Here is a 50,042-nt window from a genome sequence, read left to right as displayed (position 1 = left end):
CGGGCCTGGGCGGCCTCGGCCGCGGCCAGCGCCAGCGCGGCGTCGCGGGTTTCCAGCATGGCCACGGCCTGCCCGGCCTCGACGCGGTCGCCGCGCTGCACGGCCAGCGCCTTGATCCGGGCCGTCGCCACGGGGGCGATCTGCACATGCTCGCCCTCGGCATAGCCGGTGCCCAGGGGCGGCGGCGGGCCGCAATGGGAAAACAGCGCGGCAAGAAAGGCCAGCGAGCAGATGAAATCAGCCATCCGCGCCCCCGGTCATCCGGTCCAGGTTGGCCAGCATCCGCCGGGTGATCGCCCGCGCCTCGGCCCGTGCATAATGCCGCCAGCCCATCCGGCGCTGGACGATGGGCGCGGCCACGCGGAAATAGACCGCCTGCCCGATCAGCGAGAACACGGCCAGCTTCACCTCCTCGGCCTCTGCCGGCTCGCCGGTCGCGGCGGACCAGAGCGCGCAGAGCGCGCGGTGGCGCGGTTCGATCAGCGTGGTATAAAGCCGGTCCAGCACCGGGCTTTCCGGCTCGGCCAGTTCGCGCAGCACGAAGGCCACCGCGTCGCTGGCCGCGGGGCTGACGATCATGAAGGTGACGATCCGGCGCACCAGCCGCCGCAGCAGCAGCCGGGCGTGGCGGGGGTCCGGCCGGTCCTGCAAGCCGGGCAGGGGCCGGGCGACCTGCGCCACCCGCTCGGCCACCGCATCGGCGCAGGCGATGCGCAGCCCGTCCTTGCCGCCGAAGTGATAGGCGATGGACGAGATGTTGGTGCCCGCCTGCGCGGCGATGGCCCGCGTCGAGGCAGCCTGGAACCCGCCGCGGCCGAATTGCTGCATGGCGGCCCCGATCAGGGAAAGGCGGGTGGGATGCGGGTCCATGCCGATCACGCCGAAATGTCAATCAAACGATTGATACAGGATTTTCGGCCCGGAGTCGAGCCCGCAGGCATCCGCCCTTCGGGCAGGATGCGAAAAGACCGCCCGGTGCCTGCCGCGGCAGGGCCATGGGCGGCCGGGGCTCAGCCCTGTGCGACCGCCTCGGGCACCAATGCGCCGCGATGGCGGATCACCCGGCGGCTGAGGTCATGCGCCCGGCGGATGGCGGCGGGGATGTCGGCGCCGTCCAGCCGCGCGGCCAGATAGCCGGCGTTGAAGCTGTCCCCGGCGGCGGTGGTGTCCACCGGCACCTCGCGCGGCAGGCCCTCGACCAGCCCCGCGCCTTCGCGCCCGCCATAGCGGATGGCGTCGCCGCCCGCCTTGACCACGACCTGCCCGGCCCCGCGCGCCAGATAGCGCGCCACCGTCGCCTGCGGATCGGCATCGCCGAAAAAGCTGCGTTCGTCGTCGAAGCTGGGCAGGACCAGGTCGGCGACGGCCGCCGCCGCCTCGATCTCGCGGCACATGGCGGCGGCGTCGGGCCAGAGCCGGGGCCGCAGGTTCGGGTCGAACACCACCTGCGTGCCCGCCGCGCGCGCGGTTGCCAGCGTCCCGATCAATGCGGCACGGCCGGCCGGGGGCAGGATGCCCAGGGTGATGCCCGAGAAATAGGCGATGCCGACCCCTGCCAGCGCCGAGGCCAGCGCCGCCGGGTCGTCGGCCAGCCCCTTGGCCGCCGAGGTGTCGCGCCAATAGCTGAAGCTGCGCTCGCCATCCTTCAGCGAGATGGCATAGACCGCGATCTCGCGGCCGGGGTCGCGGCCCACATGGGTCGCGTCGATCCCCTCGGCGGCCAGGAAATCGACCATCTGCTGCGAGAATTCGCCCAGGCCCACGCGGCTGCAATAGGCCACGCGCCAGTCGGCCGGCAGCAGACGGCGCAGATACCAGGCCGTGTTCAGCGTGTCACCGGCGATGCCCAGCCGCCACAGCCCGTCCTGGCCCGAGGGCGACAGTTCGACCATGGCCTCGCCGATGGAAAGGATGGACTTGCCGGTCACGATGCCAACTCCGTCGCCATGGCCGCGCGCAACCCGTCGCGGCGGATACGCGTCAGGGCCTGCCGCACTGTCCCGGTGAAGGCGGCATCGCCGACCAGCGAAGGCGGCGCCAGCCCCGGCAGCCCCAGGACCGAGCGGGCCAGGGCCTCGTCGTCCCCGCCCGCCTTGCGGGCCAGATCCAGCAGCACCGGGCCGCGCGGATCGTCCGGCGCCTGTTCCTGCCCGGCCAGCCATGCCAGCCAGACCGCGGTGGCGAAGGCAAAGGGGCGGGCGTCGCCGCCGGCTTGCAGCAGTTCGGCCGCGGGGGCGAACCAGCGCTGCGGCAGCTTCTCGGTGCCGTCCATGGCGATCTGCCGGGTCTGATGGGCGATGGCGGGGTTGGCAAAGCGCGCCAGCAGCGCCGCGGCATAGGCTTCGGGGTCGAGCCCGGCGCCCTGCGGCAGGGTCGCGCCTGCCGCCTGCATGTGGCGCCGGACCAGAGCCGCCAACGGCGGGTCGGCCATGGCGTCGCGGACATGGGGCAGCTCCAGCATCTGCCCGGCATAGGCGATCAGCGAATGGCTGCCGTTCAGCATGCGCAGCTTCATCGCCTCATGCGGGCGGACGTCGCGCACGAACAGCGCGCCGCCGGCCTCCCATGCCGGGCGGCCGTGCGGGAAGTGGTCCTCGATCACCCATTGGCTGAAGGGCTCGGTCTCGACCGCGGCCAGGTCGCGATGGCCGGTCAGCGCCTCGACATCGGCCAGGGTGCGCGCGGTCGTGGCCGGGGTGATGCGGTCCACCATGGTCGCCGGAAAGGCGACGTGATCGGCGATCCAGCCGGCCAGGTCGGGGTCGCGGCGGCGGGCAAGGCCCAGCACGCCCGCACGCAGCAGCGCGCCGTTGTCGGGCAGGTTGTCGCAGCTCAGCACGGCAAAGGGCGCGGCCCCGGCCTCGCGCCGCGCCGCCAGGGCGGCCAGGATGATGCCCAGCACGCCCTGCGGCGCCTGCGGCTGCGCCAGATCGGCGGCGACCGCCGGATGGGCCGGATCGGCATCCATGGCCGCGCGGTCGATGCCATAGGCCTTTTCCGAGACGGTCAGCGACAGGATGCGGATCGCGGGATCGCAGGCGGCACGCAGGATCGCCGCCGCATCGCCGCCGATGGCCGGGCCATGCGCACCGATCACCCGCGCCCGGTCGCTTTCCGAACGCTCCAGCACGGTGAAAAGCCCGTCCTGCCCGTTCAGCGCATCCGGGATCTCGCGGCTGCGCAGGTTGGCGCCGAGGATGCGCCAGTCGCCGCCCTCGGCCGCCAGCGCGTCGTCGGTATGGACCGCCTGATGCGCGCGATGGAAGGCGCCCAGCCCCAGATGCAGGATGCCCATGCCATGCGCGGCGCGGTCATAGCGCGGCCGCGCGACGCCGGGCGGCAGGTCGGCAAGGCTGGCCAGGCGCGGGCTCATGGCCGCGCCCCGTGGCTCAGCGCCAGCTCGACCCCGCGCAGCTCGGCCAGGCCCTTGAGCCGGCCGATGGCGGGATAGCCGGGCTGGCCGCCGCGGCCGATGTCGTCCAGGATGTCCTGGCCGTGGTCGGGGCGCATCGGGATTGTCGCATCGGCGCGGCCGGCGGCGCGGCGCTTGGCCTCCTCGCGCAGCACGGCGGCGACCAGCGCCACCATGTCGGTCTGGCCGCCCAGATGCTCGTCCTCGAAGAAGGAACCGCGGATCGCGTCGCTGTCGCGGCGCACGTTGCGCAGGTGCAGGAAATGCACCCGGTCGCCCAGCCGCTCCATCATGCCCGGCAGGTCGTTGTCCGGCCGCGCGCCCAGCGAGCCCGAGCAAAGCGTGATGCCGTTCGCCGGCAGGTCCACGGCGGCCATGCGCTCGGCGCAATCGGCCTCGGTCGACATGACGCGCGGCAGGCCCAGCAGGCCAAAGGGCGGGTCGTCGGGATGGCAGCAGAGCCGCACGCCGATCTCTTGCGCGACCGGGACCACCTGTTCCAGGAAGTCGTGGAAATGCCGGCGCAGCACCGCGTCCGTCACCGGGGCATAGCTTTCCAAGAGCGCCCGCACGTCGTTTAGGCTGAAATGCTCGGCCGCGCCGGGCAGGCCGAAGACCACGTTGCCGGCCAGCTCTTCGCGGCGGGCATCGTCCATCGCGGCAAAGCGGCGGGCGGCTTCCTCGCGGATCTCTTGGGGGAAATCCTCGGCTGCGCCCCTGCGCTGCAGGATATGGATGTCGAAGGCGGCGAAATCGGTGAAGTCGAAGCGCATGCAGCGCGCGCCGTTCGGCCTCCGCCAGGCCAGGTCGGTGCGGGTCCAGTCCAGAACCGGCATGAAGTTATAGCAGATCACCTCGATCCCGGCGTCCTTCAGGTGACGCATCGAGGTGATCCAGTTGGCGACATGCGTCCGCCAGTCGCCGGTCTGGGTCTTGATCGCCTCGCTGACCGGCAGGCTTTCCACCACCTCCCATTTCAGGCCCGAGGGCGCGCCGTCCGCCATCACCGCCAACTCGGCCTGCCGGCGGGCGATTTCCTCGGGGGACCAGACCGTTCCGGTCGGGACGTGGTGCAGGGCGGAGACCACGCCCTGGACCCCGGCTTGCAGCATGTCGTCGATCGAGACCCGATCCTTGGGGCCGAACCAGCGCCAGGTATGTCGCATTCACGTTTTCCTTGTTCCTCAGGCGGCATTGCCGCGGTCGTCCGGCCACAGGCAGCCGGGACCGAAATCCTTGATGTCGTTGACGCCGCAAAGCGCCATGGTGATGTCCATTTCGCGGCGCAGGATAGCCAGCGCCGCCTCGACGCCCTTCTGCCCCATGGCGCCCAGCCCATAGGTGAAGGCGCGGCCGACAAAGACGGCGTTCGCGCCCAGGGCGATGGCCTTCAGCGCCTCCTGTCCCGACTGGATGCCGCTGTCGAGATAAAGCGGAAAGTCCGGCCCGACCGCGCGCCGGATCGCCGGCAGGGCGCGGATGGTCGAGGGCGCGCCGTCGAGCTGCCGTCCCCCGTGGTTCGAGACCAGGATCGCGTCGCAGCCGGTGTCCCGCGCGCGCCGCGCGTCCTCGGGGTCGTTGATGCCCTTCAGGATCACCGGCCCGCCCCATTTGCGGATGATCTGTTCCACCCGCGCCCAGTCCAGCCGCTGGTCGAACTGGCGCGCGGTCCAGTCCATCAGGTCGCCCAGGCTTTCGACGCCGCGGGCGTGGCCGACGATATTGCCGAAGCTGCGCCGGCGCGTGCCCAGCATCCCCAGCGCCCAGCGGGGATGCAGCGCGATGTCGATCAGGTTCGGCAGCGTCAGCCGCGGCGGCGCGGTCATGCGGTTCTTCAGATCCTTGTGGCGCTGGCCCTGGATGGTCAGGTCCAGCGTCAGCACCAGCGCCGTCACCCCGGCGCGGCGGGCGCGCTCCAGGATGTCCTCCAGGAACGCCTCGTCCCGCAGGGTGTAGAGCTGGAACCAGAACGGCGCGCCGGTCGCCTGCGCCACGTCCTCGAGCGAGCACATGGACATGGTGGACAGGGTGAAGGGCACGCCGGCGGCCTGCGCGGCGCGGGCGGCGTGGATCTCGCCATCCGGGTGCTGCATGCCCAAGAGGCCCACCGGAGCCAGCGCCAGGGGCATCGAGACCCGCTGGCCCAGCATGGTGGTGGCAAGGTTGCGGGCCTCGATGTTGCGGGCGACGCGCTGGCGCAGCAGGATGCGTTCGAAATCGGCGCGGTTGGCGCGATAGGTGCTGCCCGTCCAGGCGCCGACATCCACGTAGTCGTAGAACATGCGCGGGACGCGCCGCCGGTGCAGGCGGCGCAGATCCTCGATCTCGGTGATGACCGGCATGGGTTCAGGCCCCGAAATCCAGCTGCACCTTGACCGCCTGTGCCCGGTCGCCGGCCAGGTCGAAGGCGCGCTGCGCCTCGGCCGCCGGCAGAACCTGCGTGACCATGGGCGACAGGTCGATCTGGCCCGCGCCGATCATGCGCACGGCCTCGGCAAACTCGCGGTCGAAGCGATGGGTGCCGACCAGGCGCAATTCCTTGGCGACGATCAGGTTCAGGGGCAGGGGCAGGGTGCCGCCGACGCCGATCTGGACCATGGTGGCCTGCGGCCGCGCCAGGCCGATGGCCTGCGCGATGGCATGCGGATTGGCCGAGCATTCCAGGACCACGTCGACCTGGCCCTTGCCCTCGGCCAGGTCGGCCAGGGCGTCGGGCTGTTCGGCCACGTTCACCGCCCGGTCCGCGCCCATGCGGCCGGCGATCCCCAGGGTGAAGTCCTGCACATCCGTCACCACGACCTCGGCCGCGCCGCGCAGCCGGGCCAGCGCGGTGCAGATCGCGCCGATGGGACCGGCGCCGGTGATCAGCACCCGCTGGCCGGACAGGTCGGGCGCCATGCTCAGCGCGTGCAGGCAGACGGCCAGCGGCTCGGCCCCGGCCGCGGCCTGGGCACTCGCCCCCTCGGGCAGCGGCAGGCATTGGCCGACGGGGTGATACAGCCGGTTGCGGAAGAAACCGTCCTCATGCGGCAGCCGCATGGCCGAGCCGCTGAAGCGCATGGCCAGGCAATGCCGCTCGGCCCCCGCGCGGCAATAGTCGCATTCGCCGCAGGGGCGCGAGGGCGACAGCGCCACCAGCTGCCCCGGCACCAGGCCGGACCCCTCGGGCGCGGCCTCGACCACGCCGGCGGCCTCGTGGCCCAGCACGATGGGCTGGCGCACCCGGACCGGGCCGAAGCCGCCGTCATGGTAGTAATGCAGGTCCGAGCCGCAGATGCCGCCGCGCAGCACGCGGACCAGGGCGGCGCCCTCGGCGGGCTGCGGCTCGGCCAGGGGCTCGATCCGCAGGTCATGGGCCGCATGCAGGCGGCAGGCGATCTCCTGTGTCATGTCAGTTCCCCATCAGCGTCGTCGGCAGCCAGGTGGCGAAGGGCGGGTAGTAGGACACCAGCAGCAGCACGATGATGTTCGAGATCAGGAAGGGGATGACCGCGCTGATGACCTTGGCCAGCGGCTCGCGGGCGATGTTGCAGGCGACGAACAGGCAGACGCCCACCGGCGGCGTGGTCAGGCCGATCATCAGGTTCAAGACCGCGAAGGTGGCGAAATGCAGCGGCTCGATGCCGACGCTGGTCGCCAGGCCAAGCAGCGGCACGAACAGGATGATGAGCGCGGCGATGGTCTCCATGAACATGCCGATCGTCAGCAGCAGCACGTTGATCAGCAGGATCACCAGGATCGGGTTGTCGGTGATCGCCAGCACGCTGCTGACCAGCATCTGCGGGATGCGCTCGGACGCCAGGATCGAGCCGAAGACATTGGCGAAGCCCACCAGCGCCAGGATGCCGGCCGAGGAGATCGCGCTGTTGACGATGATGCGCGGCACCGCGCGGATCGGCAGCTCGCGATAGACGAAGGTGCCGATCACGAAGGCGTAAAGGCAGGCGACGATGGCGGTCTCGGTCGGCGTGGCGATGCCGGTCAGCAGGCCGCCGATGATCAGCCCGGTCATGGCCAGCGCCCAGAAGGCGGCGAGGAAGGCCGCGATCAGTTCGCCGAAGCCCTGCCATTGCTGGCGCGGATAGTTGCGGCGCACGGCGAGGATGTAGCAGGTGATCGCCATGCCGATGCCCATCAGCACGCCCGGAACCGCGCCGGCCAGGAACAGCTGGCCGACCGAGATGCCCGACAGGGCGCCGACGATGATCATCGGCACGCTGGGCGGCAGCATCGGCCCCACCGTGGCCGAGGCGGCGGTGATGGCGGCGGCGAAATCGCCGGGATAGCCGGATTTCTTCATGCCGGGGATCATGACGCCGCCGGTCGCCGCGACATCGGCGACGGCCGTGCCCGAGACGCCGCCGAACATCATCGAATCCGCGACGTTGGCCATGGCCAGCCCGCCGCGCATCCAGCCCACCATGGCATTGGCCAGGCGGATGATGCGCTCGGTGATGCCGCCGAAGTTCATCAGGTTCCCGGCCAGGATGAAGCCGGGGATGCACAGCAGGACAAAGACGTCCATGCCCGCATACATGCGCTGCGGGATGATGACGACCGGCAGGCCCGCCGTCAGGATATAGGCGAGCGAGGCAAGCCCCAGGCAGACCGCGACCGGCACGCCAAGCGCCAGGGTCACGAAGAAGGTGGTCAGAAGCAGGAAAAGATCCATGGGCTCAGGCTTCCTCGGCAAGATGGGGGCGCCCGTCGTCGGTGCCGGCGATCATGCCGACCACCCGCAGCAGCGCGAACAGGAACAGCAGGACGGACAGCACCAGCACCGAGGCGTGGATGATGTCCATCGGCCAGCGCAGGCTGGGCGAGCGCTGGAAGGCGCCGATGGTGGTGAATTTCCAGGCCGGCCAGATCATCACCCCGCCAAGCGCGGCGGTGCAGATCGCCGCGATCAGCCGCATCCACCAGGCGCGGGCTTCCGAGACGGTTTCCTGCAGCAGGTCCACGTTCACCAGTTCGCCCGTCATCAGCGACAGGCCGATGCCGAAGGCGGTCATGTAGAGCAGCAGGTAGCGCGACAGTTCCTCGGTCCAGACCGGCGAGGGCAGGCCGAAGGTCCGGGTGGCGATCTGAAGCGTGACCACCACGATCAGCGCGAAGAAGGCGATGCCCACCGCGAACCGGCTGGCCGCCGCGACGCCGCGTTGCAAGAGTGCCAGGTTTTTCATGGTTCCAAACCCTTGGGGGAAAGTGCCGGCGCGGGTGTTTGCGCCGGCTCCGTCCCGTTGCCGGTCAATGGTTGAACAGGTCCTCGACGACGGGGCGGATGCTGTCGTCGACGCTTTTGATCACCGCATCGCGCGAGCCGTCGGCAAAGGCTTTCTGGTCGACCTCGACGAAGGTCATGCCCTTGGCCTCCAGGTCGGCGCGGATGGCGTCCTCGTCTTGCAGGAACTGCTCGCGCTCGAATTCCTGGGCGATGCGGGCGGCCTCCAGCACATGGGCCTGGTCCTCCTGGGACAGGCGCTGCCAGACCTGCTCGGCGATGGTCAGGTAGATCCAGCTGCGCACGTGTTCGGTCTGGTTCACATGGCTCTGCACCTCGTTCAGCGAGGCGGCCTGGATCAGCGCCAGCGGGTTTTCCTGCCCGCCGATGGTGCCGTTCTGCAGCGAGGTGAAGACCTCCGAGAAAGCCATCGGCGTCGGCTGGGCGCCAAGCGCGGTCCAGGTGTCGACGAACAGCGGCACGTTGGGCACGCGCAGCCGCATCCGGTTCAGCTCGGCCGGGGAGGTGATGGGGTGGTTCGCGGTCAGGTTGCGCGGGCCGCGGGCGAAATAGGCGATGGGCCGGACCTGCGCGCGCTCGATGACCTGCGCCTCGATCTGCTTGCCGATCTCGCCGCCGGCGACCTCGTCCATGTGCTCAAGCGACTGATAGGCATAGGGAATGGCCAGCAGCGCGGCCATGGGCGCCCAGTTCTGCAGGCTTTCGCCGGTAATGGTCATCTCGACCGTGCCCAGCTGCATGCCGTTGATGAGGTCCATCTCGCGGCCCAGCGAGTCGTTCGGAAAGACCTCGACGGCGATGCGCCCCTCGGTCAGGCGGTCAAGCTCTTCGGCGAATTTCAGCGATGCCTTGTGCCACGAGTTCTGCTCGTTCGCGAGATGGCCGAGCTTCAGCGTCAGTTCGGCGGCCGAGGCGCCCATGGCGGAAGCGGCGGTCAGGCATGCCACGGCCAGCGCCGCGAAGCGGCGGCGGTTCAGGGTGATCATCGTTCTCCTCCGGGATGATGCGGGGTCAGGGTATGAAAAGTTCGGGGCGCGCGCGCGAGATCTCGGGCAGGTCGTTGAGCAATTCGCGCAGGTGGCGGCGCATGGCCGCTTCGGCCAGGCCGGGGTCGTGGTTGCGCAGGCCCTCCACGATCTCGGCGTGCTGGCCGATCAGCTTCTGGATGTCGAAGGTGCGTGCGGTGATGTGGCGCAGGCGGTTCATCTGCGATTTCAGCCCTTCCAGCACCTCCCAGACCGCCTCTTGCCCGGCGGCCACGGCCAGCAGGCGGTGGAAGCGGTCGTCCAGCCGCACGAAGGTTTCGGCATCGTTGCGGGCGACGGCGACGCTCTGCTCCTCGATCTCCTGGTCAAGGCGGGCGAGCAGCCTGTCGTCGGCCTGTTCGGCCAGCATGCGGATCAGGTCGCTTTCGACGGCCTCGCGGATCAGCCGCGCCGACAGCACCGCCGAGACCGAGATGCGGCGGATATAGGTGCCGCGCTGGGGCCGGACCTCGGCCAGCCCGTCCGCGGTCAGGCGGATGAAGGCCTCGCGCACCGGCTGGCGGCTGACGCCGACCTGGTTGGCGATCTCGGTCTCGCTCAGCCGCGTGCCGGGCGGCAGTTCGCCGCGCAGGATCGCGTCGCGCAGCCAGTCATAGACCTGCGGCGCGGTCGAAAGCGTGAAGTCGATATTCGGCTGCATGGACATGATTCTTCTCCCTCGCCTGGATGTATTGCATACTTGCATACTAGTAAATAGAAAACAGCGCGGCGAGCTGCTGAAGCCGTTCTCGCCCCCTTCATGCTAGATCATCCGTCCGCCATGTGGCGACCGGATTTCCCCCGCTGCCCGCTTGCTTATCCCTTGCCGGTCTCGGCCAGCCCTCTGAGCAGGACGCTGGTCTCCGTCCGGGCTTCGCAAGGGTAGGGAAGCGAGACGTTGCGGCTGACCCTGGGCCTGGCAATGGGTATGGCCACAGAGCGGGCCCTTCTGCCGATGGCGAGGCGACCTCTGCGGCGACCGGCACAATGATCGGCCATGGCGAAGACGATGCGGCTCCCGATCCTGGCCGTCCGCCCGAACCGGGTCCGGCGACCCGCGATCTGGCGCGCGCTTCGCGGCACCCTGCGGCAAAAAGCGAGCTTCCTAAAAAGATCGCATCCTGGGCTTCTGGCCGTGCGAACGGCATGAGCGGCAGTTGGTGCGAGGCTGGCGGGCAGGGCACGGGCGGCGGCTGAGCCCAGCAGGGCGGCAAGAGGCCCAGTCATGGGAAAATCCTTCGGGAAGACATGCAGATGCCTGCGCCGCGCAGGGATGGGTCTGGCGTGACGTCGGTTCAGGAGGGAATGCAGCTGGTGACTGGCCCGGCGGGATCAGTGCCTGGCAGGTGGAGCCGGCCTTATCCGGGGCGCAGCTGCGGGCGGGGTGCTCGGCGCGCCGATCCTTGCGGAACTGTCCAGACATTCGGCGATGCGAGCGGCGCTTCCGGCAGGACCAGCTTGCCGAGCGCCCGATCTTGCGAGGCCATCCCCTGCGCCGGCCGGGCCTGGGGCAAGGCCCGCGACAAGGGACGATCCGCTGCGGGCTTGACATCCCGCCCGCCGGCACGAAAGCCATGAGGGGACGTCATGAAGGGGGGATCGCCATGCAGCGCAAACGGGTCACGCTGGACGAGGTCGCGCGAATGGCCGGGGTATCGCGGGCCACCGTGTCGCTGGTGGTGCGCAAATCGCCCCTGGTCGCCGACCATACCCGCGAGAAGGTCGAGCAGGTCATGGCCGAGCTGGACTATGTCCGCGACATCGGCGCCGCACGGCTGCGCAACAACAGCAGCCGCACCGTGGGGGTGATCGTGCCGAACCTGGTGAACTCGTTCTTCACCGAGTTCCTGGCCGGCGTCGAGCGGGTGATGGGCGAGGACGACCGGGTCGTGCTTCTGGCCAACAGCCAGGACGATCCGCGGCGCCAGGACGACATCCTGCAACGCTTTCGCGGCCATGGCGTCGACGGCGTGATCCTGTGCCCGGCGGCGGGGACGCCGCCCGACCTGCCGGCGCGCATGCGCCGCTGGGGCCTGCCCATGGTGCAGTCGCTGCGCGAGATCGACCGCGGGGCCACCGACTACGCCGGCGCCGACTATATCGAGGGCGTGCGGCTGGCCGTGCAGCACCTGGTGCGGCTGGGCCGCCGCCGCATCGCCTTCCTGTCGGTCGGCGCTCGCACCTCGGCGCGCGAGGAGCGGCTGGCCGGCTTTGCCCGCGCCCTGGCCGAGACCGGCGCCGAGGATGCCGGCATCGTCGAGGCCGACCTGACCTGGGAGGGCGCCGCGCGCTCGGCCGCCGAGGTGCTGGCATTGCAAAGCCGGCCCGAGGCGGTGCTGTGCTTCAACGACGTCCTTGCCGCCGGGCTGATGCTGGGCCTGCGCCGCGCCGGGCTGGAACCGGGGCGCGACCTGGGCGTGGTCGGCCTGGACGATCTGCCGCTGGCCGAGCTGACCTATCCGCCGCTGACCAGCGTCGCCATGGACCCCGCCGGCATCGGCGTCGCCGCCGCGCGCCTGCTGGCCCGGCGGCTGGCCGACCCCGATGCGCCGCCCGAGCGCGCGATCCTGGCGCCGCGGCTGGTGATCCGGGACAGCAGCGGGCCCGAGGCGGGTTGACTTTTGCATTCATCCGATTTAGATCGTTCTAAATCGCAGGAATCGACGCATCAGCAGGGGAGGGCAGATGTATCAGTTCAACTTCCAGCCGGTTTTCGGCAATCTCGACCTGCTGCTTTACGGCGCCTGGCTGACGGTGCGGCTGTCGCTGATGGCCATGGTGCTGGGGCTGGTCGTCTCGGTCCTGGGCGCGGTGGCCAAGACCTCGGGCATCCGGCCCCTGCGCTGGCTGGTCGATGTCTATGTCGAGGTGATCCGCAACACGCCGTTCCTGGTGCAGATCTTCTTCATCTTCTTCGGCCTGCCCGCCGCCGGCATCAGCCTGTCGCCGAACACCGCCGCGCTGGTGGCGCTGGTGGTCAATGTCGGCGCCTACGGCACCGAGATCATCCGTGCCGGCATCGAATCGATCCCCCGCGGCCAGATCGAGGCCGGGCGGGCGCTGGGCCTGAGCCCCGCCCAGATCTTTCGCTATGTCGTCATGGTCCCGGCGCTGCGCAACATCTACCCGTCGCTGACCAGCCAGTTCATCTACCTGATGCTGACCTCCAGCGTGGTCTCGGTCATCTCGGCCAACGACCTTGCCTCGGCGGGGGCGGACCTGAACGCCCGCACCTTCGCCAGCTTCGAGATCTACCTGGTGCTGACGATCCTGTATTTCGTGCTGGCGCTGGGGTTCTCGACCCTGTTCGCCGCCATCCGCCGCGCCTTCTTCACCTATCCTGCGAGCCGCTGAGATGATCCGCGAATTTTCCTCTGCCGACATCCTGTTCATCGTCTCGGCCGTCCGCTGGACGCTGATCCTGTCCGTCATCGCCTTCCTTGGCGGCGCCATCGGCGGGCTGGCCGTCGCGCTGGCGCGGACCGCCCAGGGCCGGCTGCGGCGCCGGATCGCGGCGGGCTTCATCCAGGTGTTCCAGGGCACGCCGCTGCTGATGCAGCTGTTCCTGGTCTATTTCGGCCTTGCCGTCCTTGGCCTGCCCATCGACCCGCTGCTGGCCGCGGCCGTCGCGCTGACGCTGCATGCCAGCGCCTACCTGGGCGAGATCTGGCGCGGCGCGATCGAGGCGGTGCCGCCGGGCCAGACCGAGGCGGCGGTGGCGCTGTCGCTGTCCTACCGGGACCGGATGCGCCATGTCGTGCTGCCGCAGGCGATGCGGCTGGCGACCGCGCCGACCGTGGGCTTCCTGGTGCAGCTGATCAAGGGCACCTCGCTGGCCTCGATCATCGGCTTTACCGAGCTGACCCGCGCCGGGCAGATCATCAACAACGCGACCTTCAAGCCGTTCCTGGTCTTTGGCACGGTGGCCGCGCTCTATTTCGTCCTGTGCTGGCCGCTGTCGCTTCTGGCCCGGCACATGGAGGCGCGCATGCGGCTGGCGATCACCCGCTAAAGCCCCGCGCAGACGATTTCACGGAGGAGGAAACCATGAAACTGAACCGTCGCATCTTTACCGCCCTGGCCGCCGGCGCGCTGGCCATGGGGCTCGCGCTGCCCGCAAGCGCGGCCGACCTTGACGCGATCAAGAATGCCGGCACCGTCCGGGTGGGCATGCTGGTCGATTTCCCGCCCTTCGGCATCCAGGACGCCTCGGGCAAGCCCGACGGCTATGACGCCGACGTGGCCAAGGCGCTTGGCGAATTCCTGGGCGTGCAGGCACAGATCGTGCCGGTGACCGGGCCGAACCGCATCCCCTATCTGCTTTCGGGGCAGGTGGACGTGCTGGTCGCCTCGCTGGGCATCACCGCCGAGCGGGCGGAGAAGGTCGATTTCTCGAAACCCTATGCCGGGATCAGCATCGCCGTCTATGGCGACAGCGGGCTCGAGGTGGCCGATGCCGCGGGGCTGGCCGGCCAGTCCCTTGCCGTCGCCCGCGCCTCGACCCAGGACACCGGCGTCACCGCGGTCGCGCCGCAGGGCACCGACATCCGCCGCTTCGACGACGACGCCAGTGCGGTGCAGGCGCTGATGTCGGGCCAGGTCAGGCTGATCGGGCTGTCGAACGTGGTCTTCTCGCAGGTCGCGGGCGTCGCCGGCGACCGTTTCGACAAGAAGTTCGACCTGTCGAGCCAGGTGCAGGGCATTGCCGTCGCGCCGGGGTCGGATGCGCTGCTGGAGCAGATCAACGCCTTCGTGGACCAGGCGAAAACCGACGGCACGCTGGACCAGATCCATCAGAAATGGCTGGGCGAGCCGCTGCCCGATTTCGTCAGGAACGCCCAGTGACGCGCGCCGCGCGGCCGTGCCCCGGCCGCGTGCCATCCCAGGGGAAAGCCACATGACCGAACATGCCATCATCATGCGCGCCGTGAACAAGTATTATGGTGCCTATCACGCCCTGGTCGACATCGACCTGACCGTGTCGCGGGGCGAGCGCATCGTCATCTGCGGGCCCTCGGGTTCGGGCAAGTCGACGCTGATCCGCACCATCAACCAGCTCGAGCCCATCGAATCCGGCACGATCGTCGTCGACGGGGTGGAACTGACCGCCGGCGGCGACAATGTCGCCAGGGTGCGGCAGGATGTCGGCATGGTCTTCCAGTCCTTCAACCTGTTCCCGCACATGACCGTGCTGGAGAACTGCGTCCTGGCGCCGATGAAGACCCGCAAGATCCCGCGCGCCGAGGCCGAGGCGACGGCGCGCAAATACCTGGAGCGGGTGCGTATCCCCGAACAGGCCGACAAGTATCCGGCGCAGCTGTCCGGCGGCCAGCAGCAGCGCGTCGCCATCGCCCGCGCGCTGTGCATGAAGCCGCGAATCATGCTGTTCGACGAACCGACCTCGGCGCTCGACCCCGAGATGGTCAAGGAGGTGCTGGACACCATGATCGACCTCGCGCGCGAGGGGATGACCATGCTTTGCGTCACCCATGAGATGGAGTTCGCCCGCGCCGTGGCCGACCGGGTGATCTTCATGGACAAGGGCGTGATCGTCGAAGAGAACGCTCCCGCGGAATTCTTCGGCAACCCAAAGAACGAGCGGTTGCAGAACTTCCTGGGCCAGATCGCATGACCCGCCCCCGCCCCCGCCCCCGCATCCTGGCCCTGGCCGAGCTGAAGCCGCAGGACATGGCCGACCGCCTTGCCGCCGACTACGAGGTGGTCCGCGACATCGGCGCCGCCGCGGATGTCGAGGTGGTGCTGACCGCCGGCAATGTCGGGATCACGGCGGCGCAGATGGCGCGGCTGCCGGCGCTGCGGCTGGTCGCGGTGAACGGCGTCGGCGTCGATGCCGTCGACCTGGCCCAGGCGCGGCATCGCGGCATCGCCGTCACCACCACCCCCGACGTGCTGTCGATGGCGGTGGCCGAGATGGCGCTTGGCCTGGCGCTGGCCGCCGGCCGCCGCATCGCCGAGGGCGACCGCTTCGTCCGTGCCGGCCAGTGGTCCTCGGGCGGCAAGCTGGGCCTCGGCTGCTCGGTGCTCGAGCGCCGCGCCGGCATCCTCGGCTATGGTCGCATCGGGCGCCGGCTGGCCGAGCTGCTGCGCGGCATGGGGATGGACGTGCTCTATACCGCCCGCCGCGAAAAGCCCGGCGCGCCGGACGGCTTTCGCCCCGATGCGCTGGCGCTGGCGCGGGATTGCGACCTGCTTTTCGTCACTGCCGCCGGGGGCGAGGATACGCGCGGCCTGGTCGATGCCGGGGTGCTGGCGGCGCTTGGCCCCGACGGCATCCTGGTCAATGTCGCCCGCGGCCCGGTGGTCGATGCCGGGGCGCTGGCGCAGGCGCTTGATGCGGGCACCATCGCCGGGGCCGGGCTCGACGTCTTCGACGACGAGCCGAACGTGCCGCAGGCGCTGCTCGATGCGCCCAATTGCGTGCTGACCCCGCATATCGGCTCGGCCACGGCCGAGGCGCGGCGCGCGATGGCGCAGCTGGTGCTGGACAATATCGCCGCCCATTTCGCCGGCCGGCCGCTGCCCACCCCCTACGAGGTCCAGGATGCGCTACCTTTGCATCGGTGAGCCGCTGGTCGAGTTCACCGCCCGCCGCGATGCGCCCTCGACCTTCGACCGGCGCGCGGGCGGCGACACGCTGAACAGCGCCGTCTATCTGGCGCGGCTCTTGCCCGCCGGCTCGGTCGGCTACCTGTCGCGGCTGGGCGACGACGCGATGAGCGCCTGGCTGCGCGAGGTGCTGGCCGAAGAGGGCATTGCCGATCTGTGCGGCCCCGAGCCGGGCGGCCGGCCCGGACTGAGCTTCATCTCGACCGATGCGCGGGGCGAGCGCAGCTTTCTTTACTGGCGCGACCAGGCGCCGGCGCGGCGCATGTTCGACAATGGCGATGCCGCGCTGCGTGCCGTGGCCGAGGCGGGGACGGTGCTTCTGTCCGGCGTCACGCTGGCGATCCTTCTGCCCGAAAGCCGCGAGCGGCTGCTGGCCGCGCTGGAACGGCGGCAGGCGGCGGGGGGGCGGATCGTGCTGGACACGAATTACCGCCCCGCGCTTTGGCCCGATGCCGCCACGGCGCGCGCGGTGATCGGCCGCGCGGCCGCCCTGGCGACGCTGGTCCTGCCCTCGCTGGACGACCTGGCCTCCTGCTTCGGCATCCCGGACCCGGCCGGGGCGATGGCGGCCCTGGCCGGGCTGGGCGGGGCCGAGATCGTTCTGACCACCGGCGGCGGCGAGGTGCTGCGCCGCCCGCCCGGCCAGGACCGGATCGAGTCCCACCCGCTGCCCCCCATGGTTGCGGCGGTCGATACCACCGGCGCCGGCGACAGCTTCAACGCCGGCTGGCTGGCCGCCTGCGACGCCGGCCTGCCCCCGGCCGCGGCCGTGGCCATTGCCGCCCGCCTGGCCGCGGTCGTCGTCGCCCATCCCGGCGCGGTCATTCCGCGCAGCGCCATGCCCGATCTGGGCCTGAGGGTGGCGACATGAGCGCCGCTTTCCATCCCGAGGCCGCCGCCCGCGCCCTGCTGGCGGTCCACCGCGGCGCGCCGCGCCTGCCGGGCCTGACCCCGCCGCCGCCCGATACCGCCGCGGCCTATGCCGTGCAAAGGGCGGTGATCCGCGCCCTTGGCGGCGGTGCCTGGAAGATGGCGCTGCTGGCCGGGCGCGATCGCCATGCCGGCGCGCTGCCGGGGCAGGGAACCGTGCGAACGGGCGCCTGCCTGCCCTTGCCCGCCGATGCCTGTATCGAGGTCGAGACCGCCTTGGTCCTTGGCGCCGACCTGTCGGCGGGCGCCGGCCCTGCCGCGGCGGCGGCTGCCATTGCCGAGGTCCGGCTGGCCTTCGAACTGGTCGCGCCGCGCCTTGCCGACCGCAAGGCGGCGCAGCCGCTGGAGCTGATGGCCGACGGTTTCGGCTCGGCCGGGATCGTGCTGGGCGATGTGCTGCCCGGCTGGCGCGACGGCATGACCGGCCCGCTGGGGATCGAACTCTGGCTGGACGGGCGCCGGGTCGCGGCCCCGGAGGCCGTGGCGAGCCTGGCCGAGGCGGTGGATTTCCTGGCCTGGCTGGCTGGCCACGCGGCGGCGCAGGATCTGCCGCTCTGCCGCGGCGATGTCGTCATCACCGGCGCGCGGATCGGCCCCCTGCCGCTGGACGGCGCCCGGATCGCGTGCGCCCGCGCCGGCGGGGCCGAGGTCTCGGCCCGTTTCGTAGGGGCCTGACAGGCTGCTGAAAAAGTCCTTGCGACAGGACAGCGCGGGCGGGGAACCGGGAAATCCGCCTCAAATTTGCCGAAAACACCCCATTTCGGGCCGATATCAGCTGGATCCAGAACGATTTCCGCTGCGCCGCCCTCTCAAAACCTTTTTCAGCGGCCTGCTAAGGTCAGCGCGCCAGCATGGGGGCGGGCCGGTAACGGCCGCGCAGATGGACCGGCGCTTGGGCGGCCAGCCGGTCCAGCCGGTCCAGCACCTGCTCGCGCCCCCGCGCGGCCAGGATCTGGAACGGCCCGCGCGGGAAGTTCAGGCCCAGCCGCAGCGCCGTGTCGATGCCGTCGGGCGTGGTGCCGCCCTCGGCCAGGAGCCAGCCGGCCTCGTTGACCAGCGTGGCCTCGATGCGCAGGGCGATGGCATCGTCGGGGGCGGGATCGGGCTTTTCCGGGTAAAGGAAGCCCCGCCCGGTCTTGCGCCCCAGATCGCCCGAGGCGACCTGCCGGCGCAGCGCCTCGAAGACGTGATAGCGCGGATGGCCCTGCATCGCCGCCGCCAGGCTTTCGGTCGCGGCCAGGTTGATGTCGGCGCCGACCAGGTCGATCAGCCCGAAGGGGCCCAGGGCGTAGCCCGCCGCCAGCATCGCCGCGTCGATTTCCCCGGCGCCACGGCCTTCCTCCAGCAGCGCCAGCGCCTCGCCATAGAACGGCCGCGCGCAGCGGTTGACGATGAAGCCGGGCCGGTCGGGGCATGGGATCACGGTCTTGCCCGCCGCCTCGGTCAGCCGGCGCGCGCGTTCCAGCGCCGCCGCGCCTGTGCCGGGATGCGCCACCAGTTCCACCAGCTTCATCACCGGCGCCGGGTTGAAGAAATGCAGGCCCAGCAGGCGCTCGGGCCGGACCAGCCCCTCGGCCATGGCGCCCACCGACAGCGACGAGGTATTGCTGGCCAGCACCGCATCGGGGGGCAGCACCGCCTCAAGCGCCGCGAACAGGGCGCGCTTGACCTCGATGCGCTCGACCACCGCCTCTATGGCCAGATCGGCGCGGCCCATCGCCTCGGGGCCGTCGACCACGGCGATGCGCGACAGCAGCGGCTCCAGGTCGGCCTGCGCCAGCTTGCCCGACCGCACCCGCGGCGCAAGGCTGGCGCGCAGCCGGTCCAGCGCCGTCTCGCGCGCCTTCGGCACGGCATCGGTCGCCAGCACGGCAAGGCCCGCGGCGGCATAGGTCTGGGCGATGCCCAGCCCCATGGTCCCCAGCCCAATCACGGCGATGGTGGTCATGTCGGAATCTCCGCCCCCTGTCCCTGGCCCATCATGCCACGCGGGAAAATCGTTTCAAGCTTGAAATTTTAAACTTGAAACGAATCCGATTCGCTGGCAGCGTCCACGCAACGGGCCGAAAAGGCGCAAGGGAGGCGGGCAATGAAGATCTTGTGCATGGGCGGCGGGCCGGCGGGGCTTTACTTCGCGATCTCGATGAAGCTGCGCGACCCTTCGCACCAGATCACAGTGCTGGAGCGCAACAAGGCCAACGACACTTTCGGCTGGGGCGTGGTGCTGTCGGACGATGCGCTGGGGCGGATGCAGCAGAACGACCCCGCCAGCACCGAGGCGATCCGCAGCCATTTCGCCTATTGGGACGACATCGCCGTGGTGCATGACGGGGTGCGCACCGTCTCGGGCGGGCACGGCTTCGCGGGCATCGGGCGCAAGCAGATGCTGGTCCTGCTGCAAGCCCGCGCGCGCGAGCTGGGGGTCGAGCTGCGTTTCGAGACCGTGTTCCAGTCGGCCGAGGAATACCGCAAGGACTATGACCTGGTGGTGGGCTGCGACGGCATCAATTCGCTGGTGCGCGCCGAATATGCGCAGGTGTTCCAGCCCGACATCGACACCCGCCGCTGCAAGTTCATCTGGCTGGGCACGCATCAGAAATTCGACGACGCCTTTACCTTCATCTTCGAGCGGACCGAGCATGGCTGGGTCTGGGCGCATGTCTACCAGTTCGACGGCGACACCGCGACCTTCATCGTCGAGACCCTGCCCGAGACCTGGGAAAAGCTGGGCTTTGCCGACATGTCCAAGGAGGAAGCGGTCGAGACCTGCCGCCGCATTTTTGCCCGCCACCTGGGCGGCCATGACCTGATGTCGAACGCCGCGCATCTGCGCGGCTCGGCGGTCTGGATCCAGTTCCCGCGGGTCATCTGCGAGCGCTGGTATCATGAGAATGTCGTGCTGATGGGCGATGCGGCGGCGACCGGGCATTTCTCGATCGGCTCCGGCTCGCGGCTGGCCTTCGACAGCGCCATCGCCCTGGCCGAATACCTGCATTCCGAACCGACCATGCAGCGCGCCTTCGAACGTTATCAGGAAGAGCGCCGCGTCGAGGTGCTGCGCCTGCAATCGGCCGCCCGCAACAGCCTGGAATGGTTCGAGCAGGTCGAGCGCTACCTGGATATGGAACCCCTGCAATTCGCGTATTCGCTGCTGACCCGTTCGCAGCGCATCAGCCACGAGAACCTGCGCCTGCGCGACCCCGAATGGCTGGGCCGGGCCGAGGACTGGTTCCAGGAACGCGCCGGCGGGCGCAAGGGCCGCCGGCCGATGTTCGCGCCCTTCCGCCTGCGCGACATGGTGCTGGAGAACCGCGTCGTCGTCTCGCCCATGGCGCAATACAAGGCGGTGGAGGGCTGCCCGACCGACTGGCATTTCGTCCATTACGCCGAACGCGCCAAGGGCGGCGCCGGGCTGGTCTATACCGAGATGACCTGCGTTTCGCCCGAGGGGCGGATCAGCCCCGGCTGCCCCGGCCTCTACGCGCCCGAGCATGAGGCGGCCTGGAAGCGGATCGTCGATTTCACCCATGCCGAGACGCGGGCCAGGATCTGCATGCAGATCGGCCATTCCGGCCGCAAGGGCTCGACCCAGTTGGGCTGGCAGGATGCCGACCGGCCGCTGGCCCAGGGCAACTGGCCGCTGATCTCGGCCAGCGCCATCCCGTGGCAACAGGGCAACGCGGTGCCCAGGGCCATGGACCGCGCCGACATGGACCGGGTGCGCGACCAGTTCGTCGCCGCGACCCAGATGGCGGCGCGGGCGGGCTTCGACATGGTCGAGCTGCACGCGGCGCATGGCTACCTGATTTCCAGCTTCATCTCGCCGCTGTCGAACCGGCGCGAGGACGAATACGGCGGCAGCCTGGAAAACCGCATGCGCTATCCGCTCGAGGTGTTCCGGGCGATGCGCGGCGCTTGGCCGGCGGAAAAGCCGATGTCGGTGCGCATCTCGGCCAATGACTGGGTAGGGGAAGAGGGCGTGACGCCCGAGGAGGCGGTGGAGATCGCCCGGATGTTCGCGGCCGCCGGCGCCGACATCATCGACGTCTCGGCCGGGCAGACCAGCACCGGGGCGCGGCCGGTCTATGGCCGGATGTTCCAGACCCCGTTCAGCGACCGCATCCGCAACGAGGCGGGGCTCGCGACCATGGCGGTCGGCAACATCACCGAGGCCGACCAGGTGAACGGCATCCTGCTGGCCGGCCGCGCCGATCTGGTCTGCCTGGCGCGGCCACACCTGGCCGATCCCTATTGGACGCTGCATGCCGCCGTCGAGGCCGGGGACGAGGCCGCCGCCTGGCCCTTGCCCTATCTGGCCGGCCGCGACCAGGCGCTGCGGCTGCGCAGCCGCGCGCAGGAGGCGATCCGGGCATGACGGCGATGGCGGGCAAACGGGTGCTGATCACCGGGGGCGGCACGGGCACCGGCGCCGACCTGGCGCGCGCCTTTGCCGGGGCCGGGGCGGATGTGGTGATCTGCGGCCGCCGCAAGGCGCCGCTGGAGGCCGTGGCCGAACAGACCGGCGCCCGCGCATTGGTGGCCGACGTGACCGACGAGGCCGGCGTCAAGGCGATCTTCGCCGAGGCCGGCCCCTGCGACATCGTCATCGCCAACGCCGGGGCAGCGGACAGCGCCCCCCTGGGCCGCACCACGCTGGAGCAATGGAACGCCATGTTGGCGGTGAACCTGACCGGCACCTTCCTGACCTTCCGCGAGGGGCTGGCGCAGCTGCCGGGCTGGGGCCGGCTGATCGCCGTGGCCTCGACCGCGGGCCTTCGCGGCTATGCCTATGTCGCGCCCTATGCGGCGGCCAAGCATGGCGTGGTCGGGCTGGTGCGCAGCCTGGCGCTGGAGGTGGCGCGGCGGCAGGTGACGGTGAACGCGCTTTGCCCCGGTTTCCTGGATACCGAGATGACGGCGCGTTCCATCGCCACCATCATGGACAAGACCGGCAAGAACCGGGATCAGGCGCTGGCCGCGCTGACCGCGACCAATCCGCAGGGCCGGCTGGTCCAGCCGCAGGAGGTCAGCGCCGCGGCGCTGTGGCTTTGCGGGCCGGGCTCCGAGGGGGTCAACGGCCAGGCCATCGCCATTTCGGGGGGCGAGGCATGAGCGATCCCCTGTCCAAGCGCCGGCTGAAGCTGTGGATCCGCCTGCTGGGCGTCACCCGCGCGGCCGAGGGGCAGCTGCGCGAATTCCTGAGGGTCAGGCATGACACGACGCTGCCGCGCTTCGACGTGATGGCCGCGCTCTATCGCCGGCGCGAGGGCGTCACCATGAGCGAACTCAGCCGGATGCTGCTGGTCTCGAACGGCAATGCGACGGCGGTGGTGGACCGGCTGGAAAGGGACGGGCTGGCGCGGCGCGTGCCCTCGGAAACCGACCGGCGCACGGTCTTCGTCAGCCTGACGCCCGAGGGGCTGGCGGCCTTCGAGGGCTTCGCCGCCGATCACGAGGCCGAGGTGAACCGCATCTTTGCCGGGCTGACCGAGGAGGACATCGAGCTGCTGACCGAGATCCTGAAACGCATGGGGGGCGCGAAATGACCGGAACGACCGAACTGGCCGGGCTGAAGCCGCGGCATTTCATCTGGGAGATGCGGGACCGCGTCGCCACCATCCGCCTGGACCGCCCCGAGCGCAAGAATCCGCTGACCTTCGACAGCTATGCCGAGCTGCGCGACACCTTTCGCGCGCTGGCCCATGCCAGCGACGTGGATGTGGTGGTGCTGGCCCCGAACGGCGGCAATTTCTGCTCGGGCGGGGATGTGCATGACATCATCGGCCCGCTGGTCGGCATGGACATGAAGGGGCTGCTGGCCTTTACCCGCATGACCGGCGACCTGGTCAAGGCGATGATCGGCTGCGGCAAGCCGGTGATCGCGGCGGTGGACGGGATCTGCGTCGGCGCCGGGGCGATCCTGGCCATGGCCTCGGACCTGCGGCTGGCGACGCCGCAGGCGAAATGCGCCTTCCTGTTCACCCGCGTCGGGCTGGCCGGCTGCGACATGGGCGCCTGCGCCATGCTGCCGCGCATCATCGGCCAGGGCCGGGCGGCCGAGCTGCTTTACACCGGCCGGGTGATGGGCGCCGAGGAAGGCCATGCCTGGGGCTTCTGGAACGCGCTGCATGACGCGGGTGCGCTGGAGGAGGCGGCGCAGGCGCTGGCCGGGCGGCTGGCGGCCGGGCCGGTCTTTGCCCATGGCATCACCAAGACCCAGCTGAACCAGGAATGGAACATGGGGCTGGAGCAGGCCATCGAGGCCGAGGCGCAGGCGCAGGCGATCTGCATGCAGACCCGCGATTTCGAACGCGCCTATCGCGCCTTCGTGGCCAGGGAAAAGCCCGTGTTCGAGGGCGACTGATCGAGGGGGGAAGGCGGGGGCTGCCGCCCCCGCACCCCCGCTCCAAGGGACGCGCGCGCCCCTTGGAAATCCCCGCAGGGAAAGGGACGGATGACATGGCGGATCGCAGCTTTCTGGACTGGCCCTTCTTCGAGCCGCGCCACCGCGAGCTGGCGGCGGCGCTGGAGGATTGGTGCGTGGCGCATCTGCCCGTGGATCACGGCGATGTCGATGCCGCCTGCAAGGCGCTGGTCGCGGCGCTTGGGGCGGCGGGCTTCCTGCGCCATAGCGGCGCGGATGCGGGCGCGGGCGAGGCGCTGGACGTGCGCAGCCTGTGCCTGATCCGCGAGACGCTGGCCCGCCACGACCCGCTGGCCGATTTCGCCTTTGCCATGCAGGGGCTGGGCATGGGGGCGGTGACGCTGTTCGGCACCCCCGGCCAGCGCGCCTGGCTGGAGCGGACGCGCACCGGCCAGGCGATCGCGGCCTTTGCACTGACCGAGCCCGGCGCCGGCTCGGACGTGGCCAGCACGGCGACGCTGGCCGAGCGCGCCCCAAGCGGCTGGCGGCTGACGGGCGAAAAGACCTATATCTCGAACGGCGGTATCGCCGACCTCTACGTGGTCTTTGCCCGCACGGGCGAGGCGCCCGGCGCGCGCGGCCTTTCGGCCTTCCTGATGCCGGCGGACAGCGCCGGGCTGACCATCGCCGAGCGGATCGAGGTGATCGCCCCGCATCCGCTGGCGCGGCTGAAGCTGGACGGGGTGGCGCTGCCCGATGCGGCGCTGATCGGCCGGCCGGGCGAGGGCTTCAAGATCGCCATGTCGGTGCTGGACGTGTTCCGCCCCACCGTCGGTGCGGCGGCGCTGGGCATGGCGCGGCGCGCGCTGGGCGAGGCCCTGGCGCGGGTGCGCAGGCCTCGGGCCGGCGGCGGCACCTTGGCCGATCACCAGATGGTGCAGGGCCATCTGGCCGACATGGCGCTGAAGGTGGATGCGGCGGCGCTGCTGGTCTATCGCGCCGCCTGGGCCAAGGACCAGGGCGCCCCCCGCATCACCCGCGAGGCGGCGATGGCCAAGCTTTACGCCACCGAGGCCGCGCAGGAGGTGATTGACGCCGCGCTGCAGCTGCATGGTGGCGACGGCGTGCGCCACGGCACCGCGGTCGAGGCGCTTTACCGCGACATCCGCGCCCTGCGCATCTACGAGGGCGCCAGCGACGTGCAGCGCGTGGTCATCGCCCGCGCGATCTTGGGCTGAACAGGGGGGACGGCATGGACAAGGCACTGGACGGCGGCATCACCCGCCAGGGCGAGGGGATCGAGGGCATCGAATGGAACATCCTCGGCCAGCGCTATCTCCCCAAGGCGGATTGCGGCAGCAGCTTCGCCTTCGAGACCAACAGCGAGCCGGGTCAGTTCGTGCCGGTGCATATCCACCCGACGCAGGACGAGTTCATCCTGGTGCAGGAGGGCGAGCTGCATGTGAAGCTGGACGGCGTCTGGTCGGTGGCCAGGGCCGGCGATCTGGTGCGGATGCCGCGCGGCGTGCCGCATGGCTATTTCAACAAGTCCGACAAGCCGGCGCGGGCGCTGTTCTGGGTCTCGCCCGCCGGCAACCTGCGCGCGCTGTTCGAGGCGCTGCACGACCTGACGGACATTCCGACCGTCGTCGCGCTGTCGGCCCGGCACGAGGTCGATTTCCTGCCGCCGGAGGCCAATGACTGATGCGCTATCTGCGCCGCATCCAGGTCGAGTTCAACCATTGCGACCCGGCGGGGATCGTCTTCTACCCGCGCTATTTCGAGATGCTGAACTCGGTGATCGAGAACTTCTTTGCCGAGGTGCTGGCCTATCCCTTCACCCGCATCCACATCGAGGAGGGTTGCGCCGTCCCGACCGTGCGGATCGAGGCCGGCTTCCAGGCCCCCTCGCGGCTGGGCGAGGTGCTGGAATTCGCGCTGGAGGTGCAGCATGTCGGCCGCTCCAGCGCGCGGCTGGCGCAGCAGGCCAGCGCCGGCGGGCAGGTCCGGCTGCAATGCGCCTCGACCCTGGTCTGGGTCACGCCGCAGGGGCGCGCCGCGCCCTGGCCCGAGCCGATCCGCCGCAAGATGATCGCGTTCATGGAGGCAAGCGATGGTGCATGAGGTTCTGCATCCGAGGAACTGGAAGGCGACGCCGGGCTATTCCAACGGCATCGCCGCGACCGGGCGGATGGTGTTCACCGGCGGCATGATCGGCTGGAACGGGCAGCAGGAGTTCGAGACCGACGATTTCGCCGGGCAGGTGCGCCTGGCGCTGCAATCCGTCGTCGCCGTGCTGGCCGAGGCCGGCGCCCGGCCCGAGCACCTGGTGCGGCTGACCTGGTATGTCACCGACAAGCGGGAATACCTGGCCGCACTCAAGGACATCGGCCAGGCCTACAAGGAGATCATCGGCCGGCACTATCCGGCCATGGCGCTGGTGCAGGTCGTGGCCCTGGTCGAGGACCGCGCCAAGGTCGAGATCGAGGCAACCGCTGTGATCCCCGCCTGACGGGGGCAGGGCACCCGCGGGCCAAGGCACGACAAGATGCCGGCCCGCCCAACAGGGAGATTGAAGATGACGGGCAATCCGCCGCTTGGACCCTCGGCGCATGTCGACCGCTTCGCGCGCGACAACCTGCCGCCGCCCGAGCTTTGGCCGCAGCTGCTGCTGGAGGGCTTCGACTATCCCGAATATCTGAACGCCGCGGTCGAGCTGACCGACCGCATGGTCGAGCGGGGCTTCGGCGACCATATCGCGCTGATCGGCAACGGCCGCATCCGCAGCTACAAGGAACTGACCGACTGGACCAACCGCATCGCCCATGCGCTGGTCGAAAGCTACGGCGTGCGGCCCGGCAACCGGGTGCTGATCCGCTCGGCCAACAACCCGGCGATGGTGGCCTGCTGGCTGGCCGCGACCAAGGCGGGCGCGGTGGTGGTCAACACCATGCCGATGCTGCGCGCGGGCGAGCTGGCCAAGATCATCGACAAGGCGCAGGTCAGCCACGCGCTTTGCGACACGCGGCTGATGGACGAGCTGGCGCTGGCCGCCAGGGACAGCCGGCACCTGACGACCGTGGTCGGCTTCGACGGCACCGCGAACCACGATGCCGACCTGGACCGCGCTGCCCTGTCCCAGCCGGTGCGCTTCCAGGCGGTGCGCACGGGACGCGACGACGTGGCGCTGCTGGGGTTCACCTCGGGGACCACGGGCGAGCCCAAGGCGACCATGCATTTCCATCGCGACATCCTGATCATCGCCGACGGCTATGCCCGCGAGGTGCTGGAGGTGCGGCCCGAGGATGTCTTCGTCGGCTCGCCGCCCCTGGCCTTTACCTTCGGGCTGGGCGGGCTGGCGGTGTTTCCGCTGCGCTTCGGCGCCTCGGCGGCGCTGCTGGAGAACGCCTCGCCGCCGAACATGGTCGAGATCATCCAGAAATACCGCGCCACCATCTGCTTTACTGCGCCGACCGCCTATCGGGTGATGATGCGGGCGATGGACGAGGGTGCGGACCTGTCCAGCCTGCGCGCCGCCGTCTCGGCCGGCGAGACGCTGCCCGCGCCGGTCTATGAGGAATGGATGGCCAAGACCGGCAAGCCGATGCTGGACGGCATCGGCTCGACCGAGATGCTGCACATCTTCCTGACCAACCGTTTCGGTGACAGTCGCCCGGCCTGCACCGGCCGCCCGGTCGCGGGCTACGAGGCCAGGATCATCGGCCCGGACGGGCACGAGCTGCCGCCGGGCGAGACCGGGCGGCTGGCGGTGCGCGGGCCGGTCGGTTGCCGCTATCTGGCCGACCCCGACAAGCAGCGCGCCTATGTGCAGGACGGCTGGAACCTGACCGGCGACAGTTTCTGGAAGGACGAGCAGGGCTATTTCCACTTTGCCGCCCGCACCGACGGCATCATCGTCTCGGCCGGCTACAACATCGCCGGCCCCGAGGTCGAGGCGGCGCTGCTTGCCCATCCCGACGTGCTGGAATGCGCCGTGGTCGGCGCCCCGGACGAGGCGCGCGGCCAGATCGTCGAGGCGCATGTCGTCCTGCGCCCCGGCGCCGCCGCAGACGAGGCGATGGCCAAGGGCTTGCAGGACCACGTCAAATCCGTCATCGCGCCCTTCAAATACCCGCGCCGCGTGGTTTTCGCCCAAGCGCTGCCCAAGACCGAAAGCGGCAAGATCCAGCGTTTCCGCCTGCTCGAGGGGCGGGCGTGACCCTTGGGGTTGCGGGCTGATGCGCGAAAGCCGTTGCAGCCCGCGACCGCATCATAAAAACATGCGACGACCAATCGCGCATCACACAGGGAGTATGTCATGGAACTGAAAAGGCTGCTGATCTGCGGCACCGCCGCCTTGGCCCTGGCCGGGGCCGCCCAGGCCGAACCCGTCAAGGTCGGCATGATCACCACGCTGTCGGGCGGCGGGGCCGGGCTGGGCGTCGACACGCGCGACGGCTTCCTGCTGGCGCTGAAGAACGCCGGTGAGGCGGGCCAGGCGGTCGAGCTGGTGATCGAGGACGACCAGCAGAAACCCGATGTCGCGGTGCAGATCGCCGACAAGATGATCCAGTCCGACCAGGTCGACGTGCTGACCGGCATCGTCTGGTCGAACCTCGCCATGGCCGTGGTGCCGGCGGCGGTGGCGCAGGACAAGTTCTACCTGTCCACCAATGCCGCGCCCTCGCAGCTGGCCGGGGCGGGCTGCCATCCGAAATATTTCTCGGTCTCCTACCAGAACGACAACCTGCACGAGGCGGCGGGCGCCCATGCCACGGATGCCGGCATCGGCAAGGTCTTCATCATGGCGCCGAACTATCCCGCCGGGCAGGATTCGCTGGCGGGCTTCAAGCGCTATTACAAGGGCGAGGTGGTCAGCGAGGTCTATACCCAGGTCGGCCAGACCGATTACGCCGGCGAGATCGCCCAGATCCGCGCCAGCGACGCGGATGCGGTGTTCTTCTTCCTGCCGGGCGGCATGGGCATCGCCTTCATGAAGCAATATGCCGAATCCGGCGTCGGCAAGCCGGTGATCGGCCCGGCCTTCAGCTTCAGCCAGGACATCCTGCCTGCGGTGGGCGATGCCGCGCTGGGGGTCAAGAACACCGCGCAATGGTCCAAGGACCTGGACAACGAGGCGAATGCGGCCTTCGTCGAAACCTTCCAGGCCGAATACGGCCGGCTGCCCTCGCTTTACGCGGCGCAGGCCTATGACACGGCGAACCTGCTTCTCTCGGCCATCGCCAAGGCCGACGTGGGCGATGCCGACGCCTTCCGCGCGGCGCTGGCCGAGGCGGATTTCCCCAGCGTGCGCGGCAAGTTCCGCTTTGGCCCGAACCAGCACCCGATCCAGGACTATTACGTGCGCGAGGTGGTCAGGGAAGGCGACGTGCTGACCAACAAGATCATCGGCCCGGCCATGACCGACCATGGCGATGCCTATGCCGAGCAGTGCAAGATGTAAGCCCTGCCGGGCCGGGTCGATGAGGCCCGGCCCCCTGGCAATTCGGGAGAGAAAGCGGTGATGCTTCTGGCCGAGCAGGCGCTGAACGGCCTGCAATACGGGATGATGCTGTTTCTGATGGCGGCCGGGCTGACCCTGGTCTTCGGCGTCATGGGGCTGATCAACCTTGCGCATGGCTCGCTCTACATGACCGGGGCCTTTGCCTGCGCGGCGGTGGCGGCGGCCACCGGCTCGTTCTGGCTGGGGCTGGCGGCCAGCCTGGTGGCCGCCGCCGCGGCGGGCGCGCTGGTCGAGATGGCGGTGATCCGGCGGCTATACGCCCGCGACCACCTGGATCAGGTGCTGGCCACCTTTGCGCTGATCCTGGTGTTTTCCGAGGGCACGCGCTGGCTCTTCGGCTCGTTCCCGCTTTACCTCAAGCTGCCGGCCTCGCTTTCGGGGGCGGTGGTGCTGCCGGGCGGGCTGCATTACCCGCTGTTCCGGCTGGTCATCATCGGCTTCGGCGCGGCGGTGGCCCTGGGGCTTTGGTGGCTCATCACGCGCACGCGGCTGGGCATCCGCATCCGCGCCGGCGAGGCGGATCGCGAGATGATCGGCGCGCTGGGGGTGGACATCGCCCGGCTCTACACCATCGTCTTTGCGCTTGGCGCGGCGCTGGCGGGGTTCGCCGGGGCGCTGGTCGGCACCATCCAGTCGGTGCAGGTCGGCATGGGCGAGCCGGTGCTGATCCTGGCCTTCGTCGTGGTGGTGATCGGCGGCATCGGCTCGATCAAGGGCGCCTTCGTCGGCGCGCTGCTGGTCGGCATGACCGACACGCTGGGCAAGGCGCTGCTGCCGGGGCTGCTGTCGCGGATATGGGACGCCTCCAGCGCCAATACCGTGGGCGCCTCGCTGGCCTCGGTGCTGATCTATGTGCTGATGGCCGTGGTGCTGATCCTGCGGCCGCAGGGACTTTTCGGGGCGAGGGGCTGAGTAATGCAGCAGACGTTGAACCGCGACACCGCCGTCAACCTGGCGATCTTTGCCCTGCTGGTCGCCACCGCCCTTGGCGCGCATCTGGCCGGCAACGGCTTTACCGTCACGCTGGCGACCAAGGCCGCGATCTTCGGCCTGGCCGGGGTGGGGCTGAACCTGGCGCTCGGCTATGGCGGGCTGATCTCGTTCGGCCATGCCGCCTTCTTCGGCATCGGCGGCTATGTCACCGGCATCCTGGCCAGCCATGCCAGCACGGGCACGCCCGTCCTGAGCCTGCCCTTTACCGTCATGGGCAGCAACGAGATGCTGGGCATCTGGCCCATGGCCATGCTGGCCGCGGGGCTGGCGGCGCTGGTCATCGGCGCGCTCAGCCTGCGCACCTCGGGCGTCTATTTCATCATGGTGACGCTGGCCTTCGCGCAGATGCTCTATTACTTCGCCATCAGCTGGCCGCGCTATGGCGGCGAGGACGGGCTGAGCTTCTATGTCCGCAACAGCTTCCCCGGCCTGAACACCTTTGCCCCGATCCAGTATTTCGCCATCTGCGCCACGCTGCTGGCGGTGGCGCTGGTCTTTACCGCGGTCGTCACCCAGTCGCGTTTCGGCCTGGCCTTGCAGGCGGCGCGGCAGAACAGCCAGCGCACCGTCGCCGTCGGCATCCGCCCCTATGCGATCCGGCTGACGGCTTTCGTGCTGTCGGGGATGATCGTCGGGCTGGCGGGGTCGCTTTACGCCGACCTCAACCGCTTCGTCAGCCCGGCCATGCTGTCCTGGCACATGTCGGGCGAGATCATGGTCTTCGTCATCCTGGGCGGCGTGGGGCGGCTTTGCGGCCCGGTCGCGGGTGCCGCGCTCTTCATCCTGCTCGAGCATGTGCTGGGCGGCATCAGCGATTACTGGCAGGCGCTGCTGGGCCTTCTGCTGCTGGCCATCGTGCTGTTCGCGCCGGGCGGGCTGATCGGCATCGTCACGAAAAGGGGCCGCCATGCCTGAACCCAAGCTGAACGAACCCATCCTGGAGATCCGCGGCCTGCGCAAGTCCTTCGGCGCGCTGGCGGCGACCGACGATGTCAGCCTGGACCTGCGGCCGGGCGAGATCCACGCCCTGATCGGCCCGAACGGTGCCGGCAAGTCCACGCTGATCAAGCAGATCGTCGGCGAGATCCGGCCCGACGCCGGCACCATCCGCTTCGAGGGGCAGGGGATCGACGGGCTGGACGCGGCGGCGCGGGCGCGGCTGGGGCTGGCGCGCAGCTTCCAGGTCTCGTCGGTGATCCCGGACTTCACCGTGCTGCAAAACGTCATGCTGGCGGTGGCCGGGGCCAGCGGCGCGGTGTTCCGCTTTCACCTGCCGGCGCTGGCCGACCGCAAGCTGACCGAACCCGCGCTGTTCCATATCGAGCAGGCGGGCCTGGCCGGGCGGCACCTGGTCCCGGCCGCGACACTGTCGCATGGCGAGCGGCGCAAGCTGGAGATTGCCATGGCCCTGGCCCTGCGCCCGCGCGCCTTCCTGCTGGACGAGCCGATGGCCGGCATGGGGCTGGAGGGCGGGCGGCAGCTGACTGCCATCCTGGCGGAACTGCGCAACGAGGCGCCGATCCTGCTGGTCGAACATGACATGGACGCGGTCTTTGCGCTGGCCGACCGCATCTCGGTCCTGGTCTATGGCCGCATCATCGCCACCGGCAGCGTCGCCGAGATCCGCGCCAACCCCGAGGTGCGGCGCTCCTACCTGGGAGAGGACGCATGACCCGGCTGCTGGAACTGCGCGACGTGACCGCCTGTTACGGCCCGGTGCAGGCGCTGTTCGGCATCACGCTGGACCTGGACCAGGGCGAGGTGGTGGCGCTGATGGGCCGCAACGGCATGGGCAAGACCACGACCATCCGCTGCATCAGCCGGCTGATGCCGCATTCCGGCGGCAGCCTGCGCCTTGCCGGCCGCGATGTCGCCGGCCTGACGGCGCCCAAGGTGGCGCGGCTGGGCGTCGGGCTGGTCCCCGAGGGGCGGCGCTGCTTCGCGCCGCTGACCGTGGCCGAGAACCTGACCGTCGCCGCCCGCCCCGGCCCCTGGGACATGCCTCGCGTCTGCGCGCTGTTTCCCCGCTTGCAGGAACGCATGGGCCAGGTCGCGCGCACGCTGTCGGGGGGCGAGCAGCAGATGCTGGCCATCGGCCGGGCGCTGATGACCAATCCGCGCCTGCTGGTGCTGGACGAGGCGACCGAGGGGCTGGCCCCGGTCGTGCGGCAGGAGATCTGGGCCGGCGTGCGGCGGCTGAAAGCCGAGGGGCTGTCGATCCTGCTGGTGGACAAGTCGCTCAGCGAGATCGCCTCGGTCGCCGACCGCGCGGTGATCGTGGAACGCGGCGCGACGGTCTGGCAGGGCGGCATCGCCGATCTGACCGCCGATCTGACCGACCGCTATCTGGGGGTGTGAATGACGACGGCGATCTATCGCGGCATGAACCGGCATGAACTGGACAGGGCCTATAGCAATACCGGCAGGCTCGCGGATTTTCCGGGGCTGATGCGGGATTTCCGCGCGCGCAGCGCGGCTTTCCATGCCGCGCAGGATTGCCGGCGGGACCGGCGCTATGGCCCCGGCGCGCGCCAGACCTATGACTGGTTTGCCGGCGGCGGGGCGGATGCGCCGGCCTTCGTCTTCATCCACGGCGGCTATTGGCAAAGCTGCGTCAAGGAGGATTTCGCCTTCTGCGCCGCCGGCCCGCTGGCGCGCGGCCATGACGTGATCTTGGCCGAATACACGCTGGCGCCGCAGGCCAGCATGACGCAGATCGTGGCCGAGATCGGGCAGCTTCTGGACCATCTGGCGGCGCAAGGGGTCGGGCGGCTTTGCCTTGCCGGGCATTCCGCCGGCGGGCATCTGGCGGCCATGCATCGCGGGCATCCCGCCGTCGGCTCGGTGCTGGCGATCAGCGGGCTGTTCGACCTGGAGCCGATCGGCCTGGGCCAGCTGAACGACAAGCTGCAACTGACCGAGGCCGAGATCGCCGCCTGCAGCCCGCAGCGCAACATCGCCGCCGGCGCGCCCATGCTGGTCGCCGTCGGCGCCGAGGAGCTGCCGGAACTGATCCGGCAATCCGACGACTATGCCGCGGCCTGCCGGCAGGCGGGCGAGCGTGCGGTGCTGCTGCATGTTCCGGGCTGCGACCATTTCCAGGTGCTGGACGACCTGGCGGACCCGGCCGGGGTGCAATTGACGGCGCTGGCGGCGCTGGACGGGCGGCGCTGATCCGGCCGCGGGGCGCCGGTTTCAGCGGTTGCTGTCGATCCAGCGCGACAGCAGCTGGCGGTCGCGGAAGCATTCGTCGGGCACGGCGCGGCGCTTGAGCCGGGCGATGCGCTCGGCGAAGGCGACCTGCTTCGAGGTCGGCAGCCCCGTCGCCGGCCGCATCCGCGCCTGCGCCTCGATCCAGGCGCTGAGCGTGCGGCGGTCCTGCTGCACTTCCCACGGCAGAAGCGTCTGGTTCCTCAGCGCCAGCGAACGCGCATAGGCGATCTGGCGCGGCGTGGCCGGCAGGGCAAAGGTGGTGGCATCCATGGCGGATCTCCCTTGCAGATCATGGTCCCAACATAGAACATATGGGGAACAAAATCAATCCGGGCACCCGAGGCCGCCATCTTTACAGGGAAAATCTGCGCGTCAGGGTCTTTTCGATCTCCAGGATGGCCATGAGCGTCACCCCGACCAGCACGATCACCAGCCCGTCGACAAAGGCGACCGGGGCGCTGTCGAACAACTCGTGCATGAAGGGCGCATAGGTGAACAGGACCTGCGCCCCGACCACCACCGCGACCGCCCCCAGCACGGCGGGCGTGCCCATGGCGCCGATCAGGCTGAACGAGCTGCGGTGCAGGTAGCGCACGTTGAACAAATAGAAGATCTCCATCACCACCAGCGTGTTGACGACCATGGTGCGGGCGCCCTCGACGTCATAGCCGCGGTTCAGGGCAAAGGCGAAGATGCCGAAGGCCCCGAGCATGAACAGCACCGAGACGAAGCCGATGCGCCAGACCAGGAAGCGCGACAGGATCGGCGCGTCGCGCGGGCGCGGCGGGCGGCCCATCACGTCGGGTTCCGACGGCTCGAAGGCCAGCACCAGCCCTAGGGTGACGGTCAGGATCATGTTGATCCACAGGATCTGCACCGGCGTCATCGGCAGGGTGACGCCCAGGAAGATCGCCAGGATGACGCACAGCACCTCGCCGCCGTTGGTCGGCAGCGTCCAGCCGATCACCTTGCGGATATTGTCGTAGACGGTGCGCCCCTCATGCACGGCGGCGACGATCGAGGCGAAATTGTCGTCGAGCAGCACCATCTGCGCCGCCTCCTTGGCGGCCTCGGTGCCCTTGCGGCCCATGGCGACGCCGACATCGGCCTGCTTGACCGCGGGCGCGTCGTTCACCCCGTCGCCGGTCATGGCGACGATATGGCCGTTCGCCTGCAAGGCATTGACGATGCGCAGCTTGTGTTCGGGCGTGGCGCGGGCAAAGACGCTGACCTCCTCGACCACCCGGCGCAGCCTTTCGTCGGGCATGCCGTCCAGCGCGGCGCCCTCCAGCACCTTGGGATCGTCGGCGATGGCCAGCTGGCGGGCGATGGCGGCCGCCGTGCCCTTGTGGTCGCCGGTGATCATCTTGATGGCGATCCCGGCCGAGCGGCATTCGGCCACCGCGGCGATGGCCTCGTCGCGCGGCGGGTCGATGAAGCCGGCAAGGCCCAGGAAGGTCAGCCCGCTTTCGACCATGGCGAAATCCAGCCGCTCGACCTCGGGGCCGGTGGCAAGGGTGGCAAAGCCCAGCACCCGCTCGCCGCCCTCGGCGCAGGCGTCGATGCATTCCTGCCAATAGCCGCCATCGAGCGGCAGGGCCGCGTCGCCCGCCGCCTGCGCCCCGCACATGGCAAGCACCCGCTCGGGCGCGCCCTTGACGAAGATGCGCCGCCCGCCTTGGGGGCCGGCCTGCGGGTCGTCGTGCAGCGTGGCCATGAAGCGGTGCTGTGCGTCGAAGGGGATCTCGTCCAGCCGGTTCCAGGCGGCGCGTTCGGTTTCCGGGTGCAGGCCGGCCTTGGCGGCGGTGGCGACCAGCGCGCCTTCCATCGGATCGCCCAGCACGGCCCACTGCCCCTCGCGCTCGACCAGCAGGGCGTCGTTGCACAAAAGCCCGGCGCGGATCAGCGTGTCGCGCTGGGGATCGGGCAGGGGCTCGGCGCCGTCCGCGTCCGAGAACCGCCCCTCGGGGGCGTAGCCGGTGCCCGAGACCGCGGTCAGGCTGGCGGCAGTCACCAGATGGCGCACGGTCATCTCGTTGCGGGTCAGCGTGCCGGTCTTGTCCGAGCAGATCACCGAGGTCGCGCCCAGCGTCTCGACCGCGGGCAGGCGGCGCACCACGGCATTGCGCGCGGCCATGCGGCGCACGCCGATGGCCAGGGTGATGGTGATGACGGCGGGCAACCCCTCGGGCACCACGCCGACCGCCAGCGCCACCACCACCATCAGCGCATCCAGCGCGTCATAGCCCCGGAACAGCGTGGCAAAGGCGAACAGCAGCGCCGCGGTGGCGATGGCGAACCAGGTGAAGCGGGTGCCGAAGGCGTTGATCTGGCGCAGAAGCGGCGTGGTCAGGCTTTGCACCGCGCCGATCATGTCGGAAATGCGGCCGATTTCGGTCCGCGGGCCGGTCGCGACGGCCACGCCGATGCCCTGTCCGGTGGTGATCAGCGTGCCGGAATGCAGGATCGGCGCGCGGTCGCCAAGCGCGGCATCGGGCGCGACCGGGCCTTCGGTCTTTTCCGCCGGCACCGATTCGCCGGTCAGGATCGCCTCGTCGGCGCTGAGCCCGCGCGCCCGCAGCAGGCGCAGGTCGGCGGGCACCTTGTCGCCGGCCTCGACCACCACGATGTCGCCGGGCACGATCTGGCGGGTGTCGAGCGTGTGCCGCTCGCCCTCGCGCAGCACCACGGCATGGGGGGCGATCATGTCGCGGATCGCGTCCAGCGCGCGCTCGGCCTTGCCCTCCTGGATGAAGCCGACGATGGCGTTGACCAGCACCACGACCACGATCACCGCGCCGTCGATGACATGTCCCAGCGCAATCGCCGCCACCGCCGCGGATAGCAGGAAATAGATCAGCGCATTGTTGAACTGCGCCAGGAAGCGCAGCACCGGATGGATGCGGGCGGCGGGCGGCAGCTCGTTCGGGCCGAAGCGGTCCAGCCGCCGCGCGGCCTCGTCATGGGCAAGCCCGTCCAGGCTGGTCGCCAGCGCGGCGCAGACCTCTTCGCCGCTCTGGGCGTGCCATGCGACCGGGTCCGGCACGATCTCGGCTGGCTTCATCGGGATCTCCTTCGGCAGTCACCTGTCCCTGACCTGTTTGGCGGCATTCGCCGGCCAGCGCAATGCGGGGGTCCGGGCCCTATCGCTGCAGCACGTAGCTGCCCGGCGCGGCGGCCAGCCGCGCACGGCCGGCCTTGCCCGCGCCCATGGCCGGCGGGGCCGTGCGCCCGGCCGAGGAATGCGCGGCCAGCCATTCGGTCCAGGCCTCCCACCAGGAACCCGGCCGCGCCTCGGCGGTCTCGGCCCAGGTGTCGGGGCTGGGGCAGCGCCCGCCGGCCTCGCGCAGCGCGATGCGATAGCGCCGGTGCGGCCGGCCCGGCTCGCTGACGATGCCGGCGTTGTGGCCGCCGCTGGTCAGCACGAAGGTCAGCTCGGTATTGCTGAGGTAATGGATCTTGAACACCGAGCGCCAGGGCGCGACATGGTCGCGCTCGGTGCCGACGACGAACATCGGCACGCGGATGTTCTGGATCGCGGCCGGCCGCCCCTCGACCATGAAGCGCCCGGCGGCCAGTTCGTTCTCCAGGTAGAGCCGCTCGAGGTATTCGGCATGCATGCGATAGGGCATGCGCGTCGAATCGGCGTTCCAGGCCATCAGGTCGATCATCGGCTTGCGCTCGCCCATCAGGTAGTCATGCACCATGCGCGACCAGATCAGGTCGTTCGAGCGCAGCAGCTGGAAGGCCCCGGCCATCTGGTCGGCAGAGAGGTAGCCGCGGTTCCACATCATGCTTTCCAATAGGTTCACCTGGCTGTGGTCGATGAACAGCGCCAGTTCCCCCGGTTCGCTGAAATCGGTCTGCGCCGCCAGCAGGGTCAGGCTTGCCAGCCGGTCGTCGTCGCCATGCGCCATGTCGGCGGCGGCGATCGACAGCAGCGTGCCGCCCAGGCAGTAGCCGACGGCATGGACCTTGCGCTGGGGCAGGACGGCGCCGACCGCATCCAGCGCCGCCATCACCCCCAGCCGGCGGTAGTCGTCCAGCGTCAGGTCGCGGTCCTCGGCCTGCGGGTTGCGCCAGGAGATGCAGAAGACCGTATGGCCCTGCGCCACCAGGTGCCGGATCAGCGAGTTCTGCGGCGAAAGGTCCAGGATATAGTATTTCATGATCCAGGCCGGCACGATTAGGATCGGCTCTGCCATCACCGTCTCGGTGGCGGGGGCGTATTGGATCAGCTCGATCAGGTGGTTGCGGAAGACGACCTTGCCCGGCGTCACCGCCACGTCCTTGCCGACCACGAAATCCTCGGTCCCGACCGGGGGCTGGCCGGTGGCCTCGCGGATCACGTCCTCGGACCAGTTGCGCATCCCCTGCACCAGGTTCATGCCGCCGGTCTGCATGGTGCGGGCGATAACCTCGGGATTGGTGAAGGGCAGGTTCGAGGGCGAGAACACGTCCAGCATCTGCCGCGCGGCGAAGGAGACGATGTCCTGGTGATGCGGGTTCACCCCCGGCACCTCATGCGTGGCATTGTGCCACCATTGCTGTTGCAGCAGGAACGCCTGCGCCCAGATGCTGAAGGGCGGCTTCTTCCAGCCCTCGGCGGCAAAGCGATAGTCGCCGGGCAGCGGGTCGATGCAGGCGGGCGCCTCGCGGTCCACGCAAAGCGCGGCCAGGTGGCACAACAGCCGCGCGGCCTTGCGGTTGGCCTTGTCGATCAGCTCCATCCGCTTGCCGGGCGCGGCGGCCAGGTGCATGGTCCAGTCCTGCAAGGCCAGCGTCAGCGCCGCCGGCGAGAGCCCGCCGGTGAACTGGGCCGTCATCGCCTCGCGCATGCGGTCGAAGGTGCGGAAGGCTTCGCGCCCCAGGGGCTCGGGGCAGGGCACGGGCGGCAGTTCGGCGGTTACGGCGGCGGGCGTCGGCGCGCGGGTCGGGGTCTTCATGGGCATCTCCTCGGCGGACGCGGGGGTGCAGAGACCGGATGGCGACGGGGCGGGGCTGGGCCATTCCAGCCTGGCTGCGCAAGCATCTGGCCCACCCTTGCGAATATCAAGCCGCCGGGACGTTGATTCAAGTCAAGCCGCGCCGGTTTTCCCGTCAGTCCCGCAGGCCCCGGCGCCGGGCCCAGAGCAGCCAGCCCGCCCAAAGCGCCGCCAGCGAGAACCAGGTCAGGGCATAGCCCAGGTGGCTGTTGCGAAAGCGGACCACGGTCAGCCCGCCGATGGGCTGCGCCCCGTCGCCGCGGGCATCGGCGTCGAGGAACCAGGGCGCGACCGCGCCAAGCCCCTGCGCCATGGCGATGGCCGCCGTGTCGCGGGAATACCAGCGCCCGGCCGCGGGATCGTTGCCGCGCAGGAAGGCGCCGCCCGGCTGGCTCATGCGCAAAAGACCCGTCACCGCCACCTCGCCCTGGGGCAGGGGGTGGTCGTCGCGGGCGGCATCCGCCACGAAGCCGCGATTGACCAGCACGGTCCAGCCCTGGGGCGTCTGCAGCGGCGTCATCACCCAAAAGCCCGGTCCCCGCGCCGTCACCGCCTTGACCAGCGTGTCGCTGTTCGCACGATAGCGGCCCGTCACCGTGACCCGGCGATATTCGGCATCGCGCGCCTCCAGCGCCGCCCATGCGGCGGGTCCGGGTGCGGGGACGGGGCTTTCCGCCAGCCGCGCCTCGACCCGCGCGATCAGGTCGGTCTTCCAGGCCAGCCGCTGCACCTGCCAGACCCCCAGCGCCACCAGCGCCAGGAACACCGCCAGCGCCCCGGCCGAGGCCGCCAGCCGGCGCAGGGTCACGAGCCGAAGCCCTGCGTCAGCTCATGGTCCATCTGCGGCATCATGTTGGTGTTCATGTGATACATGACCCAGAGCGAGCCGGCCAGCAGGATGACCACCACCACCACGGTGAAGATGGTGGAGAGCATGGTCCAGCCCTCTTCCTGCTTGCCGTTCATGTGCAGGAAATAGACCATGTGGACCAGGATCTGCACCACGGCAAAGCCGATCACGGTGACGGCGGTCAGCGCCCGGCTTTCGAAGCCGCCGGCCATGACCAGGCCAAAGGGGATCGCGGTCAGGATCACCGACAGCAGGAAACCCTTGATATACGAGGAATAGCTGCCGTGGTCGTGGCCGTGGTCGTCGTGATGCGCGGCATGGGTGTGGTCGGCGGACATCAGATCATCCCCAGCAGATAGACGAAGGTAAAGACGCCGATCCAGATGACGTCGAGGAAATGCCAGAACATCGACAGGCAGACCATGCGGCGCTGGTTCGCCGGGATCAGCCCGGTGCGGGTGATCTGCACCATCAGCGTCACCAGCCAGATCGAGCCGAAGGTGACATGCAGCCCATGCGTGCCCACCAGCGTGAAGAAGGCCGACAGGAACCCCGAGCGCTGCGGCCCGGCGCCGATATGGATCAGGTGGTGGAACTCGTAAAGCTCGATGGCCAGGAAGCACAGGCCGAAGAACAGCGTCACCGCCAGCCAGCGCAGCGTGCCCCGCTGGTCGCCCTTGCCCATGGCCAGCATGGCAAAGCCGAAGGTGATCGAGGACAGCAGCAGCATGGCGGTGTTGACGGCGACCAGCTCCAGGTCGAACAGGTCTTTCGGCCCCGGCCCGGCGGCGAAGCTGGTGCCCAGCACGCCATAGACCGCGAACAGCACCGCGAACATCAGGCAGTCGCTCATCAGGTAGACCCAGAAGCCCAGGCTGGTCGAGGCGCCGTCGGGGTGGTGATGGGGCTCAAGCTCCCAATGGCGGGCCATGGTGTCGGTCGTCGCGTGGCTCATCTCTCAAACCCCCTGCGCAAGCTGGCGCGTCCGGGCATCCTCGGTCGCCTCGATTTCCGAGACCGGGATGTAATAGTCGCGGTTGTAGTTGAAGGTATGGGCGATGCTCACGGCGACGATGCCCAGGAAGCTTGCCGCCGCCAGCCACCAGACATACCAGACCAGCGCCATGCCGCAGACCGTGGCCAGCGCGGCCAGGATCACGCCGGTGCCGGTGTTTTTCGGCATGTGGATCGGCATGTAGCCCCCGGTCGGGCGGGTGGCGCCCTGCTGCTTCATCTCCCACCAGCTGTCCAGCCCGTGCGAGATCGGGTTGAAGGCGAAGTTATAGGCCGGCGGCGGCGACGAGGTCGCCCATTCCAGCGTCCGCCCGTCCCAGGGATCGCCGCTGACATCGCGGTATTCCGGCCGGTCGCGGCGCAGGATCGAGACGCCGAACTGCACGAACATGGCCGCGATGCCGCAGGCGATCAGCACCGCGCCGAAGGCGGCAATGGCGAACCAGATCCGCAGGTCCGGGTCGTCGAAGACGCGCAGCCGCCGCGTGACGCCCATCAGGCCCAGGATGTAAAGCGGCATGAAGGCGGCCCAGAAGCCCACGACCCAGAACCAGAACGAGACCTTGCCCCAGAACACGTCCAGCTTGAAGCCGAAGGCCTTGGGCCACCAGAAGTTGATGGCCGCGAACAGGCCGAACAGCACGCCGCCGATGATGACATTGTGGAAATGCGCGATCAGGAACAGCGAGTTGTGCAGCACGAAGTCGGCCGGCGGCACGGCAAGCAGCACGCCCGTCATGCCGCCGATCACGAAGGTCAGCATGAAGGCGACCGTCCACATCATCGGCAGCTCATAGCGGATGCGGCCGCGATACATGGTGAACAGCCAGTTGAAGAGCTTGGCCCCGGTCGGGATCGAGATGATCATGGTGGTGATCCCGAAGAACGAGTTCACCGAGGCGCCCGAGCCCATGGTGAAGAAATGGTGCAGCCACACCAGATAGCTCAGCACCGTGATGCAGACCGTGGCGTAGACCATCGAGCTATAGCCGAACAGCCGCTTGCCCGAGAAGGTCGAGGTGACTTCCGAAAAGACCCCGAACAGCGGCAGGATCAGGATATAGACCTCGGGGTGGCCCCAGATCCAGATGAGGTTGATATACATCATCGGATTGCCGCCAAGGTCGTTGGTGAAGAAATTGGTGCCCACGTAGCGGTCCAGCGTCAGCAGGATCAGCGTCATGGTCAGCACCGGGAACGAGGCGACGATCAGGATGTTGGCGCAGAACGAGGTCCAGGTGAAGACCGGCATCCGCATCATGGTCATGCCCGGCGCCCGCATCTTCAGGATCGTCACCAGCAGGTTGATGCCCGACAGCGTGGTGCCGACACCGGCGACCTGCAGGCCCCAGATGTAATAGTCCACCCCGACCCAGGGGCTGTAGCCGATGCCCGACAGCGGCGGAAAGGCCAGCCAGCCGGTCTGCGCGAACTCGCCCAGGAACAGCGAGGCCATGGTGATGACCGCGCCCCCCACCGTCATCCAGAACGAGAAGTTGTTGAGGAAGGGAAAGGACACGTCGCGCGCGCCGATCTGCAAGGGCACGACATAGTTCATCAGCCCGGTGATGAAGGGCATCGCCACGAAGAAGATCATGATGACGCCATGCGCCGTGAAGATCTGGTCGTAGTGATGCGCGTTCAGGTAGCCCTCGGAGCCGCCGAAGGCCCAGACCTGCTGCAGCCGCATCATGATCGCATCGGCAAAGCCGCGCACGAACATGATCAGCGCCAGCACGATATACATGATGCCGATCTTCTTGTGGTCGACCGAGGTGAACCACTCGCGCCAGAGCCAGCCCCAGAGCCGGTATTTCGTCAGCGCCGCCAGGCCCGCGATGCCGCCCAGGGCGACGACGACGAAGGTGGCCCAGACGATCGGCTCCTTCGGGATCGCGTCCCAGTTCAGCCGGCCCAGAAGAAAGGTGGTCTCGTTGGAAAAGGTAGCCATGCTTTGCGTCCGATCAGAAGTTCTGCGCCCGGCCCTCGGCCGGGTCCAGCAGCGTGACGGCATTGTCGGGCGAGGGGGCGAAGGGCCCTTTCGGCGGCACCAGCGCATGGCCGCGCATCGGCGTCATGTCCACCGGCGCCCGCGCCAGTTCGGGCGATTTGCCGAACATCAGCGCCGAATCCTCGGGCGTGCAGAACGAGGCGACCTGGAAGGGCTCCCATCCAAGCACCGGCGCGCGGGTGCCGCGGCGCTGGTCCTTGTCATAGGTCAGCTGCGTCACGTTCATGGTGCCGGCCAGCCCCGTGCCGCCCTGCGCGTCCAGCGCCATCATCTCGGCCATGCAGATCTTGCCCGGCTCGACGCACATGTTGACGATGCGCTGGAACAGCTGCGGATCGATCTCGGCAAAGGACATCGGCGGCACGTTCTCGCTGGGCGCCTCCAGCTCCAGGTAGCGCGGGCGGTCCAGCGTGCCGCCGGCCGCGCGGGCCTTTTCGACCCAGGCGTCGAAGCCCGCCTCGTCGGTGGCATGCGCCTTGAAATGCATCCCCGAGAAGCCGTGCCCCGAGTAATGCGAGGCGATGCCCTTGTATTCGCCGGGATTGTTGAAGACGCCGTTCAGCTTGGTCTCCATCCCCGGCATGGCATAGATCATGCCGGCCATCGCGGGGATGTAGAAGGCGTTCATCACCGAGGTCGAGGTCAGCGTGAACTCGACCGGCCGGTCCACCGGCACGGCCAGTTCGTTGACCGAGGCGATGCCCTGCTCGGGATAGATGAACAGCCATTTCCAGTCCATCGCCACCACCTGGACCGGCAGGGGCCTGTGCGCCTCGGTCAGCGGCCGGTCGGCCGCGATGCGGTCCAGCGGGCGATAGGGGTCCAGCAGATGCGTGCCGACCCAGGTCAGCGCGCCCAGCGTGATGATGATCAGCAGCGGCGCGGCCCAGATCACGAATTCCAGCTTGGTCGAATGGTCCCAGTCCGGCCGATAGTCGGCGTCCTTGTTCCTTTCGCGGTAGCGGCGGGCAAAGACCACGGTCAGCACCATCACCGGCACGATGATCAGCAGCATCAGCAGCGTCGAGATCACCAGCAGGTCGCGCTGCCGCGCGGCTACGTCCCCGGCGGGCGCCAGCACCTCGGCCTTGCAGGCGGCAAGCGGAATCAGCAATGCAAGCCATGGCAGGCGGGCGAATTTTCGTATGCAGGTCATTGGACTACCCGATGTCGGTGAGCGACAGAGACGGACGGCTGAGTCGCGGGGCCGCGACATGGCACGGGGCGAATTACCTTGATCTAGGTCAAATCCGCCATGCGACGTTTTGTCCTATACAGTTCAGTTTTGGCTTGCGGCAGCTATGATGCCGGAAACGCCGCGGCGGGTTGGCCCGTGCCCGGCACGAATCTGCATCGCATCGGATTCCTCGACACATGAGCACGACCTCCTCCCCGCCCGCCGTGCAATCGGCCCCGTCCTCGCATGGTCGCCACCGGGTTTCGCCCTCGGATGTCGCGGTCGGCGTCATCATCGGGCGCACCTCGGAATTCTTCGATTTCTTCGTCTTCGCCATCGCCTCGGTGATCGTCTTTCCGCAGCGGATCTTTCCCTTCGCCGATCCGCTGACCGGGACGCTCCTGTCCTTTGCGCTGCTGGCGCTGGCCTTCGTCGCCCGGCCGCTGGGCAGCGCGCTGTTCATGAGCATCGACCGCCGCCACGGCCGCGTGACCAAGCTGACGGCGGCGCTGTTCCTGATGGGGACCGCGACCGTCGCCATGGGCCTGATCCCCAGCTACGAGAACGTCGGCGGCTGGGCCGTCGTCATCCTGGCCATGCTGCGCATCGCGCAGGGGCTGGCGCTGGGGGGCGCCTGGGACGGCATGCCCTCGCTGCTGGCGCTGACCGCGCCGCGCCACCGCCGCGGCTTCTACGCCATGGTGCCGCAGCTGGGCGCGCCCATCGGGCTGATCGTCGCCAGCCTGCTCTTCGCCTATCTGGCGGCGAACCTGACGGCGCAGGATTTCCTGGACTGGGGCTGGCGCTATCCGTTCTTCGTCGCCTTCTCGGTCAACGTGGTGGCGCTGTTCGCACGGCTGCGCATCGTCGCGACCGAGGAATTCGCCGAGCTGTTCGAATCGCGCGAACTCCAGCCCACCCGCATCGGCAAGACCCTGCGCGAGGACGGCGGCGCGATCCTGATCGGCATCTTCGTGCCGCTGGCCAGCTTTGCCATGTTCCACATGGTCACGGTCTATCCGCTGTCCTGGATCTATCTCTATACCGACGAGACGCTGCTGAGCTTCCTGATCATCGAGGCGGTGGCGGCGACCGGCGGCATCCTGGCCATCCTGCTGTCGGGCTGGCTGGCCGACCGCTTCGGCCGGCGCAACCTGCTGCTGGTCGGCGCACTGCTGATCGGCGGCTTTGCCGCGCTGGCGCCCTTGCTGCTGTCCGGCGGCCAGACCGGCGAGCTGGTCTACATGATCGCCGGCTTCTTCATCCTCGGCCTCAGCTTCGGGCAAAGCTCGGGCGCGGTGGCGTCGCTGTTCGAGGCGCGCAACCGCTATACCGGCTCGGCCATCGTCTCGGACCTGGCCTGGATGTTCGGCGCGGGCCTTGCGCCGCTGACGGCGCTGCTGCTGTCGACCTGGCTCGGGCTGCCTGCCGCGGGGCTTTACCTGCTTTCGGGCGCGATCTGCTCGACCGTGGCCATCCTCTTGTCGGGCAAGCTGGAGTTCCGCGCCGTCGACCCCTGACTTCGACCCCTGACCTCGGCCCTTCCGCACCCCCACCCGCGGCAAGGATGTTGTGCAATCCCTGGGCTTAGGCTTATCAAGGTATTGCGAGCAGGAGGAACGCCGGAATGGCGCCCGTCGCAGCCCCGAAAAGGCTGCGCCGGGCGCGGTCGCAAGGTTGGGAGGGGGCAGAGAATCCATGCGCGATTCCTCTGATGCAGCGGCTTGGCGCGTATTCGCCGGGCTGCGGGGATGCTGGCCATGACGGCTGCCGAGCGCGCGCAGCGCCATGAGCAGCGCGAGATGGTGACGCTTGTCTCCGCGCGGGTGCGCGACGCCATCCTGCGCAAGCCGCATTTCGTCGCGGCCGACACCGACCTGCTGACGCTGTGCCGCGAGCTGGCGGCGCGCGGCATCACCGATGCGCTGGTGCAGGACGGTGCGCGGCTGGGCATCTTCACCACCACGAACCTGGTGCAGGCGATCCTGCGCGAGACGCCGGCGGCGGCGCTGAAGGTGCGCGACTTCACCAGCTTTACCCCGTTTTCGGTCTCGATCGACGACGATCTCTTCGACGCGATGATGATGATGCTGCGCCACCGCATCCACCGCGTCCTGGTGCGCGAGGCGGACGAGGTGGTGGGCATCCTCAGCCAACTGGACCTGATGGGTTTCCTGGCCAACCAGTCGCATCTGGTCTCGGCCGAGATCGCGCGGGCGACCAGCCCGGCCGAACTGGCCCGGCCCGCCGCCCAGGTCGAGGCGCTGATCCGCGTGCTGAACGAGGACGGCGTGCGCATCGAGGTCATCGCCGGGCTGGTCGGCGGGCTGAACCGGCAGATCTTTCGCCGGCTGTGGCAGATGCTGGCGCCGCAGGCGCTGCGCGAGAACAGCTGCCTGATCGTCATGGGCAGCGAGGGGCGGTCCGAGCAGATCATCCGCACCGACCAGGACAACGCCCTGATCCTGCGCGACGATTTCAGCTTCGACGGGCTTGACCGGGTCACGCAGGCCTTCACCGAGGCGCTGATCTCCTTCGGCTATCCGCCCTGTCCCGGCGGCATCATGCTGAGCCGGCCGCTGTGGTGCCAAAGCGTGCAGGCCTTTGGCGACACCATCCGCGACTGGGTCCATGGCGGAGACCCCGAGGGGCCGATGAACCTGGCGATCTTCCTGGATGCCGCGGCGGTGGCGGGGGACGAAGGGCTGCTGGCCGCGGTGCAGGACCGGCTGCGGCGCATCCTGACCGGCAGCGACAGCTTCCACGCCCGCTTCGCCGCCGCGATCCGGCAGTTCGACAGCGGGGCCGAGGGCGGCTGGTGGCGCCGCCTGCCGGGGATGCGCGGACCCGAGGCGGCCGAGATCGACCTCAAGAAGCTGGGCATCTTCCCGGTCGTGCATGGCACCCGCGCGCTGGCGCTGGAATATGGCGTCGCCGCCACCGGCACCCGCGCCCGCTTGCAGGCGCTGGCCGGGGCGGGGCGCATCGACGCCGGGCTGGCCCGCGACCTGGCCGATGCGCTGCATTGCATGATGGCGCTGAAGCTGGACGGCAACCTGGCCCAGATCGCCCGCGGCCAGCCGCCCGACAACAGCATCCGCCCCGCCGACCTGGGCCGGCTGGACCGCCAGGCCCTGCGCGATTCGCTGAACATCGTGCGCGATTTCAAGCAATGGCTGGGCCAGCATTACCGGCTGGACCTGCTATGAGGCGGCGCGACGGTCCCCGCCCCGAGGTGCTGCTGGCGCTGTGCGGCGCCGGCTTCCTGCTGCTGAACTTTCCGCTGTTGCTGATCTGGGACCAGCCGCTGACGGTGCTTGGCCTGCCGCTTCTGCCGGTGGCGCTGTTCGTGATCTGGGCCGGGCTGATCGCCGCCCTGGCCTGGGTCAGCGCGCCGCGCGCCGGGCGGGGCGCCAAGGAGCCGCCGGACGCCGGGGAGAGGGACGGATGATCCAGCCCGCCCTGGTCCTTGCGGTATCCTTTGGCTACCTGCTGTTGCTGGTGGCGGTGGCGGCGCATGGCGACCGCCGCGCCGGCCAGGGGCGTTCGCTGATCGACAACAGCCTGGTCTATGCGCTGTCCTGGGGGGTCTATTGCTCGGCCTGGACCTATTTCGGCAGCGTCGGCCGCGCCGCCTCGGGCGGGGTGTGGTTCCTGCCGATCTACCTGGGCCCCATGCTCGCCATGCTGCTGGCCTGGGTGGTGCTGCGCAAGATGGTGCGCATCGCCCGCAGCTACCGCATCACCTCGATCGCGGATTTCATCGCCAGCCGCTATGGCAAGAGCCCGCTGCTGGCGGCGCTGGTGACGCTGATCACCGTGGTCGGCATCCTGCCCTATATCGCCTTGCAGCTGAAGGCGGTCTCGGCCGGCTACGAGGCGCTGACCGGCGGTCCCGGCCCGGCCGATGCGGCCTGGTGGCGCGACGGCACGCTTTACATGGCGCTGTCCCTGGCCGGCTTCGCCGTGGTCTTCGGCACCCGCCACCTGGACCTGTCCGAGCGGCACGAGGGCATGGTCGCCGCCATCGCCTTCGAATCCGCGGTCAAGCTTGCGGCCTTCCTGGCGGTGGGCGTCTTCGTCACCTACGGGCTTTTCGGCGGCATGGGCGACATCTGGGCGCGGGCGCAGGCCCAGCCCGACATCGCCGCGCTGTTGCAGCTGGGCGGCCAGGGGTTCCAGGGCTTCCAGGGCGCGCAATGGTTCACGCTGACGCTGCTGTCGATGCTGTCGGTGCTGCTGCTGCCGCGCCAGTTCCAGATGATGGTGGTGGAATGCGTGAACGAACGCCATATCCTGCCCGCCTCGTGGCAGTTCCCGGCCTATCTGCTGCTGATCAACATCTTCGTGCTGCCCATCGCCATCGGCGGGATGCTGATCTTTGGCGACGGCGGGGCGGGGGCGGAAAGCTATGTGCTGACGCTGCCCCTGTCGCAGGGCGCGGAATGGCTGGCGCTGCTGGCCTATCTGGGCGGGCTTTCGGCGGCGACCGGCATGATCATCGTCGAGACGGTCGCCGTCTCGACCATGGTCTGCAACGACCTGGTGATGCCCGCGCTGCTGAGCCGCGGCCGCTTTGCCCGCACCGGCGGCGACCTGACGCAGCTTTTGCTGAACATCCGCCGGGCCGCGATCCTGCTGGTGCTGCTGCTGGGCTACCTGTATTTCCGCGTCGCGGGCGAGGCTTATGCGCTGGTCTCGATCGGGCTGATCAGCTTTGCCGCGGTGGCGCAATTCGCCCCGGCGCTTCTGGGCGGCATGTATTGGCGCGGCGCGACGCGGGGGGGCGCGCTTGGCGGGCTGATCGGCGGCTCGCTGGTCTGGGCCTATACGCTCATGCTGCCGTCGCTGGCGCGCTCGGGCTGGATTCCGGGCGGGTTCCTGGACGGCCCCTTCGGCCTGGCCTTCCTGGCGCCGCAGCGGCTGTTCGGGCTGACGGGCTTTGACGAGCTGACGCATTCGCTGTTCTGGAGCCTCTTGGTCAACGTCTCGCTTTACGTCGGCCTGTCGCTTGCCGGCCGCGCCTCGGCGCGCGAGGCCAGCCAGGCGCTGCTTTTCGTCGAGGTGTTCCAGCGCGGCGAGGCGCAGCCGGTCTTCTGGCGCGGCCGGGCGCGGCCCGAGGATCTGCGCCGGCTGGCCGGCCGCTTCCTGGGCGCCGCGCGGGCCGAGGCGCTGTTTCGCGACCACGCGCGCGAGACCGGCACCGCGCTGGACAGCCTGATCGCCGATGCCCGGCTGGTGGACCGGGTCGAGCGCCAGATCGCCGGCGCCATCGGCACCGCCTCGGCCCGCGTCATGGTCGAATCGGTGGCGCAAGAGGAACCGCTGAGCCTGGGCGACGTGCTGGAGATCATCGACGAGGCGTCGCAGGTGCGCACCTATGCCCGCGAGCTGGAAGAGGCGACGGTCGAGCTGCGCGCCGCCAATGAAAAGCTGAAGAGCCTGGACCAGCTCAAGGACGACTTCATGTCCTCGGTCACGCATGAATTGCGCACGCCCCTGACCTCGATCCGGGCACTGACCGAGCTGATGCTGGACACGCCCGACATCCAGCCGGCCGAGCGCGAGGAGTTCCTGGCCATCATCCTGTCGGAAAGCGAAAGGCTGAGCCGGCTGGTCAACCAGGTGCTGGACCTGGCCAAGATCGAATCCGGCATGGCCGAATGGCACAATACCGACGTGGACATGAAGGCGCTGATCGTCGCCGCGCTGCGTTCCACCGCCGAGCTGTTCCGCGAACGCGGGGCCGAGGTGGTGCTGGACCTGCCCGAGCAGGTGCCGATGGTGCTGGCCGATCCCGACCGGCTGACGCAGGTGCTGGTCAACCTTTTGTCGAATGCAGCGAAATTCGTCCCCGAGCACCGCGGCCGGGTCGAGGTCGCCCTGCGCCAGCAGGGGGACGAGCTGGTGGTCACGGTGCGCGACAACGGCCCCGGCGTCGCGCCCGAGGACCAGGCCGCCGTCTTCGACAAGTTCCGCCAGGGCGGCGAGGCCGGCAACCGCCCGCCGGGCACCGGGCTCGGGCTTCCGATCAGCCGGCAGATCGTGGTTAATCTGGGCGGCAGGATGTGGCTGGACAGCCAGCCGGGGCAGGGGGCGTGCTTTGCCTTCAGCCTGCCGCTTTCGCAGCAAGGGAGGGTCCGATGACGGATAGGGTGCTGATCGCGGATGACGAGCCGAATATCGTCGTGTCGCTGTCCTTCATGCTGAAACGCGAAGGCTACGAGGTGCTGGTCGCCCCCGACGGCACCCAGGCGCTGGCGATGATCCGGGGCGAGCGGCCGCGGCTGGTGCTGCTGGACGCGGCCATGCCGGGGCTGAGCGGCTTCGAGGTCTGCGAGGCGGTGCGCGCCGATCCCGACCTGTCGGGCATCCGCATCCTGATGCTGACCGCCAAGGGCCGCGACACCGACATCGCCCGCGGCATGGGGGCGGGGGCGGACGCCTATGTGACGAAACCCTTCTCGACCCGCGAGCTGATCGTCCGCATTCGCGAGATGCTGGCATGAAGCCCGTGCCGCGCCGCCTTCTGCTTGCCGTCGCGCCGGGGCTGGCGCTGGCGCTTTGGGCGCTGCTGGGCGCGGGGCTGTTCCATGCCTCGCTGCCCCTGGGGCTGCGCGGCGGGCTGGCCGCCGCCCTGGGCCCGGCGCTGCAGGCCAGCGGCGCGATCCTGTT

The 50,042-nt window shown here is 69.5% G+C and carries 48 protein-coding genes; 28 read left to right on the top strand and 20 right to left on the bottom strand.

Going from position 1 to position 50,042, the window contains the following annotated elements; genetic code table 11:
* The 11 genes from FE811_RS11150 to FE811_RS11100 all read right to left on the bottom strand — a co-directional run.
* A partial coding sequence (locus tag FE811_RS11150) for a biotin/lipoyl-binding protein (RefSeq protein ID WP_140847623.1) occupies positions 1 to 245 on the bottom strand: 245 nt, incomplete at its 3' end.
* Positions 238 to 870, bottom strand: coding sequence for a CerR family C-terminal domain-containing protein (locus tag FE811_RS11145; protein WP_243783818.1), 633 nt, complete (start codon positions 868 to 870; stop codon positions 238 to 240). The genes FE811_RS11145 and FE811_RS11150, both read right to left, overlap by 8 nt.
* A 140-nt stretch (positions 871 to 1,010) precedes the next feature.
* Entirely contained in the window at positions 1,011 to 1,928 is a 918-nt protein-coding gene (locus FE811_RS11140; protein ID WP_140847618.1) for a sugar kinase, read from the bottom strand.
* A complete protein-coding gene (locus tag FE811_RS11135) occupies positions 1,925 to 3,373 on the bottom strand; it encodes a mannitol dehydrogenase family protein (RefSeq protein ID WP_140847615.1) in 1,449 nt (482 codons plus the stop codon). The genes FE811_RS11140 and FE811_RS11135 overlap by 4 nt, the downstream gene beginning before the upstream one ends.
* Entirely contained in the window at positions 3,370 to 4,578 is a 1,209-nt protein-coding gene (gene uxuA / locus FE811_RS11130; RefSeq protein ID WP_140847612.1) for a mannonate dehydratase, read from the bottom strand. The genes FE811_RS11135 and uxuA overlap by 4 nt, the downstream gene beginning before the upstream one ends.
* An 18-nt stretch (positions 4,579 to 4,596) precedes the next feature.
* Positions 4,597 to 5,754 carry an alpha-hydroxy acid oxidase gene (locus FE811_RS11125; RefSeq protein WP_140847609.1) on the bottom strand — a complete coding sequence of 386 codons (1,158 nt, stop codon included), beginning with the start codon at positions 5,752 to 5,754 and terminating at the stop codon, positions 4,597 to 4,599.
* A 4-nt stretch (positions 5,755 to 5,758) separates the two neighbouring features.
* Positions 5,759 to 6,802 carry an L-idonate 5-dehydrogenase gene (locus tag FE811_RS11120; protein WP_140847605.1) on the bottom strand — a complete coding sequence of 348 codons (1,044 nt, stop codon included), beginning with the start codon at positions 6,800 to 6,802 and terminating at the stop codon, positions 5,759 to 5,761.
* Position 6,803: 1 nt separating this feature from the next.
* The gene (locus FE811_RS11115) at positions 6,804 to 8,084 is read right to left on the bottom strand and encodes a TRAP transporter large permease (protein WP_140847602.1); all 1,281 of its coding nucleotides are present in this window, start codon (positions 8,082 to 8,084) and stop codon (positions 6,804 to 6,806) included.
* 4 nt (positions 8,085 to 8,088) lie between these two features.
* Positions 8,089 to 8,595: a TRAP transporter small permease gene (locus tag FE811_RS11110; protein WP_072461176.1), complete on the bottom strand. Its 507-nt coding sequence runs from the start codon at positions 8,593 to 8,595 to the stop codon at positions 8,089 to 8,091.
* 64 nt (positions 8,596 to 8,659) lie between these two features.
* Positions 8,660 to 9,640: a TRAP transporter substrate-binding protein gene (locus tag FE811_RS11105; protein ID WP_140847600.1), complete on the bottom strand. Its 981-nt coding sequence runs from the start codon at positions 9,638 to 9,640 to the stop codon at positions 8,660 to 8,662.
* Positions 9,641 to 9,665: 25 nt separating this feature from the next.
* Positions 9,666 to 10,346, bottom strand: coding sequence for a GntR family transcriptional regulator (locus FE811_RS11100; protein WP_140847597.1), 681 nt, complete (start codon positions 10,344 to 10,346; stop codon positions 9,666 to 9,668).
* Positions 10,347 to 11,283: 937 nt separating this feature from the next.
* On the opposite strand from FE811_RS11100, the gene FE811_RS11095 reads away from it, so the two are divergent.
* The 8 genes from FE811_RS11095 to FE811_RS11060 all read left to right on the top strand — a co-directional run bounded on the left by FE811_RS11095 (position 11,284) and on the right by FE811_RS11060 (position 17,911).
* Positions 11,284 to 12,297: a LacI family DNA-binding transcriptional regulator gene (locus FE811_RS11095; protein ID WP_052096047.1), complete on the top strand. Its 1,014-nt coding sequence runs from the start codon at positions 11,284 to 11,286 to the stop codon at positions 12,295 to 12,297.
* Between the two features lie 67 nt (positions 12,298 to 12,364).
* Positions 12,365 to 13,033, top strand: a complete 669-nt coding sequence (locus FE811_RS11090; protein WP_036757342.1) for an amino acid ABC transporter permease — start codon at positions 12,365 to 12,367, stop codon at positions 13,031 to 13,033.
* Positions 13,034 to 13,037: 4 nt separating this feature from the next.
* Positions 13,038 to 13,691, top strand: a complete 654-nt coding sequence (locus tag FE811_RS11085; RefSeq protein ID WP_208021280.1) for an amino acid ABC transporter permease — start codon at positions 13,038 to 13,040, stop codon at positions 13,689 to 13,691.
* A 35-nt stretch (positions 13,692 to 13,726) separates the two neighbouring features.
* A complete protein-coding gene (locus FE811_RS11080) occupies positions 13,727 to 14,524 on the top strand; it encodes a transporter substrate-binding domain-containing protein (protein ID WP_114535371.1) in 798 nt (265 codons plus the stop codon).
* Between the two features lie 52 nt (positions 14,525 to 14,576).
* On the top strand, positions 14,577 to 15,311 hold the full coding sequence (locus FE811_RS11075) for an amino acid ABC transporter ATP-binding protein (RefSeq protein WP_036757349.1): 735 nt from the start codon (positions 14,577 to 14,579) through the stop codon (positions 15,309 to 15,311).
* Positions 15,308 to 16,264, top strand: coding sequence for a 2-hydroxyacid dehydrogenase (locus tag FE811_RS11070; RefSeq protein WP_140847594.1), 957 nt, complete (start codon positions 15,308 to 15,310; stop codon positions 16,262 to 16,264). Before FE811_RS11075 ends, FE811_RS11070 begins: the two co-directional genes overlap by 4 nt.
* Complete coding sequence (locus FE811_RS11065) at positions 16,242 to 17,177, top strand: sugar kinase (RefSeq protein ID WP_140847591.1); 936 nt, start codon at positions 16,242 to 16,244, stop codon at positions 17,175 to 17,177. The genes FE811_RS11070 and FE811_RS11065 overlap by 23 nt, the downstream gene beginning before the upstream one ends.
* Positions 17,174 to 17,911, top strand: a complete 738-nt coding sequence (locus tag FE811_RS11060) for a fumarylacetoacetate hydrolase family protein (protein WP_140847588.1) — start codon at positions 17,174 to 17,176, stop codon at positions 17,909 to 17,911. Before FE811_RS11065 ends, FE811_RS11060 begins: the two co-directional genes overlap by 4 nt.
* A 163-nt stretch (positions 17,912 to 18,074) precedes the next feature.
* On the opposite strand, the gene FE811_RS11055 is transcribed toward FE811_RS11060, so the two are convergent.
* On the bottom strand, positions 18,075 to 19,184 hold the full coding sequence (locus tag FE811_RS11055; RefSeq protein WP_140847585.1) for a 3-hydroxyacyl-CoA dehydrogenase NAD-binding domain-containing protein: 1,110 nt from the start codon (positions 19,182 to 19,184) through the stop codon (positions 18,075 to 18,077).
* 141 nt (positions 19,185 to 19,325) lie between these two features.
* On the opposite strand from FE811_RS11055, the gene FE811_RS11050 reads away from it, so the two are divergent.
* The 15 genes from FE811_RS11050 to FE811_RS10980 all read left to right on the top strand — a co-directional run bounded on the left by FE811_RS11050 (position 19,326) and on the right by FE811_RS10980 (position 33,291).
* Complete coding sequence (locus FE811_RS11050) at positions 19,326 to 21,611, top strand: bifunctional salicylyl-CoA 5-hydroxylase/oxidoreductase (protein ID WP_140847582.1); 2,286 nt, start codon at positions 19,326 to 19,328, stop codon at positions 21,609 to 21,611.
* Positions 21,608 to 22,348, top strand: coding sequence for an SDR family NAD(P)-dependent oxidoreductase (locus FE811_RS11045; RefSeq protein WP_140847580.1), 741 nt, complete (start codon positions 21,608 to 21,610; stop codon positions 22,346 to 22,348). Before FE811_RS11050 ends, FE811_RS11045 begins: the two co-directional genes overlap by 4 nt.
* Positions 22,345 to 22,782 (top strand): MarR family winged helix-turn-helix transcriptional regulator, encoded by a 438-nt coding sequence (locus FE811_RS11040; protein ID WP_036757366.1) that lies wholly within the window; start codon positions 22,345 to 22,347, stop codon positions 22,780 to 22,782. Before FE811_RS11045 ends, FE811_RS11040 begins: the two co-directional genes overlap by 4 nt.
* Positions 22,779 to 23,600: an enoyl-CoA hydratase family protein gene (locus FE811_RS11035; protein ID WP_140847577.1), complete on the top strand. Its 822-nt coding sequence runs from the start codon at positions 22,779 to 22,781 to the stop codon at positions 23,598 to 23,600. Before FE811_RS11040 ends, FE811_RS11035 begins: the two co-directional genes overlap by 4 nt.
* Before the next feature lie 95 nt (positions 23,601 to 23,695).
* Positions 23,696 to 24,838 (top strand): acyl-CoA dehydrogenase family protein, encoded by a 1,143-nt coding sequence (locus FE811_RS11030; protein WP_140847574.1) that lies wholly within the window; start codon positions 23,696 to 23,698, stop codon positions 24,836 to 24,838.
* Between the two features lie 14 nt (positions 24,839 to 24,852).
* Positions 24,853 to 25,305 (top strand): cupin domain-containing protein, encoded by a 453-nt coding sequence (locus FE811_RS11025; RefSeq protein ID WP_072461186.1) that lies wholly within the window; start codon positions 24,853 to 24,855, stop codon positions 25,303 to 25,305.
* Positions 25,305 to 25,724 carry a thioesterase family protein gene (locus FE811_RS11020; protein ID WP_036757377.1) on the top strand — a complete coding sequence of 140 codons (420 nt, stop codon included), beginning with the start codon at positions 25,305 to 25,307 and terminating at the stop codon, positions 25,722 to 25,724. Before FE811_RS11025 ends, FE811_RS11020 begins: the two co-directional genes overlap by 1 nt.
* A complete protein-coding gene (locus FE811_RS11015) occupies positions 25,714 to 26,112 on the top strand; it encodes a RidA family protein (protein ID WP_208021272.1) in 399 nt (132 codons plus the stop codon). Before FE811_RS11020 ends, FE811_RS11015 begins: the two co-directional genes overlap by 11 nt.
* A 66-nt stretch (positions 26,113 to 26,178) precedes the next feature.
* Positions 26,179 to 27,819, top strand: a complete 1,641-nt coding sequence (locus tag FE811_RS11010; RefSeq protein WP_140847571.1) for an AMP-binding protein — start codon at positions 26,179 to 26,181, stop codon at positions 27,817 to 27,819.
* 99 nt (positions 27,820 to 27,918) lie between these two features.
* The gene (locus tag FE811_RS11005; RefSeq protein ID WP_072461188.1) at positions 27,919 to 29,064 is read left to right on the top strand and encodes an ABC transporter substrate-binding protein; all 1,146 of its coding nucleotides are present in this window, start codon (positions 27,919 to 27,921) and stop codon (positions 29,062 to 29,064) included.
* Between the two features lie 60 nt (positions 29,065 to 29,124).
* Complete coding sequence (locus tag FE811_RS11000) at positions 29,125 to 30,036, top strand: branched-chain amino acid ABC transporter permease (RefSeq protein WP_036757384.1); 912 nt, start codon at positions 29,125 to 29,127, stop codon at positions 30,034 to 30,036.
* Positions 30,037 to 30,039: 3 nt separating this feature from the next.
* Positions 30,040 to 31,032 carry a branched-chain amino acid ABC transporter permease gene (locus tag FE811_RS10995; RefSeq protein WP_114535382.1) on the top strand — a complete coding sequence of 331 codons (993 nt, stop codon included), beginning with the start codon at positions 30,040 to 30,042 and terminating at the stop codon, positions 31,030 to 31,032.
* Entirely contained in the window at positions 31,025 to 31,789 is a 765-nt protein-coding gene (locus tag FE811_RS10990) for an ABC transporter ATP-binding protein (protein WP_140847568.1), read from the top strand. The genes FE811_RS10995 and FE811_RS10990 overlap by 8 nt, the downstream gene beginning before the upstream one ends.
* Positions 31,786 to 32,475, top strand: a complete 690-nt coding sequence (locus tag FE811_RS10985) for an ABC transporter ATP-binding protein (protein WP_140847565.1) — start codon at positions 31,786 to 31,788, stop codon at positions 32,473 to 32,475. Before FE811_RS10990 ends, FE811_RS10985 begins: the two co-directional genes overlap by 4 nt.
* Entirely contained in the window at positions 32,476 to 33,291 is an 816-nt protein-coding gene (locus tag FE811_RS10980) for an alpha/beta hydrolase (protein WP_140847562.1), read from the top strand.
* A gap of 21 nt (positions 33,292 to 33,312) precedes the next feature.
* Here FE811_RS10980 and FE811_RS10975 read toward each other — a convergent pair whose 3' ends face one another.
* The 8 genes from FE811_RS10975 to cyoA form a co-directional block, all read right to left on the bottom strand.
* Entirely contained in the window at positions 33,313 to 33,600 is a 288-nt protein-coding gene (locus tag FE811_RS10975) for a hypothetical protein (protein WP_011751319.1), read from the bottom strand.
* A gap of 82 nt (positions 33,601 to 33,682) precedes the next feature.
* Entirely contained in the window at positions 33,683 to 36,394 is a 2,712-nt protein-coding gene (locus tag FE811_RS10970; protein WP_140847559.1) for a cation-transporting P-type ATPase, read from the bottom strand.
* A 79-nt stretch (positions 36,395 to 36,473) separates the two neighbouring features.
* Positions 36,474 to 38,276, bottom strand: coding sequence for an alpha/beta hydrolase (locus tag FE811_RS10965; RefSeq protein WP_140847557.1), 1,803 nt, complete (start codon positions 38,274 to 38,276; stop codon positions 36,474 to 36,476).
* 154 nt (positions 38,277 to 38,430) lie between these two features.
* Entirely contained in the window at positions 38,431 to 39,123 is a 693-nt protein-coding gene (locus tag FE811_RS10960) for an SURF1 family protein (RefSeq protein WP_140847554.1), read from the bottom strand.
* Positions 39,120 to 39,503: a cytochrome o ubiquinol oxidase subunit IV gene (cyoD, locus tag FE811_RS10955; protein WP_036757399.1), complete on the bottom strand. Its 384-nt coding sequence runs from the start codon at positions 39,501 to 39,503 to the stop codon at positions 39,120 to 39,122. The genes FE811_RS10960 and cyoD overlap by 4 nt, the downstream gene beginning before the upstream one ends.
* Entirely contained in the window at positions 39,503 to 40,120 is a 618-nt protein-coding gene (cyoC, locus tag FE811_RS10950; RefSeq protein WP_036757401.1) for a cytochrome o ubiquinol oxidase subunit III, read from the bottom strand. Before cyoC ends, cyoD begins: the two co-directional genes overlap by 1 nt.
* Before the next feature lie 3 nt (positions 40,121 to 40,123).
* Positions 40,124 to 42,130, bottom strand: coding sequence for a cytochrome o ubiquinol oxidase subunit I (gene cyoB / locus FE811_RS10945; protein WP_036757402.1), 2,007 nt, complete (start codon positions 42,128 to 42,130; stop codon positions 40,124 to 40,126).
* 13 nt (positions 42,131 to 42,143) lie between these two features.
* On the bottom strand, positions 42,144 to 43,346 hold the full coding sequence (cyoA, locus tag FE811_RS10940; RefSeq protein ID WP_072461196.1) for a ubiquinol oxidase subunit II: 1,203 nt from the start codon (positions 43,344 to 43,346) through the stop codon (positions 42,144 to 42,146).
* Positions 43,347 to 43,564: 218 nt separating this feature from the next.
* Between cyoA and FE811_RS10935 the strand changes: the two genes are divergently transcribed.
* The 5 genes from FE811_RS10935 (at position 43,565) to FE811_RS10915 (ending at position 49,876) form a co-directional block, all read left to right on the top strand.
* The gene (locus FE811_RS10935; RefSeq protein WP_114535391.1) at positions 43,565 to 44,887 is read left to right on the top strand and encodes an MFS transporter; all 1,323 of its coding nucleotides are present in this window, start codon (positions 43,565 to 43,567) and stop codon (positions 44,885 to 44,887) included.
* Positions 44,888 to 45,127: 240 nt separating this feature from the next.
* The gene (locus tag FE811_RS10930; protein ID WP_255469710.1) at positions 45,128 to 46,576 is read left to right on the top strand and encodes a putative nucleotidyltransferase substrate binding domain-containing protein; all 1,449 of its coding nucleotides are present in this window, start codon (positions 45,128 to 45,130) and stop codon (positions 46,574 to 46,576) included.
* Complete coding sequence (locus FE811_RS10925; protein WP_140847548.1) at positions 46,573 to 46,818, top strand: hypothetical protein; 246 nt, start codon at positions 46,573 to 46,575, stop codon at positions 46,816 to 46,818. Before FE811_RS10930 ends, FE811_RS10925 begins: the two co-directional genes overlap by 4 nt.
* Complete coding sequence (locus FE811_RS10920) at positions 46,815 to 49,514, top strand: ATP-binding protein (protein WP_140847545.1); 2,700 nt, start codon at positions 46,815 to 46,817, stop codon at positions 49,512 to 49,514. The genes FE811_RS10925 and FE811_RS10920 overlap by 4 nt, the downstream gene beginning before the upstream one ends.
* Positions 49,511 to 49,876, top strand: a complete 366-nt coding sequence (locus FE811_RS10915) for a response regulator transcription factor (protein ID WP_036757416.1) — start codon at positions 49,511 to 49,513, stop codon at positions 49,874 to 49,876. The genes FE811_RS10920 and FE811_RS10915 overlap by 4 nt, the downstream gene beginning before the upstream one ends.
* Positions 49,877 to 50,042 lie beyond the last annotated feature (166 nt).

It is taken from the genome of Paracoccus sp. FO-3, assembly GCF_006386455.1.
GTDB lineage: Bacteria > Pseudomonadota > Alphaproteobacteria > Rhodobacterales > Rhodobacteraceae > Paracoccus > Paracoccus versutus.
This window is presented reverse-complemented; position numbering and strand designations above follow the sequence as displayed.

What these genes read in the sequence shown, in the direction of transcription:
- FE811_RS11090 (WP_036757342.1), top strand. Translation starts at nt 12,365, where the DNA reads ATGTATCAGTTCAACTTCCAGCCGGTTTTCGGCAATCTCGACCTGCTG.
- FE811_RS11120 (WP_140847605.1), bottom strand. Translation starts at nt 6,802, where the DNA reads ATGACACAGGAGATCGCCTGCCGCCTGCATGCGGCCCATGACCTGCGG.
- FE811_RS11000 (WP_036757384.1), top strand. Translation starts at nt 29,125, where the DNA reads ATGCTTCTGGCCGAGCAGGCGCTGAACGGCCTGCAATACGGGATGATG.
- FE811_RS11030 (WP_140847574.1), top strand. Translation starts at nt 23,696, where the DNA reads ATGGCGGATCGCAGCTTTCTGGACTGGCCCTTCTTCGAGCCGCGCCAC.
- FE811_RS10985 (WP_140847565.1), top strand. Translation starts at nt 31,786, where the DNA reads ATGACCCGGCTGCTGGAACTGCGCGACGTGACCGCCTGTTACGGCCCG.
- FE811_RS11135 (WP_140847615.1), bottom strand. Translation starts at nt 3,373, where the DNA reads ATGAGCCCGCGCCTGGCCAGCCTTGCCGACCTGCCGCCCGGCGTCGCG.
- FE811_RS11110 (WP_072461176.1), bottom strand. Translation starts at nt 8,595, where the DNA reads ATGAAAAACCTGGCACTCTTGCAACGCGGCGTCGCGGCGGCCAGCCGG.
- FE811_RS11015 (WP_208021272.1), top strand. Translation starts at nt 25,714, where the DNA reads ATGGTGCATGAGGTTCTGCATCCGAGGAACTGGAAGGCGACGCCGGGC.
- cyoB (WP_036757402.1), bottom strand. Translation starts at nt 42,130, where the DNA reads ATGGCTACCTTTTCCAACGAGACCACCTTTCTTCTGGGCCGGCTGAAC.
- FE811_RS11050 (WP_140847582.1), top strand. Translation starts at nt 19,326, where the DNA reads ATGAAGATCTTGTGCATGGGCGGCGGGCCGGCGGGGCTTTACTTCGCG.
- FE811_RS11105 (WP_140847600.1), bottom strand. Translation starts at nt 9,640, where the DNA reads ATGATCACCCTGAACCGCCGCCGCTTCGCGGCGCTGGCCGTGGCATGC.
- FE811_RS11125 (WP_140847609.1), bottom strand. Translation starts at nt 5,754, where the DNA reads ATGCCGGTCATCACCGAGATCGAGGATCTGCGCCGCCTGCACCGGCGG.
- FE811_RS11020 (WP_036757377.1), top strand. Translation starts at nt 25,305, where the DNA reads ATGCGCTATCTGCGCCGCATCCAGGTCGAGTTCAACCATTGCGACCCG.
- FE811_RS10935 (WP_114535391.1), top strand. Translation starts at nt 43,565, where the DNA reads ATGAGCACGACCTCCTCCCCGCCCGCCGTGCAATCGGCCCCGTCCTCG.
- FE811_RS11035 (WP_140847577.1), top strand. Translation starts at nt 22,779, where the DNA reads ATGACCGGAACGACCGAACTGGCCGGGCTGAAGCCGCGGCATTTCATC.
- FE811_RS11060 (WP_140847588.1), top strand. Translation starts at nt 17,174, where the DNA reads ATGAGCGCCGCTTTCCATCCCGAGGCCGCCGCCCGCGCCCTGCTGGCG.
- FE811_RS11145 (WP_243783818.1), bottom strand. Translation starts at nt 870, where the DNA reads ATGGACCCGCATCCCACCCGCCTTTCCCTGATCGGGGCCGCCATGCAG.
- FE811_RS11010 (WP_140847571.1), top strand. Translation starts at nt 26,179, where the DNA reads ATGACGGGCAATCCGCCGCTTGGACCCTCGGCGCATGTCGACCGCTTC.
- FE811_RS11070 (WP_140847594.1), top strand. Translation starts at nt 15,308, where the DNA reads ATGACCCGCCCCCGCCCCCGCCCCCGCATCCTGGCCCTGGCCGAGCTG.
- FE811_RS11065 (WP_140847591.1), top strand. Translation starts at nt 16,242, where the DNA reads ATGCGCTACCTTTGCATCGGTGAGCCGCTGGTCGAGTTCACCGCCCGC.
- FE811_RS11045 (WP_140847580.1), top strand. Translation starts at nt 21,608, where the DNA reads ATGACGGCGATGGCGGGCAAACGGGTGCTGATCACCGGGGGCGGCACG.
- FE811_RS10965 (WP_140847557.1), bottom strand. Translation starts at nt 38,276, where the DNA reads ATGAAGACCCCGACCCGCGCGCCGACGCCCGCCGCCGTAACCGCCGAA.
- FE811_RS11005 (WP_072461188.1), top strand. Translation starts at nt 27,919, where the DNA reads ATGGAACTGAAAAGGCTGCTGATCTGCGGCACCGCCGCCTTGGCCCTG.
- cyoA (WP_072461196.1), bottom strand. Translation starts at nt 43,346, where the DNA reads ATGACCTGCATACGAAAATTCGCCCGCCTGCCATGGCTTGCATTGCTG.
- cyoC (WP_036757401.1), bottom strand. Translation starts at nt 40,120, where the DNA reads ATGAGCCACGCGACGACCGACACCATGGCCCGCCATTGGGAGCTTGAG.
- FE811_RS10920 (WP_140847545.1), top strand. Translation starts at nt 46,815, where the DNA reads ATGATCCAGCCCGCCCTGGTCCTTGCGGTATCCTTTGGCTACCTGCTG.
- FE811_RS11115 (WP_140847602.1), bottom strand. Translation starts at nt 8,084, where the DNA reads ATGGATCTTTTCCTGCTTCTGACCACCTTCTTCGTGACCCTGGCGCTT.
- FE811_RS10915 (WP_036757416.1), top strand. Translation starts at nt 49,511, where the DNA reads ATGACGGATAGGGTGCTGATCGCGGATGACGAGCCGAATATCGTCGTG.
- FE811_RS11100 (WP_140847597.1), bottom strand. Translation starts at nt 10,346, where the DNA reads ATGTCCATGCAGCCGAATATCGACTTCACGCTTTCGACCGCGCCGCAG.
- FE811_RS11075 (WP_036757349.1), top strand. Translation starts at nt 14,577, where the DNA reads ATGACCGAACATGCCATCATCATGCGCGCCGTGAACAAGTATTATGGT.
- FE811_RS10975 (WP_011751319.1), bottom strand. Translation starts at nt 33,600, where the DNA reads ATGGATGCCACCACCTTTGCCCTGCCGGCCACGCCGCGCCAGATCGCC.
- FE811_RS11040 (WP_036757366.1), top strand. Translation starts at nt 22,345, where the DNA reads ATGAGCGATCCCCTGTCCAAGCGCCGGCTGAAGCTGTGGATCCGCCTG.
- FE811_RS10980 (WP_140847562.1), top strand. Translation starts at nt 32,476, where the DNA reads ATGACGACGGCGATCTATCGCGGCATGAACCGGCATGAACTGGACAGG.
- FE811_RS11095 (WP_052096047.1), top strand. Translation starts at nt 11,284, where the DNA reads ATGCAGCGCAAACGGGTCACGCTGGACGAGGTCGCGCGAATGGCCGGG.
- FE811_RS10925 (WP_140847548.1), top strand. Translation starts at nt 46,573, where the DNA reads ATGAGGCGGCGCGACGGTCCCCGCCCCGAGGTGCTGCTGGCGCTGTGC.
- FE811_RS10970 (WP_140847559.1), bottom strand. Translation starts at nt 36,394, where the DNA reads ATGAAGCCAGCCGAGATCGTGCCGGACCCGGTCGCATGGCACGCCCAG.
- FE811_RS11080 (WP_114535371.1), top strand. Translation starts at nt 13,727, where the DNA reads ATGAAACTGAACCGTCGCATCTTTACCGCCCTGGCCGCCGGCGCGCTG.
- cyoD (WP_036757399.1), bottom strand. Translation starts at nt 39,503, where the DNA reads ATGTCCGCCGACCACACCCATGCCGCGCATCACGACGACCACGGCCAC.
- FE811_RS10930 (WP_255469710.1), top strand. Translation starts at nt 45,128, where the DNA reads ATGACGGCTGCCGAGCGCGCGCAGCGCCATGAGCAGCGCGAGATGGTG.
- FE811_RS10995 (WP_114535382.1), top strand. Translation starts at nt 30,040, where the DNA reads ATGCAGCAGACGTTGAACCGCGACACCGCCGTCAACCTGGCGATCTTT.
- FE811_RS10990 (WP_140847568.1), top strand. Translation starts at nt 31,025, where the DNA reads ATGCCTGAACCCAAGCTGAACGAACCCATCCTGGAGATCCGCGGCCTG.
- FE811_RS11055 (WP_140847585.1), bottom strand. Translation starts at nt 19,184, where the DNA reads ATGACCACCATCGCCGTGATTGGGCTGGGGACCATGGGGCTGGGCATC.
- FE811_RS11025 (WP_072461186.1), top strand. Translation starts at nt 24,853, where the DNA reads ATGGACAAGGCACTGGACGGCGGCATCACCCGCCAGGGCGAGGGGATC.
- uxuA (WP_140847612.1), bottom strand. Translation starts at nt 4,578, where the DNA reads ATGCGACATACCTGGCGCTGGTTCGGCCCCAAGGATCGGGTCTCGATC.